The 55,829-nt window shown below is 66.8% G+C and carries 56 protein-coding genes (1 of these 56 running past the window's edge); 38 read left to right on the top strand and 18 right to left on the bottom strand.

Features of this window, described 5'->3' with window-relative positions; all coding sequences use genetic code 11:
* The 7 genes from QZ647_RS09750 to QZ647_RS09720 form a co-directional block, all read right to left on the bottom strand.
* Positions 1-730, bottom strand: the 5' portion of a protein-coding gene (locus tag QZ647_RS09750) for a VWA domain-containing protein (protein ID WP_291271986.1). 227 nt of this gene lie to the left of the window's left edge; 730 of the gene's 957 nt are visible here — the first part of the coding sequence; it begins with the start codon at positions 728-730; its stop codon lies beyond the left edge, outside the window.
* On the bottom strand, positions 727-1,518 hold the full coding sequence (locus QZ647_RS09745; protein ID WP_291271985.1) for a hypothetical protein: 792 nt from the start codon (positions 1,516-1,518) through the stop codon (positions 727-729). Before QZ647_RS09745 ends, QZ647_RS09750 begins: the two co-directional genes overlap by 4 nt.
* Before the next feature lie 32 nt (positions 1,519-1,550).
* Entirely contained in the window at positions 1,551-2,315 is a 765-nt protein-coding gene (locus QZ647_RS09740) for a DUF58 domain-containing protein (protein ID WP_291271984.1), read from the bottom strand.
* Positions 2,316-2,362: 47 nt separating this feature from the next.
* Positions 2,363-3,793: a DUF4139 domain-containing protein gene (locus tag QZ647_RS09735; protein WP_291271983.1), complete on the bottom strand. Its 1,431-nt coding sequence runs from the start codon at positions 3,791-3,793 to the stop codon at positions 2,363-2,365.
* A gap of 100 nt (positions 3,794-3,893) precedes the next feature.
* Complete coding sequence (locus tag QZ647_RS09730; RefSeq protein ID WP_291271982.1) at positions 3,894-4,319, bottom strand: hypothetical protein; 426 nt, start codon at positions 4,317-4,319, stop codon at positions 3,894-3,896.
* Between the two features lie 84 nt (positions 4,320-4,403).
* A complete protein-coding gene (locus QZ647_RS09725; protein WP_291271981.1) occupies positions 4,404-5,069 on the bottom strand; it encodes a YggS family pyridoxal phosphate-dependent enzyme in 666 nt (221 codons plus the stop codon).
* Positions 5,066-5,764: a hypothetical protein gene (locus QZ647_RS09720; protein ID WP_291271980.1), complete on the bottom strand. Its 699-nt coding sequence runs from the start codon at positions 5,762-5,764 to the stop codon at positions 5,066-5,068. The genes QZ647_RS09725 and QZ647_RS09720 overlap by 4 nt, the downstream gene beginning before the upstream one ends.
* Before the next feature lie 215 nt (positions 5,765-5,979).
* Between QZ647_RS09720 and QZ647_RS09715 the strand changes: the two genes are divergently transcribed.
* From QZ647_RS09715 to QZ647_RS09680, 8 genes are all read left to right on the top strand, one after another.
* Positions 5,980-6,267 (top strand): co-chaperone GroES, encoded by a 288-nt coding sequence (locus QZ647_RS09715; RefSeq protein ID WP_286355509.1) that lies wholly within the window; start codon positions 5,980-5,982, stop codon positions 6,265-6,267.
* Positions 6,268-6,294: 27 nt separating this feature from the next.
* Positions 6,295-7,920 carry a chaperonin GroEL gene (groL, locus tag QZ647_RS09710; RefSeq protein WP_291271979.1) on the top strand — a complete coding sequence of 542 codons (1,626 nt, stop codon included), beginning with the start codon at positions 6,295-6,297 and terminating at the stop codon, positions 7,918-7,920.
* A gap of 135 nt (positions 7,921-8,055) precedes the next feature.
* Entirely contained in the window at positions 8,056-8,256 is a 201-nt protein-coding gene (locus QZ647_RS09705; RefSeq protein WP_291271978.1) for a hypothetical protein, read from the top strand.
* Positions 8,257-8,430: 174 nt separating this feature from the next.
* Positions 8,431-9,195, top strand: a complete 765-nt coding sequence (locus tag QZ647_RS09700; protein WP_291271977.1) for a 4Fe-4S dicluster domain-containing protein — start codon at positions 8,431-8,433, stop codon at positions 9,193-9,195.
* On the top strand, positions 9,192-10,358 hold the full coding sequence (gene nrfD, locus QZ647_RS09695) for an NrfD/PsrC family molybdoenzyme membrane anchor subunit (RefSeq protein ID WP_291271976.1): 1,167 nt from the start codon (positions 9,192-9,194) through the stop codon (positions 10,356-10,358). Before QZ647_RS09700 ends, nrfD begins: the two co-directional genes overlap by 4 nt.
* A 3-nt stretch (positions 10,359-10,361) precedes the next feature.
* The gene (locus QZ647_RS09690) at positions 10,362-11,900 is read left to right on the top strand and encodes an ATP-binding protein (RefSeq protein ID WP_291271975.1); all 1,539 of its coding nucleotides are present in this window, start codon (positions 10,362-10,364) and stop codon (positions 11,898-11,900) included.
* A gap of 9 nt (positions 11,901-11,909) precedes the next feature.
* Entirely contained in the window at positions 11,910-13,037 is a 1,128-nt protein-coding gene (locus tag QZ647_RS09685) for a response regulator (RefSeq protein ID WP_291271974.1), read from the top strand.
* 231 nt (positions 13,038-13,268) lie between these two features.
* Positions 13,269-14,288: a DUF5694 domain-containing protein gene (locus QZ647_RS09680; RefSeq protein WP_291271973.1), complete on the top strand. Its 1,020-nt coding sequence runs from the start codon at positions 13,269-13,271 to the stop codon at positions 14,286-14,288.
* A gap of 24 nt (positions 14,289-14,312) precedes the next feature.
* Here the strand turns inward: QZ647_RS09680 and lipA are convergent, their stop codons facing one another.
* On the bottom strand, positions 14,313-15,209 hold the full coding sequence (gene lipA / locus QZ647_RS09675) for a lipoyl synthase (protein WP_291271972.1): 897 nt from the start codon (positions 15,207-15,209) through the stop codon (positions 14,313-14,315).
* Between the two features lie 260 nt (positions 15,210-15,469).
* Between lipA and QZ647_RS09670 the strand changes: the two genes are divergently transcribed.
* From QZ647_RS09670 to QZ647_RS09655, 4 genes are all read left to right on the top strand, one after another.
* Positions 15,470-16,696, top strand: a complete 1,227-nt coding sequence (locus QZ647_RS09670) for a hypothetical protein (protein WP_291271971.1) — start codon at positions 15,470-15,472, stop codon at positions 16,694-16,696.
* Positions 16,697-16,781: 85 nt separating this feature from the next.
* On the top strand, positions 16,782-17,597 hold the full coding sequence (locus QZ647_RS09665; protein ID WP_291271970.1) for a segregation/condensation protein A: 816 nt from the start codon (positions 16,782-16,784) through the stop codon (positions 17,595-17,597).
* The gene (locus QZ647_RS09660) at positions 17,594-18,067 is read left to right on the top strand and encodes a hypothetical protein (protein WP_291271969.1); all 474 of its coding nucleotides are present in this window, start codon (positions 17,594-17,596) and stop codon (positions 18,065-18,067) included. The genes QZ647_RS09665 and QZ647_RS09660 overlap by 4 nt, the downstream gene beginning before the upstream one ends.
* A 51-nt stretch (positions 18,068-18,118) precedes the next feature.
* Complete coding sequence (locus QZ647_RS09655; protein ID WP_291271968.1) at positions 18,119-18,757, top strand: hypothetical protein; 639 nt, start codon at positions 18,119-18,121, stop codon at positions 18,755-18,757.
* Positions 18,758-18,769: 12 nt separating this feature from the next.
* On the opposite strand, the gene uvrC is transcribed toward QZ647_RS09655, so the two are convergent.
* On the bottom strand, positions 18,770-20,584 hold the full coding sequence (gene uvrC, locus QZ647_RS09650; protein ID WP_291271967.1) for an excinuclease ABC subunit UvrC: 1,815 nt from the start codon (positions 20,582-20,584) through the stop codon (positions 18,770-18,772).
* 54 nt (positions 20,585-20,638) lie between these two features.
* Between uvrC and QZ647_RS09645 the strand changes: the two genes are divergently transcribed.
* Both QZ647_RS09645 and QZ647_RS09640 read left to right on the top strand, forming a co-directional pair.
* Positions 20,639-21,262, top strand: a complete 624-nt coding sequence (locus QZ647_RS09645; RefSeq protein ID WP_291271966.1) for an MBL fold metallo-hydrolase — start codon at positions 20,639-20,641, stop codon at positions 21,260-21,262.
* Between the two features lie 50 nt (positions 21,263-21,312).
* Complete coding sequence (locus QZ647_RS09640; protein ID WP_286355524.1) at positions 21,313-22,083, top strand: slipin family protein; 771 nt, start codon at positions 21,313-21,315, stop codon at positions 22,081-22,083.
* Here QZ647_RS09640 and QZ647_RS09635 read toward each other — a convergent pair.
* Complete coding sequence (locus tag QZ647_RS09635; protein ID WP_291271965.1) at positions 22,070-24,019, bottom strand: transglutaminase domain-containing protein; 1,950 nt, start codon at positions 24,017-24,019, stop codon at positions 22,070-22,072. The genes QZ647_RS09640 and QZ647_RS09635 overlap by 14 nt on opposite strands.
* Complete coding sequence (locus QZ647_RS09630) at positions 24,016-25,137, bottom strand: anhydro-N-acetylmuramic acid kinase (RefSeq protein ID WP_291271964.1); 1,122 nt, start codon at positions 25,135-25,137, stop codon at positions 24,016-24,018. Before QZ647_RS09630 ends, QZ647_RS09635 begins: the two co-directional genes overlap by 4 nt.
* Positions 25,138-25,204: 67 nt before the next feature.
* Here QZ647_RS09630 and QZ647_RS09625 point away from each other — a divergent pair, with 67 nt between their 5' ends.
* Positions 25,205-25,786 carry a hypothetical protein gene (locus QZ647_RS09625; protein WP_291271963.1) on the top strand — a complete coding sequence of 194 codons (582 nt, stop codon included), beginning with the start codon at positions 25,205-25,207 and terminating at the stop codon, positions 25,784-25,786.
* 62 nt (positions 25,787-25,848) lie between these two features.
* Here the strand turns inward: QZ647_RS09625 and gatC are convergent, their stop codons facing one another.
* Complete coding sequence (gene gatC / locus QZ647_RS09620; RefSeq protein ID WP_291271962.1) at positions 25,849-26,133, bottom strand: Asp-tRNA(Asn)/Glu-tRNA(Gln) amidotransferase subunit GatC; 285 nt, start codon at positions 26,131-26,133, stop codon at positions 25,849-25,851.
* Between the two features lies 1 nt (position 26,134).
* Positions 26,135-27,178: a tRNA (adenosine(37)-N6)-threonylcarbamoyltransferase complex transferase subunit TsaD gene (tsaD, locus tag QZ647_RS09615; protein WP_291271961.1), complete on the bottom strand. Its 1,044-nt coding sequence runs from the start codon at positions 27,176-27,178 to the stop codon at positions 26,135-26,137.
* 14 nt (positions 27,179-27,192) lie between these two features.
* Here tsaD and QZ647_RS09610 point away from each other — a divergent pair, with 14 nt between their 5' ends.
* The 9 genes from QZ647_RS09610 (at position 27,193) to QZ647_RS09570 (ending at position 40,879) form a co-directional block, all read left to right on the top strand.
* Positions 27,193-28,431, top strand: coding sequence for a hypothetical protein (locus tag QZ647_RS09610; RefSeq protein WP_291271960.1), 1,239 nt, complete (start codon positions 27,193-27,195; stop codon positions 28,429-28,431).
* Positions 28,428-30,698 (top strand): primosomal protein N', encoded by a 2,271-nt coding sequence (priA, locus tag QZ647_RS09605; protein ID WP_291271959.1) that lies wholly within the window; start codon positions 28,428-28,430, stop codon positions 30,696-30,698. Before QZ647_RS09610 ends, priA begins: the two co-directional genes overlap by 4 nt.
* 147 nt (positions 30,699-30,845) lie before the next feature.
* Positions 30,846-31,487 (top strand): prepilin-type N-terminal cleavage/methylation domain-containing protein, encoded by a 642-nt coding sequence (locus QZ647_RS09600; protein ID WP_291271958.1) that lies wholly within the window; start codon positions 30,846-30,848, stop codon positions 31,485-31,487.
* Positions 31,484-32,038, top strand: coding sequence for a type IV pilus modification protein PilV (pilV, locus tag QZ647_RS09595; protein WP_291271957.1), 555 nt, complete (start codon positions 31,484-31,486; stop codon positions 32,036-32,038). The genes QZ647_RS09600 and pilV overlap by 4 nt, the downstream gene beginning before the upstream one ends.
* A gap of 46 nt (positions 32,039-32,084) precedes the next feature.
* Positions 32,085-33,269: a hypothetical protein gene (locus tag QZ647_RS09590; RefSeq protein WP_291271956.1), complete on the top strand. Its 1,185-nt coding sequence runs from the start codon at positions 32,085-32,087 to the stop codon at positions 33,267-33,269.
* A 29-nt stretch (positions 33,270-33,298) separates the two neighbouring features.
* Positions 33,299-33,961: a hypothetical protein gene (locus tag QZ647_RS09585; RefSeq protein ID WP_291271955.1), complete on the top strand. Its 663-nt coding sequence runs from the start codon at positions 33,299-33,301 to the stop codon at positions 33,959-33,961.
* 55 nt (positions 33,962-34,016) lie between these two features.
* Positions 34,017-38,291 carry a hypothetical protein gene (locus QZ647_RS09580; protein ID WP_291271954.1) on the top strand — a complete coding sequence of 1,425 codons (4,275 nt, stop codon included), beginning with the start codon at positions 34,017-34,019 and terminating at the stop codon, positions 38,289-38,291.
* Positions 38,292-38,339: 48 nt separating this feature from the next.
* Positions 38,340-39,164 carry a 16S rRNA (adenine(1518)-N(6)/adenine(1519)-N(6))-dimethyltransferase RsmA gene (gene rsmA / locus QZ647_RS09575; protein WP_291271953.1) on the top strand — a complete coding sequence of 275 codons (825 nt, stop codon included), beginning with the start codon at positions 38,340-38,342 and terminating at the stop codon, positions 39,162-39,164.
* Positions 39,161-40,879 carry a ribonuclease J gene (locus QZ647_RS09570; RefSeq protein WP_291271952.1) on the top strand — a complete coding sequence of 573 codons (1,719 nt, stop codon included), beginning with the start codon at positions 39,161-39,163 and terminating at the stop codon, positions 40,877-40,879. Before rsmA ends, QZ647_RS09570 begins: the two co-directional genes overlap by 4 nt.
* A gap of 12 nt (positions 40,880-40,891) precedes the next feature.
* Here QZ647_RS09570 and QZ647_RS09565 read toward each other — a convergent pair whose 3' ends face one another.
* The 3 genes from QZ647_RS09565 to QZ647_RS09555 are packed head-to-tail and all read right to left on the bottom strand — an operon-like array spanning position 40,892 to position 42,563.
* Complete coding sequence (locus QZ647_RS09565) at positions 40,892-41,407, bottom strand: hypothetical protein (RefSeq protein WP_291271951.1); 516 nt, start codon at positions 41,405-41,407, stop codon at positions 40,892-40,894.
* Between the two features lie 2 nt (positions 41,408-41,409).
* On the bottom strand, positions 41,410-41,919 hold the full coding sequence (locus QZ647_RS09560; RefSeq protein ID WP_291271950.1) for a hypothetical protein: 510 nt from the start codon (positions 41,917-41,919) through the stop codon (positions 41,410-41,412).
* On the bottom strand, positions 41,916-42,563 hold the full coding sequence (locus QZ647_RS09555) for an RNA polymerase sigma factor (protein WP_291271949.1): 648 nt from the start codon (positions 42,561-42,563) through the stop codon (positions 41,916-41,918). The genes QZ647_RS09560 and QZ647_RS09555 overlap by 4 nt, the downstream gene beginning before the upstream one ends.
* 127 nt (positions 42,564-42,690) lie before the next feature.
* Between QZ647_RS09555 and hpt the strand changes: the two genes are divergently transcribed.
* From hpt to flgL, 14 genes are all read left to right on the top strand, one after another.
* On the top strand, positions 42,691-43,212 hold the full coding sequence (gene hpt / locus QZ647_RS09550; RefSeq protein ID WP_291271948.1) for a hypoxanthine phosphoribosyltransferase: 522 nt from the start codon (positions 42,691-42,693) through the stop codon (positions 43,210-43,212).
* 7 nt (positions 43,213-43,219) lie between these two features.
* Positions 43,220-43,777 (top strand): LPS assembly lipoprotein LptE, encoded by a 558-nt coding sequence (gene lptE, locus QZ647_RS09545; RefSeq protein ID WP_291271947.1) that lies wholly within the window; start codon positions 43,220-43,222, stop codon positions 43,775-43,777.
* Positions 43,777-44,793, top strand: a complete 1,017-nt coding sequence (gene holA, locus QZ647_RS09540) for a DNA polymerase III subunit delta (RefSeq protein WP_291271946.1) — start codon at positions 43,777-43,779, stop codon at positions 44,791-44,793. Before lptE ends, holA begins: the two co-directional genes overlap by 1 nt.
* A gap of 80 nt (positions 44,794-44,873) precedes the next feature.
* Positions 44,874-45,854 carry a fumarate hydratase gene (locus QZ647_RS09535; RefSeq protein ID WP_291271945.1) on the top strand — a complete coding sequence of 327 codons (981 nt, stop codon included), beginning with the start codon at positions 44,874-44,876 and terminating at the stop codon, positions 45,852-45,854.
* Between the two features lie 16 nt (positions 45,855-45,870).
* Positions 45,871-46,449 carry a FumA C-terminus/TtdB family hydratase beta subunit gene (locus QZ647_RS09530; protein ID WP_026852856.1) on the top strand — a complete coding sequence of 193 codons (579 nt, stop codon included), beginning with the start codon at positions 45,871-45,873 and terminating at the stop codon, positions 46,447-46,449.
* 44 nt (positions 46,450-46,493) lie between these two features.
* A complete protein-coding gene (gene prmC / locus QZ647_RS09525) occupies positions 46,494-47,324 on the top strand; it encodes a peptide chain release factor N(5)-glutamine methyltransferase (protein WP_291271944.1) in 831 nt (276 codons plus the stop codon).
* A gap of 45 nt (positions 47,325-47,369) precedes the next feature.
* Positions 47,370-48,041 (top strand): flagellar basal body L-ring protein FlgH, encoded by a 672-nt coding sequence (locus QZ647_RS09520; protein WP_286355548.1) that lies wholly within the window; start codon positions 47,370-47,372, stop codon positions 48,039-48,041.
* A 9-nt stretch (positions 48,042-48,050) separates the two neighbouring features.
* Positions 48,051-49,160, top strand: coding sequence for a flagellar basal body P-ring protein FlgI (locus tag QZ647_RS09515; protein ID WP_291271943.1), 1,110 nt, complete (start codon positions 48,051-48,053; stop codon positions 49,158-49,160).
* Positions 49,157-49,537 (top strand): rod-binding protein, encoded by a 381-nt coding sequence (locus QZ647_RS09510; RefSeq protein WP_291271942.1) that lies wholly within the window; start codon positions 49,157-49,159, stop codon positions 49,535-49,537. Before QZ647_RS09515 ends, QZ647_RS09510 begins: the two co-directional genes overlap by 4 nt.
* Positions 49,538-49,539: 2 nt before the next feature.
* A complete protein-coding gene (gene flgM / locus QZ647_RS09505; protein WP_291271941.1) occupies positions 49,540-49,842 on the top strand; it encodes a flagellar biosynthesis anti-sigma factor FlgM in 303 nt (100 codons plus the stop codon).
* Positions 49,843-49,866: 24 nt separating this feature from the next.
* Positions 49,867-50,163, top strand: coding sequence for a hypothetical protein (locus tag QZ647_RS09500; RefSeq protein WP_291271940.1), 297 nt, complete (start codon positions 49,867-49,869; stop codon positions 50,161-50,163).
* A gap of 32 nt (positions 50,164-50,195) precedes the next feature.
* Positions 50,196-50,492: a hypothetical protein gene (locus QZ647_RS09495; protein ID WP_291271939.1), complete on the top strand. Its 297-nt coding sequence runs from the start codon at positions 50,196-50,198 to the stop codon at positions 50,490-50,492.
* 9 nt (positions 50,493-50,501) lie between these two features.
* On the top strand, positions 50,502-51,995 hold the full coding sequence (flgK, locus tag QZ647_RS09490; RefSeq protein ID WP_291271938.1) for a flagellar hook-associated protein FlgK: 1,494 nt from the start codon (positions 50,502-50,504) through the stop codon (positions 51,993-51,995).
* Between the two features lie 30 nt (positions 51,996-52,025).
* Entirely contained in the window at positions 52,026-52,967 is a 942-nt protein-coding gene (gene flgL / locus QZ647_RS09485; RefSeq protein ID WP_291271937.1) for a flagellar hook-associated protein FlgL, read from the top strand.
* Here flgL and QZ647_RS09480 read toward each other — a convergent pair.
* Both QZ647_RS09480 and trmFO read right to left on the bottom strand, forming a co-directional pair.
* On the bottom strand, positions 52,955-54,262 hold the full coding sequence (locus tag QZ647_RS09480) for a hypothetical protein (protein WP_291271936.1): 1,308 nt from the start codon (positions 54,260-54,262) through the stop codon (positions 52,955-52,957). The genes flgL and QZ647_RS09480 overlap by 13 nt on opposite strands.
* Positions 54,259-55,605 carry a methylenetetrahydrofolate--tRNA-(uracil(54)-C(5))-methyltransferase (FADH(2)-oxidizing) TrmFO gene (gene trmFO / locus QZ647_RS09475; RefSeq protein WP_291271935.1) on the bottom strand — a complete coding sequence of 449 codons (1,347 nt, stop codon included), beginning with the start codon at positions 55,603-55,605 and terminating at the stop codon, positions 54,259-54,261. Before trmFO ends, QZ647_RS09480 begins: the two co-directional genes overlap by 4 nt.
* Positions 55,606-55,829 lie beyond the last annotated feature (224 nt).

The following is a 55,829-nucleotide window of genomic DNA, read 5'->3' as shown; positions in this document are numbered from 1 at the left end:
GGTGGGCGATCTCCTTGAGCGTGGCGTGGTCCACTTCCACGCGGAGACGCGCGAAGCCGCCGCCCTCCAGGGGCACCAGGCTCTCGCCGTCGGTGCCCAGGGCCACCGTATGGATGCGGATGCCGTTGTGGTGGGCTTCCTCCGCCGCCTCCTGGGGCGTGACCCGGCCGCGGTTCTGGACGCCGTCGGTGATGAGCAGGATGACCCGGCTCCGGGCGGGGCTGTCCTCCAGGCGGCGCACGGCGGTCATGAGGGGCGAGCCGATGGCCGTGCCGTCGTCCCGGCTGTCGAGGTCGAGCCGGGCCAGCATCCGCAGCAGGCGCGTGTGATCCGAGGTGAGGGGGCTGAGGGTCACCGGGTGGGCGCTGAAGAGCACCAGCGCGAAGCGGTCCTCGGGACGCCGCAGGACGAACTGGGCGAGGGTGCGGCGGGCCGCGTGCCAGCGATCCTCGTCCGGCCGGTCGAGAATCTGCATGCTGCTGCTGCCATCGAGCACCACCGCGAAATCCACCACGGGAGCGAGGCCTCGCAGGGGGCGTCGCCATTCAGGACCGGCTGCGGCCAAGCCCAGGGTCAGAGCCACCAGCGGAGGCAGCCAGTGGGAACTGAGCCGCGCCAGGCGACCCGAGGGACGCGAAGCGGGGATTCCCCAGCGGTAGACCACGCGCCAGGCCCAGATCACCAGGGGCACGGCCACCAGCAGCAGCAGGGGATGGCGCAGGCCGATCATGCGCCTTCCTTTCCGCCGCCGCGGGTGTCCAGGGCGGCCAGCAGGGGGTCGGAGGCGGGGAAGGGCGGCTCCGTGCGGCCGAAGCGGGCCGCATCGAGGCTCTTCGCCCACTGGTCCCAGGGGTCGAGGTTGCGGGCCTGGAACTCCGCGGGCCCCCAGGCCCGGGCAGCCTCCCCGAAGCGGGCGGCCAGCAGGTCCCGACCGATGCCATGCGCGGCGTCCAGGGTCGCCCGGTCCTTGTTCACGGGCGGCCACTGGCGCCGGAAGCCAAGGGCCGCATGGCGGAGGCGGCGCTGGCCGGAGCCTTGACGCCAATGGCGGATGCCCCAGGCCAGAAGGGCCAGGGGCGGCAGCAGCAGCAGGGAGGCCCAGGCCCAGGGGAAGGGGATGGCCGGCAGGCGATCGTCATTGCCGCCGCCGAACCCCACCCAGGGCCCGCCGTAGGGGATGGTGCGGGGCACCTCCAGGCGCAGTTCCGGGCTCCGCTGCCCGTTGCCCAGATCCAGCGCGGGAATCACCGCCGGGCCCGGCTCCAGGGCTTGCACCTGGAAGCGCCAGCCCCGGCCATCCGGGAGGGGTTCCATGGCGCGCAGACGCAGCGGGCCCAGGCGGTCCTCCACCGTGGGGCGCGGCAGGGCGGGCCGGGTGGGGTCCTCCTCCCGCAGCTCCAGCGCCTGCAGTTCGCCCAGGTTCAGCTGGGCCGGCGCTTTCCACGCGGGCGCGGCGGAGGCTGCCAGGTTCGCCAGCATCAGGATCGTGCCGGGAATTCGCAGGCGAATTCCCGGCATGGACGGGCCATTGGAGGAACCTCCGGCCTCCATCACGCTCCCCCCGCCCGGAGCCACGCATTCAGCTTCACCACGGGATCCTCCAACAGATCCCAGCGCTGCCGTTCGATGGTGGGGGAGAAGCCCGGATCGGGCCAGGTCATGCCCTGGCGATCTTCGGGCGCCTCGGGTTGGAACCACACCAGGCGATGCCGCGTGGCGAGGGGCTTGAGCAGCGGAGCCAGGCCCTGCAACCCCGCTCCGTTGCTGAAGAGCCAGAGGCGGTGGCCCTTCCCGTGCTGGCCCCAGTGGCCGAGCGCCTCACGCCAGGCGGCCTCGGTCGGGAGGGAGGGCCCCCGTTCCGCCAGGGTCTCGAGGATGCGGAGGCCGTGGATGCGCCCCCGTTTGGGTGCGATGCGCAGGGCGGGCGTGCGGCCATCCCCGGGAACGATCAGGCCCAGGCGATCCCCCGTGGTCTGCAGGGTGGCGAAGGCCGCGCCGCAGAGCTCCAGGGCCCAGCGCAGGGGCGAGACGGGATCGCCCAGGAACATGGACGGCGAGGGATCCACCACCAGCCACAGCACCAGGTCGCGGCTGCTTTCGAACCGCTTGAGGATGGGCTCGCCGGCCCGGGCTGTCAGGGGCCAGTTGATGAAGCGGGGATCGTCGCCGGGCACATAGGGCCGGTTCTCCACGAAGGTGAGGCCGGCGCCCTTGAACCGGGAGGGATGCAAGCCCTCCGTGCCCCCGGCCAAACGCCCGCGCAACCGCAGCGGCAGGCGTCGCAGGCGGGCGAGAAAGCGGGCGGGAAGGGGCATGGAAGGTCAGTATGGCGGATTTCAGGCCCGGAGTTCGAAGACCCCTCCTACCACTTCACCCGCACCCGATAGGTCAAGGTGGCGCTGCCTTCGGCGGGCACGGTCACCTTGAACCGGGCCGTTCCGGCAGCTTCTTTGACGGCGGGGTGGCTGCTTTGCAGAATTTCCCAGTCGCCCGGCAGGGGCTCCAGCACGCTCACGGTGACGGATTCCTTCTTGGCGTTCTTCAGCACGATCTCGAAGGCGCTTTCGTGGACGCTGCCGAACTTCCCCTGGCGGCCCAGGCTCTTGTAGTCGGTCTGCTTGCGCTTGGCGGTCACATCGAAGGCGTCTCCCAGCTTCAGGCGCACCAGCTCGTTCTTGGGCGTGTGGTCCACATTGTCTTCGCCCACGAACTGGGCGCGGCCTTCGCTGTCGCGCTTGTAGACGCGGAGGATGCCCTTGGGCAGGGGCATGCCCAGGCGGCTGGATTCCTTGTTGTCGAACTCGACGAAGACGCCCACCTTCTGCTTCTCGCCCAGGTCGCCGTAGCTGCCGGAGTAGTAGTAGGTCTGGCCCCGGAGCAGGTACTCCTTGCGCACCGGCACGCCGCTGGCGCTCAGCAGGGCCACCTGTTTGGTCTGGTTCACGGCCAGGGTGGTGGGGCGGTCCAGGGTGTAGAGGTGGTATTCGAAGAGGCTTTCCTCGGCCATCTTGGGTGCCGGCGCAATGGCCCTCTCCATCATGGCACCCACGGCATAGGCCCGGTCGGGCCGCTCCTTGGCCCGGTTCACATCCCCCGCCACCAACTGGAGGGTCGCGTTGGGATAGGCGGCCCCGCTCTGGTTGGTGAGGGTCACCCAGCCGCTGAGATCCAAGGTCTTCTCGTCGGAAGCGAGGTTGGCCACATAGTCGGCACGCCAGGAGAGGCCGCCCGTGAGGTAGCTCAGCTCCAGCTGCTGGGCCCGGTCTGCGCCGCTGTTGAGGGTGATGACGAGGGTGGGCCGGGCGCGCAGGTTGCCGGGCACCTTCGGATAGATGAGGCGGCCGGGCACGCTGGTCTCGATGCGGTCGGCGAACTGCAGCACGGTGCCGTTGTTGGTGGCCAGCACCGTGGCCTCCTCTCGCACCTCCTTCGACCCCGCGCCGGAGTCGTTGGGCACGGTGCGCACCACCGTTACTTTCTCGCCGACATATTTTTCCAGCAGCTTCTGAGGGGTGAGCAGGTCGAAGTCGAAGTTCTGCTCCGCCACCCAGAAATCCTTCGGGGCCGTGAGGTTGCGCAACAGGGCCGTCTCGGGTCGGATCTGGGCCGAGACCTCCTGGAAGGCCAGCCGGGCCTCGCCCCTGGGCAGCCGTACCTCCCGCAGGTCCTTCACCAGGGCCAAGTTGTCGTTGTAGATCGTCACCGCCAGGCCCTTCTGGTCCTTGAGCGTGGTGACGGATTCCTGGGCGGCCAGAAGCGACGGCAGGACAGCGAGCAGCAGGGCAGGGCGCATGGGATCTCCGGGAGGGACGGGCAGGGTGCCCGATATCAGGTCATGCCGTGAGGAAGAACATCCTTTCAAAGAAACAGCTAAGGATCACCTCCCAGACCCCCTAGACCAGCTTCCCTTCGCCTGCCAGCTCCTGGATTCGCGCCAGGGCCGAGTCCAGCTGGCCCTGCAGCAGCTTTTCGGCACCCATCATGGCCATCATCATGGGGATGTCGGCCTCGTCCACCAAGCGCAGGGTGCTGCCTTCCCCAGCCGCCGCGATCTCGAAGCGCAGCTCGTGGTCGAACATCTTCTTCGCGCCGGGCACCAGGCTCACGAGCTGGCCAGGTGTGCGGGTCTTGGCCACGAGCTCCTGCGGCATCTTCATGCCCATGACCTCGATGACATAGCTGTGCCGGTCGGCCTCGCCCTGGAAGTTCATGGCCGCCGGCTCGAGGAAGGTGCGGTGCTTGGACAGGTCGGAGAGGAAGCCGTAGAGCGCGTCGGCGCTGACCGGAAGGGTGGCAGTGGCGGTCTTGATCGTGGTCATCTGGGCTCCGGAGGATGAGAGAGTCATCCAATCACGAAGCGTCGAAGATCGCGAGGCCTACCTCCGGGAAGGTGGCCCGGCACCTCAGTACCGGCGCTCACCGAAGAACGCGGTGCCGATGCGGATCTGATCGGAGCCGGCCGTCACGGCGGCTTCGAGGTCGGCGCTCATGCCCATGCTGAGGCGCAAGGGCAGGCCGAGCTCCTGCTGAAGGCGCTCGCGCAGGGCCGCCAGCTGGGTGAAGGCGGCCCCGTCGTCTGGAGGCGGGATGGCCATGAGGCCGCGGAGGGGGAGATGCGGATCGCCGCTCAGGGCCGCGAGCAGCTGGGGCAGATCGGCCTCTGCACAACCGCCCAGCTTGGTGGCCTCGTCCCAGAGGTCCACCTGGATCCAGACGGGCCGCACGACGCCGAGCTCTCCGGCCAGATGGCGCAGGCGTTCGGCGAGTTCGGGGCGGTCGAGGCTCTGGATTTCCGCGAAATGCTGGAGGGCCGGCTTGGCCTTGTTCCGTTGGAGGGGCCCCAGGAGCACGAAGGCGAGGTCCGGCGCCGCGGCGGCCTTGTCGGCGCCTTCTTGCACATAGTTCTCGCCGAAGCGGCCGAAGCCGAGGGCCGCGGCCTCCTGGATCAGGGCCAGGGGCTGCTTCTTGGAGACCGGCAGCAGCTCGACGCCGCCCGGGTCGCGGTCCGCCGCCTCGCAGGCGCGGCGGATGCGGGCCCGCAGCCCCTCGATGCGCTCGGCCAGGCTCACGGCAGGAAAAGGATCCGCTGACAGGACTCGCAGACCACGGCTCCCTTGGCTTCCTTCAGCTGGAAGAGGAAGGGGCCACGGAGCTTGACATGGCATCCGGAGCAGGCGCCGTTCTCGACGGGGACGACCACGCGGCCCTGGCGGGCGTGGGCCAGGCGATGGAAACGGGCCACCTCGGGCGGCGCCAGCTTGGCTTCGAGGGCGGCCTGCTGGGCCTTGAGCTTCTTTCGTCCTTCCACCTGGTTGGCGTGCTCATCGAGGAATACGCCGTGCAGTTCGTCGAACTGGACCTGGAGGGTGGCCCGCTCGGCTTCGAGCGCCGCGAGGGCCTGCTCAAGCGCTTTGGCTTCGGTCTCGAGGGCCTTCAGGGGCCGGGCGATCTGAGAGCGCATGCGCTCTTTCTCGTCCAGCTCGCGGATGGCGGCGGTGTACTGGATCTTCTGGCTGGTGGTCTTGACCGCGGCGCGGGCGCGCTCTTCGTCCTTCTCGGCCTGGATCAGCTCTTTGGATTTCAGCTGGATGTAGGTCCGGGCGGTCTCGAGGGCCTTGGTCTTGTCGGCGGTCTGCTTTTCGATGGCCTTGAGGCGGGCGTCCAGCGATGCAAGATCCGGAGGCAGGGCCGATAGGTCTCGTTCGATGGTTCGGAGGTAGTCCAGGGTGGCTTGCAGGTCGCGCAGGGTCGCCAAGTGTTCCATGTAGTCGAGGCTACACCTCAAACCGGAAACCGAAGCCGATTTCAAGATGTAATCCAAACAAGAAGAAAATCTAATATAAATAAACTAAGATTTTGTCGTGCCCCGCATCTTTCAGCCTTGACCGGGGTTTCGGGGAGTGCCAGACTTGGCACTCGCTGTTGGTGAGTGCTAACAGCCCCCTTCGTTCCTTTTCACTTTCTTTCCAAGGAGGTCCCATGGCCATCAAGCCTCTGTCCGACCGCGTGGTGCTCAAGCGCGTCGACGCAGCCGAAACCGTCAAGGGCGGCATCATCATCCCCGACACCGCCAAGGAGAAGCCCATGGAGGCTGAAGTGGTGGCCGTCGGCGAGGGCAAGATCAACGAGAACGGCACCCGCAACCCGATGTCCGTGGCGGCTGGCCAGAAAGTGCTGATCGGCAAGTACAGCGGCACGGAAGTGAAGATCGACGGCGTCGATCATGTGATCGTGCGCGAAGACGAGATTCTCGCGATCGTCGGCTAAGACACCCAAGAGACCAAGGAGATACACATGGCCAAGTCCATCATCTATGCCGAAGATGCCCGCCAGGCGATCCTGCGCGGCGTGAACAAGCTCGCCGACGCGGTGCAGGTCACCCTCGGCCCCAAGGGCCGCAATGTCCTCATCGAGAAGAAGTTCGGCTCCCCGCTCATGACCAAGGACGGCGTCACCGTCGCCAAGGAGATCGAGCTCAAGGACAAGCACGAGAACATGGGCGCCCAGCTGGTGCGTGAGGTCGCCTCCAAGACTTCCGACATCGCCGGCGACGGCACCACCACCGCCACCGTGCTGGCCCGCGCCATCTACCGCGAGGGCATCAAGGCCGTCGTGAGCGGCGCCAACACCATGGAGATCAAGAAGGGCATCGACCTCGCCGTCGATACCGTCGTGGCCGCCATCGACGAGATCAAGAAGCCCGTCGAGGGCAACGCCATCGCCCAGGTCGGCACCATCTCCGCCAACGGCGACGCCGAGATCGGCAAGATCATCGCGGAAGCCATGGCCAAGGTCGGCAAGGACGGCGTCATCACGGTGGAAGAGGCCAAGGGCCGCGACACCGAGCTGACCGTGGTCGAGGGCATGCAGTTCGACCGTGGCTACCTCAGCCCCTACTTCGTGACCAACCCCGACCAGATGAAGGTCGAGCTGGAGAACCCCTACATTCTCGCCTACGAGAAGAAGGTCTCCAACATGCGCGACCTCCTGCCCCTGCTGGAGCAGGTCGTCAACAGCCGCCGCCCCCTGCTGATCATCGCCGAGGATGTGGACGGCGAAGCGCTGGCCACCCTCGTGGTGAACAAGATCCGCGGCACCCTGAATGTGGCCGCCGTGAAGGCTCCCGGCTTCGGCGACCGCCGCAAGGCCATGCTGGAAGACATCGCCATCCTGACGGGCGGCAAGGCCATCAGCGAGGACCTGGGCCTCAAGCTCGAGAACCTCACGCTGGCTGACCTCGGCAGCGCCAAGAAGATCGTCATCGACAAGGAGAACACCACCATCGTCGAGGGCGCCGGTGCCAGCGAGGCCATCCAGGGCCGCGTGAAGCAGATCCGCGCCCAGGTCGAGGTCTCCACCAGCGACTACGACAAGGAGAAGCTGCAGGAGCGTCTGGCCAAGCTCGTGGGCGGCGTCGCCGTGATCAAGGTGGGCGCGGCTTCCGAGACCGAGATGAAGGAGAAGAAGGCCCGCGTGGAAGATGCCATGCACGCCACCAAGGCCGCCGTGGAAGACGGCATCGTGGCTGGCGGCGGCGTCGCGCTGCTCCGCAGCCTGACCAAGCTCGCCGCGCTGAAGCTCACCGGCGACCAGGCCACCGGCGTGGACATCGTCCGCAAGTCCCTGGAGGAGCCCCTCCGCCAGATCGCCAACAACGCCGGCGTCGAAGGCTCCGTGGTCGTCAACGCCGTCCGCGAGGGCAAGGACAACTACGGCTACAACGCCGCCACCAACGAGTACGGCGACATGGTCAAGTTCGGCGTCGTCGATCCCGCCAAGGTGACCAAGTCCGCCCTGCGCAACGCCGCCTCCGTGGCCTCCATGATGCTGACCACCGAAGCCATCATCACCGAGATCCCCGAGCCCAAGTCCGCGGCTCCCGCGGGCCCCGGCATGGGCGGCATGGAAGACATGTATTAATCAGCCGCTTTGCAGTTCGTGAAAACGCCCCGCATATGCGGGGCGTTTTCAATCCCGAACTCCGCAGGGGCGGGATGTGATCGAAGCCCGCCCCGGGACTGAGGTACCCTGGCATTTCCTACTTAGGAGTCACCCATGAAGAAGTTCCTCGTTTCGCTCGCGGTCGCGGCCTTCGCCGTCACCGCCTTCACTCAGGACAAGCCCAAGGAGGCGGTCGCCCCCAAGGCCTGCAAGGAGTGCTGCAAGGCCGATAAGACGACCTGTAAGGGGGATAAGGCGTGCGATAAAAACGCCGACTGCAAGAAGGCCGACTGCCCTAAGGCCAAGAAGGCTTAACTATCTTTGATTTCTCATAAAAGCCCCGCAGCCGCGGGGCTTTTATCTTTTACACGACAAGATAGTCATTTTTAATTACTACCAAGGGGTTGACTATGCTCCTGGGAGGGTGGATGCTTCCTGTCGAAACCCTCCGGAATCCCTCCGGAGGAGGTTGATAAGACAGGAGAACCCATGGGCATGGGCCTTCTCTTCGACGCTACGCGCTGCATCGGATGCGGCGCCTGCAGCTCCGCGTGCAAGGAGCAGAACAAGCTACCGGGCAAGGTAGAGGAGGTGTTGACGGCCTATACCTGGACCACGGTCCAGGAACGGGAAGGCCTCAATGTCCGCCGCATGTGCATGCACTGCGAGGTGCCGACCTGCGCCTCCGTCTGCCCCGTCGCCGCCCTGAAGAAAACGCCCGAGGGACCGGTGGTCTACGATGCCGAGCGCTGCATGGGCTGCCGTTACTGCATGATGGCCTGCCCCTTCGAGATCCCGAAGTACCAGTGGGACCGGCCGGTGCCCGTGGTGGGGAAGTGCATCCTGTGCGCCGGGCGCCTGAAGGAGGGCAAGCCCACGGCCTGCGCCGAGGCCTGCCCGGCCGAGGCCACCATCTTCGGCAAGAAGGAGGATCTGATCTGGGAGGCCCGGACGCGCATCCGGCAGAAGCCGGGCGCCTATGTGGACCACATCTACGGACTCACCGAGGCCGGCGGCACCTCGGTGATGATGATTTCCAGCGCTCCCTTCGACAAGCTGGGCCTCAAGTCGAACCTGCCCGCCGATCCCCCGGCCATGCGCACTTGGCAGGTGCTCTCCAACATTCCCGATTTCGTGGGCGTATGGGGCGTCTTCCTCTACGGCGTCCACTGGATCACGGCCCGCCGCGTGGATGTGGCCAAGGCGGAATCCAACGGCAACGGACACAACCACGGTCGGGAGGACCGGTCATGAACACCCTCGCCACGCTCGCTCCCCGTCGGTTCCGCCCCGGTTTCTGGACGGCCGTCTTCGTCGTGCTCTTCCTGGCCTTCTGCGCCGTCACCGTGATCCGCTTCACCAAGGGGCTCGGCGCCGTCACGCACCTGAGCGACCAGTTCCCCTGGGGCCTCTGGATCGGCTTCGACCTGCTCTGCGGTGTGGGCCTGGCCGCCGGCGCCTTCACGCTGACCGCCGTGGTCCACCTCTTCAACCTCAAGCGCTTCGAGCCCATCGTACGGCCGACCATCCTGACGGGCTTCCTGGGCTATGCCTTCGTGATCGTGGCCCTGCTGCTGGACCTGGGCCAGCCCTGGCGCATCTGGCACGCCATCGTCTACTGGAACCCCCACTCCGTCATGTTCGAAGTGGCCTGGTGCGTGATGCTCTACACCACCGTGCTGGCCGTGGAATTCTCCCCCGTGGTCTTCGAGCGCTTCGGCCTCCATACCCCGGCGCGGATCATCCACCGGCTCATCACTCCGCTCGTCATCATCGGCGTCATCCTCTCGACCCTCCACCAGTCCTCGCTGGGAACGCTCTACCTCATCGTGCCGAGCAAGCTCCATCCGCTCTGGTATTCCCCCATGCTGCCCCTCCACTTCTACATCTCCGCCATCGGCGCGGGCATCGGCATGGTGATCCTGGAGTCCTACCTCAGCGGCCGGGCCTTCCACCGTCATCTGGAGATGGACCTGCTGGAGCCCCTGGCCCGCGGCATGGTCGTGGCCCTCGGCATCTACGGCCTCATGCGGCTTCAGGCCATCAACCGCAACCACGCCTTCGGCAGCATCCGGGACTTCGGCTACGAGGGCCAGATGTTCCTGCTCGAATTCACCTTGGGCGTGATCCTGCCGGTGATCCTGATGTCCTTCCGTCGTCTGCGCACCAATCCGAACTGGCTGGTGGGCGGGGCTTTCCTGGCGGTGCTGGGCTTCGTCATGAACCGCCTGAATGTCAGCATCACGGGCATGGAAGCGGCTTCGGGCACGCGCTACCTGCCCTCGGGCATGGAGATCATCGTCTCGCTGGGCCTGGTGGCCACGGGCATGGCGGTGTTCGCCTTCGCGGTGCGCAACTTCTCCATCTTCCCCGATGGTCCCGTGGCCGATGGCCACCGGCCGGAAGAGGGGGCCTGAGCCATGCGAACCCGCATCGGCACCCGTCTGATCCTCGGCGCCGGTCTGTCGACGGCGCTGGTGATCGGCGGCATGGCGGTGGTCATCCTGCGGTCGCATACGGCTCAGCTCCTGGCCGAACGAACCCGCAGCGCCGACCAGCTGAGCGAAACGATCAAGAGCGCCACCCACTTCGACATGCTTGAGAACCGCCGGGAGAATCTGCACCGGCAGATCCGCTCCGTGGGCGAGCTCCAGGAGGAGGGCATCCGCAAGGTCCGCGTCTTCAACAAGGAGGGGCGGATCATGTTCTCCTCGGCCAACGAGGAGATCGGCACCAGCCTCGATATCCGGGGCGAGGCCTGCTACGCCTGCCACGCGGAAGGACGGCCGTTGGAGCGCCTGGAAATCCAGGCCCGCGCCCGGACCTTCCGCGCTCCGGACGGAACGCGCGTTCTGGGCCTCATCAACCCCATCCCCAACGAACCGACCTGCTCGACGGCGGACTGCCACGCCCACAGCGCCAAGCAGAGCCTGCTGGGCGTGCTGGATGTGAATGTGTCGCTGGCGGAGGTGGACCGGGAGATCGCCCACAGCCGGGCGGTGATCGCCGCTTCGGCCATCCTCGCCATGCTCGCGGGCAGCTTCATTCTCTGGTGGATGAACCGCCGGCTGGTGGTGGAGCCCGTGGCGGCGCTGGTGGCAGGCACGCGGCGGGTGGGCGAAGGAGATCTTTCGACCACCATCCCCGTGAGCGGTCGCCATGAACTGGGCGAGCTGGCCGGGGCCTTCAACGCCATGACCCAACGGCTGGCCGAGACTCAGGGGCAGCTGGCCCAGGCCGACAAGCTCGCCTCCGTGGGTCGGCTGGCTGCGGGCGTCGCCCATGAGATCAACAACCCGCTGACCGGCGTCCTCAGTTATGCCTCCCTGCTGCGAAAGCGGATGGAGGGTGACGCCTCCGCCTGCGAAGACCTCGATGTGATCGTCCGGGAGACAGTGCGCTGCCGGGGGATCATCCGGGGACTCCTGGATTTCGCCCGCCCCACGGCTCCGGCGCGGAAGCCCATGGACCTCAATGAAGTCGTGCGGCGGGCGGTGTCCGTGGTGATGACGCAGCTGTCGCTGAACCAGGTGGACCTGTCGTTGGACCTGGCGGCGGAACTGCCCCTCGCCCATGCCGATGCCAACCAGATCCAGCAGGTGGCCGTGAACCTGCTGCTCAATGCGGGAGATGCCATCGGCACCGAGGGCGGGACCATCCGGGCCAGCACGCGCTCGGGACCTGACGGCTCCATCGAGCTCGTCATCAAGGACAGCGGACGCGGCATTGCCGCCGAAGACCTGCCCCGCATCTTCGAGCCCTTCTACACCACCAAGGGCAACCATGGCACGGGGCTTGGGCTCGCAGTCAGCTGGGGCATCGTCGAGGCCCACGGCGGCGCCCTCGAGGTACAGAGCGAACCTGGCCAGGGCACCCAATTCACCCTTCGCATTCCTACGGCAGCCGGCCCCCAAGACACCCCGGACGGCGGCCAGCCCCCCATTCCCACCACCACCTAGGAGGTCCCCATGACCGCCCTTTTGATCATCATCATGTTCGTTGCCTTCGTGGGCATCGACTTCCTGGTGCGTACGAGCCTCCGCCGCATGCACGAGAAACGGGAACGCCAGGCCCGCGAGGCGGTCTTGAACACCTCGATCCGCCTGGACTTCACCCATGAGGCCAAGAGCCTCAAGCGCGTGGAGGTGCCCAATCCCAAGGCCCGGATCATCGCCGTGGACGATGAGGCGGTGGTGCTCGACTCCTTCCGCCGCATCCTGGTCCTGGAGGGCTACAGTGTCGACACCGTGGAGCACGGCCCGGAGGCTCTGGGCCTGATCCAGCGGAACGACTACGACTTCCTCTTCACCGACCTCAAGATGCCGGACATGGATGGCGTGGATGTGGTGAAGGCGGCGAAGCACCTGCGCCCCGATGTGGATGTGGTCGTCATCACCGGCTACGGCAGCATCGAGACCGCGGTCCAGACGCTCCAGCAGGGTGCCTGCGAGTATGTGCAGAAGCCCTTCACCGCCGACGAGCTGGCGGAGTTCGCCAAGAAGCTGCTCATCAAGCGCACGGCGCGCATCGAAGCTCAGCGCCGTCCCAATGTGCGCGTGGTCGCTCCTGAAATGGCCGAGGTCGTGTCTGCCAGCGAATTCTGCGTGCCCGGCGGTGCCTTCCTGTCGGCGGGCCATGCGTGGGTCCGGATCGAGCCCGAAGGCCAGATCCGCGTGGGCATCGATGATTTCGTGCGCAAGGCCCTGGGTGCCGTGAAGACGGTGGTGCTTCCCGAGCGGGGCAAGGTCGTGAAGCAGGGTGATCCTCTCTTCACCCTGAAGGGGGCCACGGGCGAGGTCCATGTGGCCGCGCCCCTCAGCGGCCGCATCGAGCACGACAACGCGGGCCTGCTCACGGATCCCGGCGAGCTCATGCACAGCCCCTATGACCGGGGCTGGGTCTGCCTGATGACGCCCTCCGACCTGGCTGGGGAACTTCCCGCCCTGAAGATCGGCCAACCCGTCATCGACTGGTACCAGGACGAGATCACCCGTCTGCGGACCTCCGACAAGCCGCAGGCTGCAGGCACGGATGCGTTGGACTGGGCGGCCTTCGAGCAGCAGTTCCTGGGGGCGGAGGCCCGAGTTCACGCCTAGCTGAACTGAAAAACAGACAAGGGCTCCGGGGCCTCGGCTTCCGGAGCCCTTGTCCTTTTCAGTCATCGGGCCGGCGGCTAAACGCGGGTGACCGGGGGGCGTAGGCCTCGTCTGATGAAACCTCCTGCGGAGATGGCGATGGGCGTGGCGTTTCGCTCGATGGCCCTGACGGCGCTGGGGGGCATCCCGATCCTCCTTCCGGCCGGCCCAATCCAGGAGCCTCTACCACTCGTGCGTCTCCAGCACCTCGTTCCCGAATCGGAGCGCACCCAGGTGCTGGTGCTGGGAACCTTCCACTTCCGGGAGGTCCAGGCCCGGTTCCAGCCCGCCATGGTGGAGGCGCTCCTCCAGCGCCTGGAGGCGTTCAGGCCTGATGTGGTGGCCGTGGAGGCGCTTCCCGGGCCCCACATCCACGAACTGGAGCTGCGATCCAAGGCCACCTCCATCCACGAGGTGCTGCTCGACCAGTTTGCGGAGGCGTCGCTGGCGCTGGGCCACGAGGCCCAGGCGCTTCTCCGCCTGGACATGGTGCAGGCCTCCCGGGTCCTCGCGGCGCAGAAGGGCGTGTCTTCGGAACCGGCTGCCCTCGTGACCTTGACCCTCCAGCATCTGGCGGCCTACGAATGGCCCAGTGCGCTGCTGGCCTGGTCCCGGATCCCCGAGGGAAGCCCCGCACGGAACCGGATCCCCGCGGCCCTGGCCGCCAAGCTGGACGCCCACCTCACTCGCGTCAACGAGATCCAGGCGGTGGCGATCCCCCTGGCCCGGAAACTCGGCCACGCGCGGATCGCCTGCGTGGACGAATTCGAGGCCCCGGAACCGCTGGAGCAGGTCATGGCGGCCCTCGCCGTCTCCCGCAAGGAGGCGCCCCTGTTGGCCGGGACCGCGAAGGCGTCAGTCCACCGGGAGAGCCAGGAGCGCCGGGATGCGGCCGTGGCGGCGGGGGACCTGCTGCCCTACCTCCGCCACCTGAACTCGCCGGCCTATGCGGCGGCGGATGTGGACGCCCAATGGGCCGTGTACCTGCGAACGCGCCTGAAGGACGGGTCAGACCGGGGGCGTCTCGCCCTGTGGGAGAACCGGAATCTGAAGATCGCCGGGCGGATCCGGGCCCTTTCGGCCCTCTACCCGGGGAAGCGGATCCTGGTGATCTACGGTGCGGCCCACAAGCCTTTCCTGGATGCCTTCCTGGGCCTCTGCAGCGACCTGCAGATCGTCCAACCCGAGGCGGTGCTGAAGGAGGTCCCCTGACCCTGCTGGGAGGTCCCCCGGCCGTCAGCTCTTGGCGATTTCGGCCAGGCCCTCCCCAGCGTGATAGCTGGACCGCACCAGGGGTGCGGACTCCACACGCTGGAAGCCCATCTCCAGCCCCTTCTGCCGGTACAGGTCGAACTCGGACGGTTCCACGAAGCGGTGCAGGGGCAGGTGCAGCTCGGAGGGGGGCAGGTACTGGCCGATGGTGGCGATGTCCACGCGGGAGGCGCGCCAGTCGGCCATGAGGGCGAGCACCTGGTCTGGCGTCTCCCCCAAGCCCACCATGATGCCGCTCTTCACCCGCATGGCCGGGGCATGGGCGTCCCGCCAGTCCGCGGTCCGGCGGAGCACCTCGAGGCTCTGGAGGTAGTCCGCGTCGGGCCGTACCCGGCGGTAGAGATGGGGCACCGTCTCCACATTGTGGTTGAGCACCTCGGGCCGGGCCTCCAGCACGGTGAGGAGGTCGGCCTCGCGGCCCCGGAAGTCGGGGATGAGCACCTCCACGCCGCAGTGGGGTGAGAGAGCGCGGATCCAGCGGATGGTTTCGGCGAAGTGGGCGGCGCCTCCGTCGGGCAGATCATCCCGGTTCACCGAAGTGACCACGGCGAATTTCAGGCCCAGGCGCGCCACGGCCTCGGCCACGCGCTGGGGTTCGCCTGGGTCCAGCTCTCCGGGGCGGCCCTTGCCCACATTGCAGAACCCGCAGTGCCGGGTGCAGATATCCCCCATGAGCATGAAGGTGGCCGTGCGGTGGATGCCCCAGCATTCGTGCAGGTTTGGGCAGCGGGCCTCTTCGCAGACGGTCACCAGCCGTTGCTCCCGCATCAGGCCCTCGACCTCCGCCACCACCTCCGGGGCCGGGACGCGGATCTTGAGCCAGTCGGGACGGGGGCCGGGGAGGACGGGAGGGCGGGCCATGGCCTTCCATTGTGGCGGCTCCGCGACACGCCGACTACCGTTGCGGTGGTTCCAAGGCTCAGTGATTGAATATTAAATATTTATAAAAATGATAGTTATGAAATAAATTGATAGATTTCCCCTGGTGCGATTAGGTGATGGAATTAATTCGATGAACGCGAGTTGACAGCCTTTTTTTTGCTACTACCTTCTATCTACCCAAGGATAGATAGTCCGATCGATCTAGGTGATTCGCCAGCCTCAGGAGGTGCCCCTTGCGGATGTGTTCACTTTTTGTCTTCCTGGCCCTGGCGGCATCGCTGACGATGCCGGTCCAAGCCCAGCCCATGCCAGGGGCGGTGTTCACCACGAATTCCGCCTGTGGCGGGGTGGATCTGAATCTCTTCGACCTCCGGCAGGAGGTGTACTTGAACGGCGGCCCCCACCATCCGGGGTCTGCCGGGCTGCCGGACGGCTACTACTATGTGCAGGTCACGGCTCCCGACGGGACGCCGCTGGGCAGCTCCCTGACCACGGCGCCCGCCCAGGTCACGGGCGGATCCTTCGTCCAGTGCTATCGCCTCTGGGACATCCTCTGGAAGTACAGCGACCCCACCCAGCGGGGCTACGACCTCACCTCGAACAACGGGGGTGAGTACAAGGTGTGGGTCAGCTCCTCGCCCGAGTTCGGCGCGTCCGTCTCCAAGACCGACAACTTCAAGGTCCGGGAGGTCGCGCCGCCGCCGCCGCCGGAACCGCCCCGCCTGTTCATCCACAAGTTCTATGATGCCAATGCGAACGGCCTCTTCGATCCCGGGGAGATTGAGCTCTCCGGCTGGAAGGTTTCCTACAGCGCGGACCAGCTGACCTGGGTGGTCCGGTTCACGCTGGTGGACGAGGCCGTGACCCCGGGCACCTACACCGTCAGCGAATTCATGCCCATCCAGCCCGGTTGGGTCCCCACCACGGGGCTGGAGCAGACGGCCACCCTTGCCTATGGCGATACGGTCCATGTCCGCTTCGGCAACCTGCTGCTGGGGCCGGGAGGCGGTCTGACGCTGGGCTTCTGGTCCAACAAGAATGGCCAGAGCCTGGTGGGTGCCGACGATCTTGACCTATTGCGGGGCCTCAACCTGAAAACCGCCAACGGGAGCGATTTCGATCCCACGGTCTACAGTGCGTTGCGGACCTGGCTGCTGAACGGCACCGCCACCAACATGAGCTACATGCTCTCGGTCCAGCTGACCGCCATGGAGCTCAATGTCTTCAACGGCAAGGTCGGGGCGGGTGCCCTGATCTACGCCCCGGGCGCTGCCAGCGCCAACCCGCTCGGCTTTGCCACGGTCGGCGCCGTGATGGCCGAGGCCAACGCCCAGCTGGCCCTGCACCCGGTGGCGCTGTCTGACAGCCCGGTGAGGGGATATCTGGAAGCCCTCAAGAACGCTCTCGACAACGCCAACAACAACAAGAATTTCGTACAGCCAGGCCCCGGTCCCTTCAGCTTCTGACCCGGCGGTCGCACCGGAAACAGGCGCCTCGATGAGGCGCCTGTTTCCATGCAGGGCTGGGGCCCGGAAGCGGTAAAATCCATTCATGTCCGACGCCCCTCAGGAACTCCCCGAATCCGTGGTGGAAGCCCCGCCCGCCCCGGAGGCCCCTCGAACCTTCGAGCCCCCCAAGGGCTTTGAAACGAAGTTCCGGGGTCTGGCGCTCCATCTGTCGGCGTTCGATGGCCCCCTGGACCTCCTGCTGCATCTCATCCACGAGCAGAAGCTGGACATCTTGAACCTGCCGATGGCCGATGTCACGCGGCAGTACATGGACTACCTGAAGCTCATGGAGGAACTGAACCTGGAGATCGCGGCGGAGTTCGTGGCCATGGCCGCGCAGCTGCTGCAGATCAAATCGCGGCTCATGCTGCCCCGTTCGCCGCAGGAGACCGGAGAGGAGGATCCCCGCGAGACCCTGGTGCAGCGGCTGCTGGACTACCAGCAGGTGAAGGCGGCTGCCATGGTGCTTTCGGATCGCGAGTCCGACTGGCAGAAGATCGCCTTCGCACCCGGCCTGGATCTCGACGACCACAAGCGCGTGGAGGACGAGCCCATTCGCGCCACGCTCTTCGATCTCCTGGGCGCCTACCGCGAGGCCCTGAAGCGCCTGCTGCCGCCGCCGCCCGTGGAAGTCCGCACCCAGCCGAAGACGCTGGAGCAGCGGGTGATGGAAGTGCTCGGCAGCCTCCAGGACGGCCTGTGGAAACCCTTCGAAGGGTTGCTGGGCCAGGTCCGCACCCGCGAGGAGCTGGTGCTCACCTTCCTGGCGCTGCTGGAGCTGGTGCGGACCGGTCGCATCGCCCTGGTGCAGGGCGAAACCTTCGGGGAGATCCGCGTCAAGGCCGCCGAGGCCGCGTGACGGACGCGCCGGACTCCCTGTCTTCCAGCTACCGTCTGGCCCGCCTGGCGGGGTTTGGGATGTGCCTGGGAACTCCGGTCCTGATCGCCGCCCTGGTCCTGTCGGGCCTGGTCCCGGCCGGGGAGAACCGCCCCGAGGGATCGTTGCTCCAAATCGGCCACGCCTTCACGGGCCTGGTCTTCCTGTCGGCGGCCTGGGTGCTCTGGCGTCGGGGCGTGGTGCTGGGGGCGTTCCACCGGGTTCCCGAGTCCCAGCGACCCCGGGTGTTGCTGCGGGAATCGCTGCTGTATTCGGCCTTGTTCGAACTGAGCAGCTTCTACGGACTGGTCTACTGGCTGCTGGTGGGGCGGTACGCCCTCCGCCATGTGCTGGGCTTCATCCTTCTGGCGCCGCTCCTGTTTCTGGCCTTCGTCCCCCGGCTGGATCGCTGGGTGAGGGCTTCCAAGGCAGACCCCGGGGAGGCGGCATGATTCTTCCGGGAGTATCCTGGATGAGGATGTCCGTGATCCGGAGGGGCCCCCATGCATGAGCCTGAGCGGCCGGAACCGAACGGCCCCGAACCCTCTCCGGGCGACACGGTGCGCCTGCCCGCCGGCGCGCCCTCCCTGGATCCCCGTGCCACGCAGAAGCTCCCCCTCAAAGCCTTGGCGGAGGTGGCGGAGGCGATGAAGATGACCCCCCCGAGCCCGGATGAGGGCCCGGATCAGACGCAGAAGCTCATCCTCCCCATGGCCGGTGATCCGCCGATTCGCACTCAGAAGCTGGCCCTTCCCGCCGGAGCGGCCGGGCAGACCGAGTTGCCGCCGCCTCCAGCCCGGAAGCCCGAGTCCAGGGGATGGAAGGGCCCCCTCGCCCTGGGGGCGCTGGCATTGCTGGGCGCCGCCACCTATTTCCTGTTCTCCCGGGGAACGACGGCACCCATGCCGGCAGCTTCCGCGGCGCCGGCGGCGGAAGCGGATCCGCCCGGTGCCCAGGCCTATCTGGAGCAGGCCAAGGCCGGAGATGCGAATGCCATGCGGATGCTCGGGGTCATGTATTACTACGGGTTGAATGTCCCGCAGGACCGCGAGAAAGGCCTCAGCTGGTACCGCAAGGCCGCGGAAAAGGGCAGTGAGGCGGCCCGGGCCGAACTGGCCAAGCTGGACGCCCCCGGGAAATAGGCTGGAAACAGGTCAGTCGGCCCGGTTCCGCCAGGCCAGGACCTTGCCGGCGGCTGAGCGGCCGACGGCTTCCGCCAGCGCGGATTCCTCGGCTTCGCGCACCTGGGTGGCACTGCCGAAGGTCTGGAGCAGTTTCTTCGCCGTGGCGGGGCCGATGCCGGGGATCTGCGTCAGTTCGGTCTGGAGGGTGCGCTTCGCCCTCAGGGCCCGGTGGTAGGTGATGGCGAAGCGATGGGCCTCGTCGCGGATGCGCTGGAGCAATTGCAGCACCGGCGAGGATTTCGGAATCTTCAGCGGGGTGCTGGAGCCGGGGCGGAACACCAGCTCCTCCTTTTTGGCCAGGCTCCCCAACTCCAGCTGGTCGATGCCCAGGTCCTTCAGGGCGGCCTCGGCCGCGTGGAGCTGGCCGAGGCCGCCGTCGATGAGCACCAGGTCTGGGAAATCCTGTCCCTCGTCCCGCATGCGCCGGTAGCGGCGCGTCACGGCTTCGTGCATGTTGGCGAAGTCGTCGTTCTGCTCGTTGGTCATCTTGAAACGGCGGTAGCGGGCCTTGTCGGGTACGCCATCGCTGAACACGACGCAGCTGGCCACCACCTCGCGGCCCTGGCCGTGGCTGATGTCGAAGCACTCCAGCCGCCGGGGCAGGTGGGCGAGGCCCAGGAAGGCCTGCAGGCCCTCCAGGACGGCCTCGTTGAGCCGCGCTGGCTCGAACTTGCGCTCCAGGGCCAGGCGGGCGTTCTCCTGGGCCATGGCCAGCAGATCCACCTTCTCCCCCTTCTGGGGGATCTGGATGCGGACCTTCGTGCCGCGCAGGTCCGACAGCCAGCTGCGCAGCAGGTCGCCGTCCTCCGGCTCGACCTCCGCGAGGATCTTCGCGGGGGCGGGGTCGGCGCTGTAGACCCGCTGGAGCACCTGGGCCAGCACGGCGCCGTCGAAGCTCTCGACCTCATCCAGCAGGTACTCCTGCCGCCCCACCATGCGGCCCTCGCGGAGCAGGAGGCGGTGGACGCAGGCCCGCCCATCCAGCACCGCGCTGCCGTACACATCCGTGTCGTCAAGGTCGGTGCTGGCGGCCTTCTGCCGGGTGAACCAGGCGTCCACCTGCTGGAGGGCGTCCCGGTGCTGGGCGGCCTGCTCGAAGGCGGCGGCCTCGGCGGCCCTCCACATGGCGGCCTCCAGCCGCGCCTTCAGCTCATCGCGCTTGCCCTCCAGGAAGAGCCGCGCCTCCTTCGCCTGCTCGCGGTAGGCCTCCTGGTCCACGGCCGCGATGCAGGGGGCCGTGCAGCGGTGCAGCTGGTACTTCATGCAGGCCCGGCCCCGCTTGCCGTCGATGTCGATGTCGCAGTCGCGGATCTGGAAGAAGCGGTAGACCAGTTCGGCCGTGCGGTAGGCGGTGCTGGCGGGGAAGAAGGGGCCGAAGTAGAGGCTCCCGTCCTTGCGGATCTTCCGCGTGACGAAGACCTTCGGGAAGGCCTCCTTCCAGGTGAGCTTCACATAGGGGTAGCTCTTGTCGTCCCGCAACAGGATGTTGAAGGGCGGCAGGTGCTCCTTGATGAGGTTGTTCTCGAGGACCAGGGCCTCGAGTTCCGTCTCGCAGACGATGAGCTCCACATCCCAGATGCGCGCCACGAGGCGTCGGGTCTTGGCGTCGAGCCGTTTCTGCTGGAAGTAGGACTTCACCCGGTTCCGCAGCACCTTGGCCTTGCCCACATAGAGCAGGTTGCCGCCCTCGTCCCGGTAGAGGTAGCAGCCCGGACGCAGGGGCAGGTCCGACAGCTTGCGCTTCAGGGTAGGGGATTTCTCGAGGTTGGTTCGGACGGCGGCCACGGTCCAGTTTAGCGATCCGCCGCCGGAGGAGTGGGGATCGGGGACAATGGGGGCATGCTGAACCTCGAGACCTTCCCCGTGGGCCCCCTGGGCTGCAATTGTTCGCTGCTGTGGGATCCGGCCAGGGGCCAGGGCGTGGTGGTCGATCCGGGCGGAGACGGCGCGAAGATCCGCATGCGGGTGGAGGCTCTCGGCTTCCAGGTCACGGCCCTGCTGCACACCCATGCGCATTTCGATCATGTGGGCGCCACCCGGGAGCTGCAGGACCTCTGGCAGTGCCCGGCCCACCTGCACGGCGATGACACCTTCCTGATCGAGGCGCTGCCCCAGCAGACGGGGATGTTCGGCATGCCGAGGATCCCCCAGCCCGAGATGACGGCCCTGAACGCGGGGGACCGGCACCTGGATCTTGCCACCCTGCATACGCCGGGCCACACGCCGGGTTCCTGCTGCTTCCACGGCGCCTTCGCCAAGGGACAGGTGCTCCTGGCCGGGGACACGCTCTTCCGGGGCGGCGTGGGCCGCACTGACCTCTGGGGCGGCAGCTGGGAGGCGCTGGAGCAGAGCATCCGTCGGGACCTGTATGTCCTCGACGGCGCCACGCTGGTCATCCCAGGCCACGGCCCGGCCACCACCATCGGCGCGGAGGCGGCCGGCAATCCCTTCGTGAAGGCCTAGACAGATCCAGACAGGCGTAGACTGGGGGCATCTTCCCCCGGAGGTCCTCAATGGACGCCCTGCTTACGACCTTCGGCTGCTTCGGCCCGGCCGCCATCTTCGTGCTGATCTACCTGCTCTCCTGCCTCAAGGTGGTGAACGAGTACGAGCGGCTGGTGATCTTCACCCTGGGCAAGGTGCAGGAGAAGCCCAAGGGACCGGGCCTCTGCTTCGTGTGGCGCCCCTTCCAGACCGCCGTCACCGTGAGCCTGCGCACGGTGGTGATGGATGTGCCCAGCCAGGACATCATCACCCGCGACAATGTGAGCCTGAAGGTGAGTGCCGTCGTCTACTTCAAGGTGCTGGATCCCAAGGCCGCCATCATCGGCGTGGAGAACTACTATTACGCCACCAGCCAGATGGCCCAGACCACGCTGCGCAGCATCCTCGGCGAGGTCACCCTGGACGAGCTGCTGGCTGACCGCGAGAAGCTCAGCCAGCGCTTGCGCGAGATCATCGACCGCTCCACCGAACCCTGGGGCATCGAGGTCACCAGCGTGGAACTCAAGAGCGTGGACCTGCCCGAGCAGATCCAGCGCGCCATGGGCAAGCAGGCCGAAGCCGAACGCGAGAAGCGGGCGAAGATCATCGCCGCCGAGGGCGAGCTGATGGCCAGCCAGCAGCTGCTGGAGGCCGCCAACAAGATCAGCGAGAACCCCACGGCCATTCAGATGCGCTACCTGCAGACCCTCGCCGAGATCGCCACCGAGAAGAACAGCACCATCGTCTTCCCCCTGCCCATCGAGTTCATGCGCGCTTTCGAGAAACTCAGCGGGAAGTAGGGCCCCTCCAGCCCCGCCAAGCCGCGGCCTCCGCCTTCGCCAGGGTGGAGGCCGTGCTGTTTCGGCCGGCGTAGGCCTCGGCTTCCACGGCGTCGGCCAGCTCCGCGAGCAGAATCCTCCGTTCGGGGCGCAAGACCGCCAGGCGGCCCAGCCAAAGCCTGGCAGTCTCGCCGGCCATCGGCGGGGCCGCGTGGCGAGTCCGGGCCAGCAGGGGACGCAGGGCCCGGATGCGACCGGGCCCGGCCGGCTGGGGCCGCCACAGGCCCCGCGTGCGCCAGGCCGCCCAGGCCAGGGCGAGCAGGCCCACCCCCCAGGACGGCACCGCCGGAGGCGCCTTCCAGCGCCATTCCCAACCCTCGACGCGGCTCTGGATCCAGGAGAAGCCCGCCTGCTGGTCCTGGTCGGAAAAACGGACGATGTACCGGTCCCAGTGATAGGCCAGCGCATCGAACCAGCGGGAGAGCGTCGAGAGGGCCCGGCCGCTGGAGGCGCCTGCCGCCGTCGCCGGAGTGGGATCCGCGAGGTGCCATCGGCCCCGGTCCCAGTACTCCACCCAGCTGTGGGCCTGGTCCTGGCTCACGCGGAAGTAGCCCCCTTCGGGAATCCAGGGGCCCAGCCGGTAGCCGTTCACCACGCGGGCAGGCACGCCGCGGGCCCGCAGCATCTGGGCCATGGCCGAGGCGAAGTATTCGCAGTGGCCCGCCTGGGTGCGCTCCAGGAAATCCTCCAGAGGGCGGGCGGCTTTGCCGGAGGGATTGTCGAGGGTGTAGCGGAAGCCGCGCAGGGCCCGCTCGAGCACCCGGGCCAGCTCTGGCGCGGGAAGGATCCCCGGGGCCAGGCGCAGGCTCCAGCGGCGGACCACCTCCTGCTCGGGGCCGAGTTCGACGAGCTGCTCGAGTCGTCGAGGGGACAGCTGAGGTTCCAACGGCTCAGCCGTTGCGGGGTTCCAGGCCACTTCCATCGGCATGGGACGGACCCGGGGGAACCGCCAGCGGAGGCTGCCACCTTCGGCGCGCCGCAACGGCAGCCCTGCGGGCGACAGCCCGGACAGGCCGTAGGGCAGGGCCAGGATGCCGTGGGTGCTGGGGCTGAACAGGAATTCCGCCTGCAGGGCGCCGGGGCCACGGCGGGGGACAAAGAAGGCATCACTCGGGGTGAGCTTGGAGGGGATCCAGTGGTCCCCCTCGAGGGACTCCAGCGCCACCCCGTGCAGAAGCTCCAATCCCTGCAGCCGCGATGGATCCGTGCCGGGGGGCGGGGCGATGCGCAGGACGACCTCGGGATTGGGGGCGATGGGGCCGCTGCCGGCGAGGTCGAGCCGGTCGCTGAGCCCGGCCTGGGCCAGGGCGGCCGTGGAGCCCAGGAAGGCGGGCCGGAATCCGGTATTCAGGCGGGGGAGCGAAATGAAGAAGCCTGCCCCCAGCAGCAGGGCACCCACCAGCCAGAGGGGGACCAGGCCGTAGGGTGGGCGTGAGAAGGCGCCCCGTCGGAGGCTGGAGGAGATTTCCCAGCTCTGCTGGAGCAGGGCGAGCGCCGCGGCGCCGAACCAGGCCAGGGCCCAGGCCAGAAAGGGCAGGCTGGTGGTGCTGACCGCGGCCGTCAGGAGGAGCAGGAACCCCATGAGCACCAGCTGGCGTCGGTGGGAAATCTCCCGGGGCAGGGCGAGCCGCAGGCCGGCCAGCAGGAAGAGGGTGTGGATGGCGACGGGGAAGACGCCGCGACCCCGCGCGAGATCAGCCAGGAAGAAGACCAGGGCACCCACTTCCAGCCAGCGCTGATGCCGCCCGAGGTTCCAGCGGAGCAGCTCCACGAGCGCCGCCGCGATCAGGGGCAGCGCCATGCCCACCAGCTCGCCCGGATCGTAGAGGCCTGTGGAAGCGGCGGCCCCCAGGGCCACCCACAGGGGCAGATGGTCGATCCAGCGCGCCCCTCTCACGGCCAGACCCAGCTCCCAAGGGCCGCGGGATGGCTGGCACCGGTCACTTCCGGGAGGTTGCCGGGCACGCCCAGCGCGCTGGCGGCGCCCAGCAGGGCCCAGCTCACAGCCTCCCGCGCCCCCGAGGGGAAGGTCAGGTCGTCTTCAAGCGGCAGCGGCAGCCGGGCCGCCAGCTCGGCTCGCAGACGCCGGTGCCGGGCTCCGCCGCCGCTCACCAGGCCCTGCAAGGCGGCAACTTGCGGCCCCAGCCGGGCGAGTTCCTGCGCGATGGTTTGAGCCGTGAAGGCCGCCAGGGTGGCCAGGCGGTCAGCCAGGGGCAGGGCCTCCAGGGTGGTGGATTCCGCCTCCAGCCACGCCTCTCCGAAGATCTCCCGGCCGGTGGATTTGGGCAGGGGCTGCTGGAAGTACGGATGCTGCAGCCAGCGCGCCAGCAGGTCCGCGTGAACCCCACCGGAGGCCCCGGCGCCCTCGGGATCAAATGGCCGGCCCAGCCAGCGATGGGCCGCGAGGTCCAGCAGCGACATGCCCGGGCCCGTGTCCCAGGCCTGGAGGCGCCGGCCGTCCCAAGCGGCGACATTGGCGATGCCGCCCAGGTTCAGGGCCAGCCAGGGCCCGGCCCCCCGCAGCCAGCGCTCGGGCAGGGGGACCAGGGGGGCTCCCTGCCCGCCCAGGGCCAGATCGCGGCGGCGGAGGTCCCACACCACGGGGCACCCCAGGGCCTCGGCCAGCACATAGGGATCCGCCAGCTGGAGGCTCGCGCCCTCGGCGGGGTGGTGCTGGACGGTCTGGCCATGGAGGCTCGCCAGGTCCGGCGAGAGGCCGAGGTCTGCGCAGAGGTCCGCGGCGGCGCGGGCATGGTGGTCGCCCAAGCGGCGCTGGAGGATGCAGAGCCCGGCAGGGTCCAGGTGGTTCGAGGCGGCCTCGAGCACCTGGTCCTTCAGCGATTCCGGATATGGCGCGGCGTGGTGGCCCAGCAGGCGGAGGAAGGGACGCCCCTCCGGGAAGGCCGTCGGCTCCACCTCCACCAGCACGGTGTCCACGCCGTCGGCGCTGGTGCCGGACATGAGGCCCAGCACACGCCAGGGGCGGTCCTCCGGGAGCGGGATGCGGGAACGCATGAGGGTGATCATGCCAGCAAGTCGGGGTGCCGGATTCCGGATACCCTGGATGCCCTCGGGGGTTTCCATGTCCTTCTGGCTCATTCTCATCATCGGCGTCGTGGTCTTCTTCATCCTGCGGGGCAAGAAGGACCGTGCCGAGCAGCTCGGCGCCTCGCGCCGCGCCCTGCCCACGGCGCCGCTGGAGCCCCATGTCTTCCCTTGCCCCTACCCCAAGTGCCCCACCTGCGGCGCCACGGGCGACAAGATGAAGCAGGACTGGGACGGCCTGCGCGCCGTGAAGTGGACCTGCGGGTACTGCGGGGCCCAGGCGGGCGTGCAGACCCTCAAGGACGAGGAGCTCCCCCCCTCGGCCCGGCGACGCCTGGGTCTGGACGCGCCCATGCAGGGCTCCGTGCCCATGCAGCAGGGCGGCTACGGCCAGCCGGGCGGCGGCATGGGCGGCCTGCTCACGGGCATGATGATCGGCAGCATGATGGGCGGCGGCCACCAGCACCACGATCACCAGGATGGGGGGGATGGCTGGGGTGGCGGATCCTCCGACAGTTCCTCCAGCGACTGGGGTGAGTCGGGTTCCAGCGATGGCGGCGATTCCGGTGGCGACTGGGGCGGGGGAGATTCCGGCGGGGACTCCGGCGGAGACTGGTAGGCGGGCTTCGACCTCGGACTGCACTTGATGGCATCTTGAGCCGAGACTGGAAGTTGGCCCGGCTACAGCACCTTCGGAACCACGAACTGCCCATGGTCCTGTTCAGGGGCGTTGGCCAGGGCCTGGGCCTGGGTGAAAACCTCGTGCGCCTCATCCTTCCGGCGGGGCAGGGGACGGTCCAGGCCGGCGAGCATGGGTTCCACCTGGTCAAGGGGGAGTTCGTCCAGGCTGGCCGCATGGGTGAGCATCTGGGCCATGGCCGCGCGCATGGGCTCGACCTCTTCCTCCTGCAGGCTCAAGTGGGCCAAGGCGGCGCAGCGCAGGACATCCTCACGGGTGACTTCCATTTCAGGCTCCCAGCTTCAGGTCGGCGTCGGCGTTCTGGATCCAGGGGTCGCGGTCGGGCGCCAGCAGCGCGCCGGCCGCGGCGATCATGGCCCCGTTGTCAGTGCAGAGGCGCGGCTCGGGGATGGCGAGCCTCAGGCCTGCGCGGGCGGCCAGGCGGGCGGCTTCGCTCCGCAGCCTCGAATTGCAGGCCACGCCGCCGCTGATCACCAGGCTCCGGGCGCCGTGTTCCTGAGCCAGGGCCGGGATGGGTTTCAACAGCCAGGCCGAGATGGCCTCCTGGAGGCTGCGGCAGAGGCCCTGCACCTCGGGATCGGCGGCCCCGGCTTCGGCGAGGCGGGGGTTGCGCTCCACCCGCAGCTTCACGCCGGTCTTCAGTCCCGAGAAGCTCCAGGAGGCCTTGCCATCGCGGAATTTCGGCGGCGTGAAGGACTCGGCTGCGCGGGGGGCGGTCTGGGCGCAGGCATCCACCACCGGGCCGCCCGGATAGCCCAGGTTCAGCATGCGGGCAGTCTTGTCGAAGGCCTCACCGGCGGCATCGTCCCGGGTTTTCTGGAGCAGCTGGAGCGAAGTCCAATCCTTCGCCAGGTAGAGGTGCGTGTGGCCGCCGGAGACCAGCAGCACCAGGGCAGGGAAGGGCAGGTCCGGGGCCGCAAAGCGGGCGGCATTCAGGTGCCCCAGCAGGTGGTGGACGCCCACCCAGGGGAGGCCGTGACGCCAGGCCGCGGCCTTGCTGGCGCTGAAGGTGGCCAGGAGGCTGCCTACGAGCCCCGGTCCCCGGGTGACGGCGATGCGATTCAGATCCGTCAGGCCGACCCCCGCCTGCGCCAGGGCCGCGGCCATCACGGCGCGCACCTGCAACAGGTGTTCCCGCGCCGCCAGCTCCGGCACCACGCCGCCGAAGGGGCCGTGGATGGCGTCCTGGCTCTCGCGCACCAGGGACCGGAGCACGGGGCCTGCGGCCGTTTCTTCCACCACGGCGGCGGAGCAGTCGTCGCACGAGGATTCCAGGCCCAGGATCAGCATCGGGATAGTGTAACTTGGCAAGCTGGAGTCCCCCCATGCGCGGTCCGATGCTGCTGTTGCTGCTCACGCCTGCCGTGCTGATGGCCCAGCGCCCGCAGGCGTCCCCCGCTGAGGCCTTCAACCGCGAGTTGAAGCGGAACCGTTTCGGCACCTGGCTGGTGCTGGAGGACGAGGGCGCCGCCTGGAGCGGGACCATGCGGTCGGCCCTGGACGAGGAACCGATGGTGCTCCTGAACCTTCCCTTGAAAGTGGTCGCCGGGGGCAAGAAGGCCGATGCTCTGGCGGCCACCCTCCGCGAACGCTTCGGATGGTCCAAAGGCGCCCATTGGGCCCTGATGGATGCCAAGGGCCGGATCCAGGTGGAAGGGGCCGAGGCTCCGACGGGCGCGACCCTCGGCCGGGCGGTGGAACAGGCGGGGACTTCTTCTCGCACGCAGGAACTGGAGACTTTCCTCCGGCAGAGCCCGGATCGATTGGATGCGCGCGCGGCCCTGATCCAGGTTCACCTCGCGGTGGCCAGCCGCAGGACCTGGAAGGCTCTGGGCTCCGCTGAAGCGAAGCCAGCGGAGCCCTCCGGCCCCGTGCCCGTGAAGCCGCTCGGACCTGAGGCGGACCTGGCCATCTGGGGCGCGGCGGCGCATCAGCTGGACACCCTCCTTCGGGAGACGGGAGGGGCCCCTCTGGGAGGTGTCCAGGGATTTATGCTCAGCAACGGAATCCGGCAATCCGCCGCGGAGCGTTCCCCATCCATGGTGGCCGTCCTGAATCGGCACCGGGCCGATCTGGAAGAAAACCTGCGCCGGCAGCCCGAGGATTCTGAAGCCTGGCAGCTTTGGACGGTGGCCTCCCAGAAGTGCGGTGGGTGGCCTCTCCAGTCTCTGCTGGCGACCATGGCACCCCTGCCGGGTGCCACGGCAGGGCAGTGGCCCCCCTGGAGCGTCCTCGAGGAGTATCTGAAGGATGCCAAATCCCGCGGTGAGTGGGCGACGATCCGGGAGGTTCTGGAGCCCCGCTGGGTCGAACTCCGGGAGGCCCTGTTGGATGACCGGCGGAGCATCGGAGGGGACGCCTTCCCCTGGAACTGGATCCTCGGTCCCCTGGTGGAGGCGCAGGTTGCCCAGGGGGACACTGGGGCCGCTGATCAGGTGCTGAACGAGGCGGCCGAGGTGATCAGCTGGCCCGGCCTGCCGGCCAAGGCCCGCGACTTGGCCCTGCGCCTGAACCGGCCGGACCTTGCCACCCGCTGGGGTGCCCTGACGCCGAAGAGCCGATGACCCTGGCCCCCACCCGCGTTCAGTTGAACCGGCCCCTGCCGCCGCTCACCTACCTGGCACCGGAGGGCCTGCCGGCGGGGGTGCGGGTTCGGGTGCGGGTGCGGAACAGCCTGGCGGTGGGGCTGGCCATGGGGCCCGACCCGACCCCGCCTGCGGCCAAACTGCGGCCCATCGAGGCCGTGCTGGATCCATTCCCCCTGCTGCCGCCGAAGCTGCGGGAGCTCCAGGCCTTTGCCGCCCGCTACTACGGCTGCCTCGAGGCCCACCTGCTGCCGTTGAGCCTGCCCCAGGCCATGCTGCCGCATTGGGAGGCCGATGAGGATGGACAGCGACTGTCGTTTCACCGCGAGCGCGGGGACTGGCAGGCATTGGCCGACCTGGGCGAGGCCTGGCACCGCGATCCGGCCATCCTGCCCACGCTGCTGCACCGGGCGGGCCTGCGCGGGGCGGGGTTCACGGAGGTCCGCCTGACGGGTGCTCCCCATCCGCCCCGGGTGACGCCGGCCCAAGCCAAAGTACTGCTCGCCTTGGAGGAGGCCGGTGGCGCCCTGATGGAACCAGACCTTCTGGAAGCCGCCGGTGTGGGCGCCACTGTCCTGGGCACCCTGGAAAAGCGGGGGCTCCTCACTCGCATGAAGCGGATGGACCTCTTGGGCCAGCGGCGCGAGGCGGGGGTGGATCGCACCGTGGTTCTGAATGAGGAGCAGCAGTCAGCCCTGGAGGCCGTGGCACTCGGGACTTTCGGCGTCCACCTGCTCCACGGCGTGACGGGTTCCGGCAAGACCGAGGTGTATCTCGCCCTGGCGGAGCGGGTGTTGGCGGAGGGCCATCGCGTGCTGTGGCTGGTGCCCGAGATCGGCCTCACAGCCCGGCTGCTGGATCGCCTCGAGGCCCGCTTTCCCGGCCGCATCGCCGTGGGCCACGCCGGGCTCAATGCGGGCGAGAAACACGGGGATGTGGTGCGCCTGCTCTTCAACGGGGCCGACCTCTTCGTGGGCGTGCGGAACGCCGTGCTGGCGCCTTTGCGGGACATCGGCCTCATCATCGTCGACGAGGAACACGAAGGCTCGTACAAGTCCGAAGAGCATCCCCGAATCCACGCCCGGGACCTGGCCATCAAGCGGGCCCAGCTCGAAGGCTGCCCCATCGTGCTGGGCAGCGCCACGCCGAGCCTCGAAAGCTGGCAGGCGGCCCAGAGCGGCCGGTACGGGCTGCTGCGGCTGCGGCAGCGCCCCGCGGGCATCACGCTGCCGACGGTGGAGATCGTCGATTTGCGCGATGCCTACCGGCAGCTGCGGCGGAAGGTGATCCTCGCGCCGCCCCTGATGCAGGCCCTCACCGAGACCGTGGCGAAGGGCGAGCAGGCCCTGCTGCTGCTGAACCGCCGGGGCTACGAGAATTTCTGGATGTGCCGGGCCTGCGGCAAGACGCTGGGGTGCCCGCACTGTGCCATTTCGCTGACCTATCACCGAGGCGACTACCGCCTGCGCTGCCACCTCTGCGGCCATGAGACGGTGCCGCCCGAAGCCTGTCCCGACTGCGGCGCCGATCACCTGCGGGGCGTGGGCGAGGGCACGGAGCAGGTGGAGGAGCACCTGAACCAGCTCTTCCCCGGCGCCCGCATCCTGCGGCTGGACCGCGACACCACCCGGCGCCGGGGCTCCTTTGAAGCGGGCCTGCTGGCCGCCGAGGCCGGAGAAGTGGACATCCTCGTGGGCACCCAGATGCTGGCCAAGGGTCACACCTTCCCGCGGCTCACCCTCGTGGGCGTCCTCAACGCGGACCAGGGACTCAAGGTCGCGGATTTCAGGGCCTCCGAGCGCACCTTCCAGCTGCTCACCCAGGTGGCGGGCCGGGCGGGCCGGGCCGAGCTGCCCGGCCGCGTGATCCTCCAGACCTACTCACCCGAGCACCCGGCCATCACCTTCGCCCTGGCCCAGGATTTCGAGGGTTTCGCCGCGTCGGAACTGACCTTCCGCGAAGGTCTGGGCTATCCGCCCTTTACGGCCCTCACCCTCTACCGGGCCGAGGCCGACACACTCCGCGAAGCCCGCGAGGCTCTGGATGCCTTCCGGCAGCGCTTGTCCGTGCCCGGCCTGCGGGTGCTGGGCCCCCTGGAGGCGCCCGTACCTCGCGTGCGCGACCGCTGGCGCATGCACCTGCTCCTCAAAGGCACCCGAGGCGCCCTGGGTGAAGTCCTGAACCGGCACCCCCTGGATCCCGCCGGTCCCCTCAGCCTGGACCGGGATCCCGTGCAATTTGGATGATGTATAAAAAGTAGTCAATTCTGAAGTGAGAGAGCTTCAGCAATGCGGGATGTATAAATTTAAACTATTGAAATAATATATATTAATCTTCTTTCAAGATCGATATTTCATGGGTCCTAATCTTTAGCCCACCGGCGAGGTCACACCATGGCGTCCCCACATTCCCCCAAAGGCTCCTCCGGCTACTCCATGGTCGAGGTACTGGTCGTACTTGCGATCATCGGTGTTCTGAGCCTCGCGTATGTGTCCTACCGTTCGGACAAGAACGGTCCAGCCGTTCGGGGAACCATCAATGGAATCTTCAGCGTGCTCGTGGATGCCAGGACGCTGGCCCGGGGAACCGGCAGCACGGTAACCCTGACTCCCTCGGGCACGCCACCCCGAGCCGTCCTTGACTACCAGTCGACATCCGGAAGTGGTGCTCCGGGCCAGTATGCGCATGCCGCAGACACGAGTGTTTCGAGGTATTGCATCGTGGATCTGGATGGTTCGAGCTCGGCAGGTAGCGCTGCCATCGCCAGCCTGAAAGCGGATCTGCAGAGTACGAAGGTCAACAACACCAGCATCTTCGGCAGTACGGCCTGGACCCAGAGCCTGTTCGATTCCTCGAAGACTTTCTTCTTCAACAGCAACGGGACGGCCAGCACGGATGCCTTCATCGCCATTGTGGGTTCTGCGGAGGGGGTGCCTCTGTCGGACGGTCCCGTGGGCATCATTCTGATCAATGCCTCCGGAAACATCTACCGCTACTACCGGACCAATTCCAGCTCTGCATGGGTGAGGTTATGAACGCCACTCCGAGCATCACTCTCGAACGCCGCCATCTCAGCGGCTTCAGCATGGTCGAATTCCTGGTGGCCGCATTCATTCTTGCAATCGGCCTGCTGGGGTTGATCACCCTCCAAGTCGGCGCCGTGGCCCAGACCGCGGCGGGGCGGGGGCGGACCACGGCAGCCAACATCGCGAACCAGATCCTGCAGCGGGCCCAGATGGAGGGTCAGCACTATTACCTCGCCAAGTACAACAGCGTGGCTCCCACCCTGCCTGCGGTGTTCACGGCTACGCCTGGTACCGCCTTGGCCAACGCCACTTTTGGCGGATTCAATGTCGATGGTGTCCAGGTGACGGATGCCGCCGGCGCCAACCTGGCCAACCTCGCCACCCTGGTGCCCGATGCCAACAAGCGCACCCCTATCTTCACGGCTTCTTGGGCTCGCCGGGCCTATCTGGGAACCGCACCCGCCAGCACGACCCAGACCCAGGAATTCGTGGTGAACATCGCCTGGGTGGAAGGGCCACAGACCAAGTACCTCAGCATGAGCCGGAGCATCCGGTACTGATCGTCCTCCTCATCCTGATCAAAGGGCTCACTCCATGGATCAACCTATGACTGACGATCTCGGAAGGCATCAGAGGGCCGGAGGGTTCTCGCTCGTCGAGTTGCTGGTGGCATTGGCGTTCACCGCACTTCTCATGGCTGGCATGGCGAATGTCTTCAAGTCATCCATCCAAACTTTCACGGCCGTCAACGAGACCATGGGCGCCCAGCGAACCAACCGCTGGGCCATGGATCAACTTTCCGACGACATCTCCCAGGCCGGGTTGGTGTTTCCTGATCGCGCTCTGCCCAGCTTCATCATCAGCGGGTCGGAAAGCCTGTTTTCCATCACTCCGGGCGCGGTGGTGGCCAATGTGGTGCGTGTCAGCGACACCAACCCCGCGGCCACTCAGGCGGAGGTCGTGAATGCAGACATCCTCCAATTCTTCACGGACGCGCCGCTGCCTGTGAGCGGTTTTTGGGCGGCGGATACACCTGGTGACAACCCCAACCCCGGTGGTACCCCGTCGGTGGCCCCGACCAGCGCGGCCGTGGACTTCAAGCTTGGCGCCCCCACGGACCTCAAGGCCGGCGATGTGATGGTCATTCTGGATAGTGGCGAGTATGGGAACTGGGAACATCCCCTGATCAGCGGGGGCGCCAATCCCGTGGTGTTCGAGACGGATACCACGAAGCTGGCCAACTATGCCGCGACGCCCATCAATCCTGGTATCACGCTGGCCCACAAGAAGGATGTTCCCGTCTATTTCATCCGCCCCGCCCAGCTCGTCCGCTACACCATCCAGTCGGTGGCCCTGGACCCTGCCAACACGGCGGTGCGCCTGCCCTGCCTGGTCCGCCAGCAGGCGAACTACCCCACGGCCGGCACGGTTGATTGGACCACGGTACCCACGCAGATCATCGCCGAGAATGTCGAGGGCTTCCGGGTTGACCTCAGCTTTGACGGCGGCACCACCTGGGCGAGGACCACCGGATCCCCCACCACCTGGGCGGCCATCCAGGCCAATGCCGATGCCCAGCTGGCGACCATGGGGCTTCCGGGATGGAACAAGGTGACGGATCCCTCGAAGCCGGACTGGTTCCGCGGGATCACCTGCCTGATCCGCGTCGACATCACCACCCGGGCCCCAATCCGCCGCGAGGAATACAGCCCCACGCTCGGGACCCGTGCCTACCGTACTCGAACCCAGACCCTGATGATCTCCTCCAGGAATTTCGGCGTGGGTAAGTGATGCGCCCCCTGCCTGTCGATGGTGAATCCATGAATGCCGATCTCCCCTCCCCTTCCCGCCCCGCCGAACAAGGTGGAATCACCATCCTCACCACGCTGGGCCTCCTGGTCCTGCTCACGGTGCTGGTCTTCAGCCTGGGCAAGAGTTCCCTTCGAGAACTGACTGTCACGGGCACCGTATGGCAGGCCGCCAAGGCCAGCGAGGCCGCGGAAGCCGGCCTGGACTGGTTCATCCTGTGGACCAATCCGGTCAACGCCGGCAGTGCCACGAGTGCCGGCCGGGAGACTCTGGTGACTGCCTTCAATGCACTGAATGCAGGAACGACCTGGAGTGATCCCACGATCAATCCTTACCTCCTGAACAGTGCCAAGCCCTGGGACCGGGCGGCGAGCTTGACCTCCACGCCCTCCACGACCGGGTCGGACATGGTCTTCGCGAATACGGGAACGGGTTATCTCCAGAGCGGCTCAGAGGTGAAACAGTCCTTCGATCTGATGTTCCGGTTCCTCGGAACACCCCTGGTGAACACGGTCTCCAGCGGCACCGGCAGCCCGGCAGGCCCTGGTTCTGGGACCGGGCGCCAGTCGGTTCTCTTCCAACTCCAATCCACGGGCAAGGCCAGCATTCCGACCGGGGGAACCTACATGAACTATCGGGCCACCCGCGAAATGTACCTGACGCTGATCCCTTGAGTTCTCCCATATGGCCGATTCTTCCCCCTTCTGATGAGGTCTTGAGATGAGTCGCATGAAGCTCCTGCCCCTTCTTTCCATCCCCTTCGTGGTTTCCACATTCCTGGCCGCGCAGGTGGACCCCCGCCTGCAGGCGTGCAAGACCGATGTGCTGGATGTCTACAGCGGCGGGAAGCAGGGCGCCAAGCCCGAGATCATCACGCTCATCGACAATTCGGGGTCCATGGAGGCGTTGGGCTGGGATTCGCGTTTCTACGCCAATGTCTCCACGAACATCCATGTGGGCGCATCCACGGCGTTCGGGAACTCCAGTGGGGACAACTCCGTCGACTACTTCCAGGTGGTGTCCTCGAGCCTCTATAACGACGCGACCCATGGGAACATCCGGTACACCGTGTCCTTCGGGGGGGTCACCGAAGGTCTGTTGATCAAGCCTGATGGCACACCGGTGGTGTCCAGCGATGTCAGCAATGCCTCGGATGTCCAAAAATGGGTGGCCCGATCCAGCCATGTCCGGTTCGCCGTCACCTCCAAGTCATCCGGGAGCGCGCCGACCTACACCTATGGGGGCATTGGTTACGCACTCCCATCTAGCAACTGCGGGATCAAACCAAAGCCCTTCAGTAATTCAGGCAACTACAGTTCCTCCTCCACGGGCAACATCGCTACTTCCGACCAGACCCGGGTGGTGGACATTCCTCTCCCCTGGGCCGTTTTTGATCGCGTGCCTGACTACGAAAAGCGCTCCCTCTCGCCATCACCTGCTTCTCTAAGCACTGCGAAGACGGATAAGCACCCCCAGCACATGTACCTGTACGATCCCGTGCCGCTCGACGATACCCTCCCGGTGGTGCCAACTGCCACCGCCCAGTATTACGAAGTGGACACCAACTGGTGGGCCAGCACCGGCAACGGTGGACGGAACGGCGCGCTCGTCAACGGCAGCGGGCAATTCGATTACATCCGTGTGCACCCCGAGTATCTGGCCTGGTGTTTCTTCGGCCAGGACATCCGGAATCAGAATGAGACTGGGGCCTTCCAGGGCGGCATGGTTGACAAGTACCTCGGAACCAATGACGGTGGGTACACTGTTCCGGATGCCCGGGATGGTGCGGCGGGCTTCCGGAGCTTCACCCGCGATGGCGTGACCATGACGGGGAATGGGCTGCCCAACATGACGCGCCTTCAGGCCGTCAAATATGCCGTCATCCGGACCTACATCAATGAGCAGATGAAAGTCTGGTGGGGCATCCGGTTCCTGAAATTGGGATCCCAGGGATTCCAGGAGAACGGCCGATCCTCCGCCTCGAAGGTGTTCAGCTCCAGCAACACGGCCGGCAACCCTGGCGATCGGCAGGTTCTTCGCCTCTACCGTCCTACCAGTGCTAACAATCCTGATCCCAACATGGATTACATCCAGAGGATGGGGGCTCCCAACAACACGCCCCTGACCTTCGCCCTGCTCAACACCTATGCCCAGATGGCCAGCACGGATAACGGGACCAGTGGCAGCGTCTTCAGCCCCGCCAATGATGCCTACAAGGGGGAGAACCCCATTCCCAGCTGCCGCCGGAGCTTTGTGGTCGTGTTGTCAGACGGCAATCCCAATGATGATAATTCCAACGCCAACGGCAGCAATGGCGGGGCTCTGGGAACGGGGGACCCCTTCTCCGGCGGTTCCTTCCCCACCATCGCGTTCAATACCATCGGCCCCACCAAGGCCAATTTCAACATCTGGTCGTTGGCCGCCGTGGCCGCCCACATCACGCCCTCGGCGGCGGATGCCACCAACAAGAGCGGCTGGCCTACGGATAACGACAATGCGGGTGTGCTCCCCCCCTTCCTGGTGACGTCGAGGCCCAGCGGCGTGACGCGCCGCATCAGCACCATGACGATCGGCATCAGCATGGCGGGCAAGCGGGGCGCCGATGCCCAGGGGGAGACGGGTGCCAAGTCCGGCATGTACCGGACGGCACTCTATGGGTGGGAACAGCGGGGTTCCTACGATTCGACGAACCTCCCAATGCCCTTCGACCCCACGGATTCGACGCGAAAGGATACACAGAAGAATCCCTTCTTCTTTGACGCACAAAGCCCAGAAAGCATCGCGGATGCCCTGGCTGAAACCTTCGCCCAGGCGCGCGCCGTGACGAACACCATGAGCGCCCCGGTCGCCCCCCTCGTTGGTCTGGGCGTCGGCAAACAGATGTACCTGGGCACTTTCACCACGGCCAGCAATCAGGCGGCCTGGGTGGGAGATCTGCTCATGACGGGCATGTCGACTTCCGGTGGAACGGTCAGGCTGCTCGACAAGGGCGGATCGCCCCTGACCAGCGGCATCAACATCAATTCGGCCATCTGGTCGGCCTCCGTCATGTTGAAGGCCAAGGGGTGGCAGAACCGCACGATCTATACCCTGAAACCGGATCCGCTCAACACAGGCAAATTCCTGAAGGATCTCCTGGTCTGGAACCAGAGCACCTCGCTCGCGGACCTGCCGAATGCGACCCTCGGGGTCAGCACAGATGCGAATCGCCGCAGCCTCATGCGGTTCATGATGGGAGCCAGCAAGGAAGCCCAGGACGACGCTGCCGCAGTCACGAGCATTGCCACTTCCCGGGATGATCTGATGGGCGACATCATCAACAGCACCCCGGCGATTCTCCAATTCCCCCTCTCCAAAGTGCCGAGCGGAACCCTATCCTCTTGGTTGTCCAGCAACTCCAGCCTGCAGGACAAGCGCTTCCGCCTCATCATCGTGGGGGATAACCAGGGCATCCTGCATGGCTTCGGCGAAGTCAGCGGCGTGGATTCTGGTGGCCTCGTGCAGGCCGCCGTGGATGAACTCTGGGGCATCATTCCCCCCGACATCCTCGGAGGACTGCAGACCTGGAGAACGGGCACCATCCATCGCTATCTCGTGGATGGCTCCCCCATGGTCTACCTGAACGAGCAGGGCACCCCCAATGGCCAGGTGGATGGGACCGACATCGTGCGGGTGGTGTTCGGTCTCCGGAAGGGAGGGCGCAGCTACTACGCCCTGTCCTTTGATAGCAATGATCCCACTTTGCCACTGGTGCCCTGGATGGTCCGTCCGGACGATTCCTCCGATCTCGCCATCAAGTCCATGGGGTTCAGCACCAGCACGCCGGCGCCCGCCCGTGTGTTCGACGGGGGCGTGCTCAAGGATGTCTTCTTCCTGGGTGGGGGACTCTCCACCCTCGATGTCGATGCGGCCTTTGGAAGTTCCGCCAAGCTGGGGCGTTCGGTGATCGCCGTCAGCGTCCTGGATGGGACCCTGGTCAAGTCATGGGACTTCATCAACAACGCCACGCTCAAGGCGGCCTACCCCTCGATGGGGTGCATTCCTGCGGGCGCAGTTCCCATTGAAGTGCTTCAGGGAAGCTTCAAGACGCAACGGGTCTACTTCTCGGACTTCTCCGGCGGCGTCTATGCCTTGGGTGCGAAGGCCTCCTCCGGGATGCGCGTCGAAACCTCCGACATGAGCGGTTGGAATGTCCGGACCATTTTCCACACCAAGTACGCTGGAACCCCCATCAGTTCCTCGCCGGCCATTTTCCCGCTTCCGTATGGCTACCCGGTGGTAAGGGATAGCGCCCCGACGGCCATGGTGCCGGCCACCGGAGTGGTTTTCGGGATGGGGGATCGCAACGACCCGATGGACCTGGACAGCATCAATCCGGGAGGTGGTGGTACGGCCTACCGAGATCGACTGGTCATGGTTCTCGATCGGCAGGACAGCGCGGATGTGCCGAGATCGGGCGGGGGATCCGTGGACGCCCTCGGGTATTCCGAGGACGATGTTGCCGACCTCACCTCCGTGGCCAGCACCAGCGATGCCAGGATTTCCACGGGCAGCACCACTTATTACCTGAAATCCAAGAGCGGCTACATGCTGAACTATGCGGTGGGAACGGCCAAGCCGAGCATGAGCAATGCCTGGTATTACGAGAAGTCGGTGACGGCTCCCCTCGTGCTCAATTCAGGATTGTTCTTCTCCAAATTCGCACCTTTGACCACCGCCGGAGTCTGTTCGGGTGCGGGAGGGACCACTTACACCTACAGCCTTTGCGATGTCATGAACCCGGTTTTCGGTGGAGGTACGACGACGACGACTGGATGCAACGGCTACTATGTCAGCTACAACGACATCCCTAGCGAATTGGCCACGGCGGGCATGCGGGCCGTGATCCAGGTCGGAGAGGTCCAGAACGCTGGCACAGGCGTCGGAACGGTCGCTCCCACGGTCATTCCGCCTCCCCCGAACCCGCTTCTTCCCAGGCCACGGGCTTGGCGCATCATCCGGTAGCATCGAAAGGGGCCCGTGAGGGCCCCTTTTCGTGGAGGAGGGGCCGAGGTGGTACGCTGGGGTGTGTCGGATCCTTCAACTATTGCCCGCCTTCGCCCCAAAAAGGCCTTCGGCCAGAACTTCCTGGTGAACGAGGGGGCCATTCGCACCATCGTCGATGCGGCGCTGACGAGCCCGGCCCCTCGGCTACTGGAAATCGGCCCCGGGCCTGGGGTCCTGACCGAGCGGCTGCTGGCCGACGGTCGGCCGCTGTGGGCGGTGGATCTGGACCCCGAGGCCATCGCCCTGCTGCGCGACCGCTTTGCAGTGATGCCCCACTTCCACCTGCTGGAGGGCGACGCGGTGCGGATGCCCCTGCCCGAAGGCGAGACCTGGTCGGTGGTGGGCAACCTGCCCTACAACGCGGCGACGCCCATCCTCGCCAGGCTGCTCACCGAAGGCATTCCCTGGGACCGCATGGCGCTGATGTTCCAGCTGGAGGTGGCCCAGAAGCTCATGGGCGTGCCCGCTACCAAGGCCTACGGGCCCCTGTCGGTGCTGGCCCAGCTCTGCGCACGCCTGACCCGGCTGGTGAAGCTGGGGCCGGGTTCCTTCCGGCCCGCGCCCAAGGTGGAATCCGCCGTGGTGCTCTTCGAGCCCCGCGGAGACGCGCCCAGCCTCGGGGAACGGAAGGCCCTGCTCACCGTGCTGCACCGGTCCTTCGCCCACCGCCGCAAGACCCTGGCGAACAACTGGCAGGGCACCCTTCCGGCGGAAGCCCTGACCCGCGCCGGCTTGGACTCGACGCTGCGAGCTGAAGTGCTGGCGCCGCCGGCCTGGCTCGCCGCCACCCGCCACTTGTTGGCCCATCATCCCGAGGTGTTCCCATCGTGATCCCCGCCGCACCCGAATTTGAATCCTGGACCGAGGCCCCTGCCGTCGGAGAACTGCGGCTGATCCCCATTGGCGGGCTCGGCGAGTTCGGCATGAACGCGCTGGTGGTGCACAGTGCCCGCAGCCTCTTCCTGGTGGACTGCGGCCAGCTGTTCCCTTCGGACGACCAGCCGGGCATCGATTCCATCGTGCCGGACTTCGCCTATCTCGAGCCCTTCGCGGAGCAGCTCCAAGCCGTGCTGTTGACCCACGGCCACGAGGATCACATCGGCGCGCTGCCCTACTTCCTCCGGCGCTGGCCGGTGCCCGTGTACGGGACGGCCTTCACCCTGGGGCTGGTAGAGGGCAAGCTCCGCGAGCACGGCCTGGATGTGGGCCTGCTCCACCCGGTGCGCGACTATGGCCGCGTGAAGGTCGGGGACGGTGAGATCGAGGCGGAGTGGATCCCCGTCACCCACAGCCTCCCCGACGCCTGCGCCCTGGTCCTGCACACGCCCCAGGGGGTGCTGGTGCATTCGGGCGATTTCAAGATCGATCCCGAGCCGCTGGACGGCCGACTCACGGGCATGGAGCGCCTCACGGCCCTGGGAGATGCCGGCGTGCGGCTGCTCATGGCGGATTCCACCAACATCGGCCGGCCGGGCCGCTCGCCCTCGGAATCGGTGTGCCGCGAAGGCCTGGAGGCCGCCTTCGAGCAGACGAAGGGACGCCTCTTCGTCACCACCTTCAGCTCAAACATCCACCGGCTTCAAACGCTGGTGGACCTCGCCTACGAGTTCCGGCGGCGGGTGGTGCTGCTGGGGCGCAGCCTGGATCGCAACCTCGCCCTGGCCCGGTCCCTCAAGCGGTTGTCCCTGCCGGACGACATCCTGATCGATGCCAAGGATGCCCAGCTCTATGACCCTGATGAGCTGCTCGTGCTCTGCACCGGCAGCCAGGGTGAGCCCATGAGCGGGCTGGCGCGGCTGCTCCGGCGGGAGGTGAAGGGGCTGCCCATCCAACCCGGCGACCGGCTGGTGGTGAGCGCCCGGGCCATCCCCGGCAATGAAGTGGCCATTTCGCGCATGTTGGACACGGCGGAGCGGCTCGGTGCAGAGACCTCCCTGGAAGGTCTTGGCCCTGTCCATGCTTCGGGCCACGGCAGCCGCGAGGAACTGGCCGATCTGATCCGGGCCGTGCGGCCGGATCAGATGGTGCCCGTGCATGGAACCTACCGGAACCTGCGCGCCCACGGGAAGCTGGCCGCGGACCTGGGCTGGCCGGCCGAGCGCATCTCCCTGCTGGATGGTGGCCTCTGCCTGCGTCTCTTTGACGATGGAGAGATGGACATGCCGGGGGCGGTGCCGGTGGGCAAGTGCTTCGTGGATCAGGGTGTGGAGCACATGGTGGATGCCCGTGTGGTGAAGGATCGCCTCATCCTCCAGGAAGATGGGGTGGTCTTCGTGACGCTGCTGGTGGATCCACAGACGGGAGACTTGGCGGCGGATCCCACGATTCTGAGCCGGGGCTTCGTGATGCTATCGGACGACGAGGCCTACGCGGAGCTGTTGGCGGGCGTGGCCCGCAAAGCCTACGACGAAGCTCCGCCCGCGGTGCGGAAGGATGGCGAGGCCCTGCGCGACACGCTCCGTCTGGCCCTGCGGCGCATCATCCGCAAGACCACCCAGACCCGGCCGCTGGTGATCCCGGTGATCATCGAGGCGCCAGTCCTCTGATGAAATCCGGCGCTACCGAAGGCCCCGGCGTCCTCCCCCACCCGGACGCAGGGCGCCGGGCCGGTCGGGGAAGCCCTGCCGCAGGGCCTCCACCATTCGCCGCTGCATCTCCTCCACATGGAGCACCAGCCGCACCTGCTGAGCAGGGCTGAGCTTGGCCCGGATGTCGTCTTCGAAGCGGAACTTCAGGTCCGCCTGCTGGCGGCGCAGGTCCATGAACTGCTCCAGGAGGGGGCGGACCTTGGCGTTTTTCTCCTCCTCGGAGCCGGGGCTGATCAGGATGTCGTTGAAGCGGCGGCGGAGCGCCTGGATCTGCCGAGCCCGGTCGAACTGCTCCCGGTCGTAGCGCATCCAGCGATCCACCACGGTCCGCGCCTGTTCCTCGGGCAGGCCCACCTTCTGCTGGAGCTGTTCCATGCGGAAGCGGGCCAGGGGCTGCTCCTCTTCGGCCTGGGACGCGGCGGAGGCCTGCGACCAGACCGGGAGCGGGGCCAGCAGCAGCAAGGAGATCAGGAGGGGGCGGAACATGGTCACCTCGGGGAGGTCGGAGCGGGCGGGTCGAGGCGCTTGAGGAGCGCTTTCATTTCATCGGGGCTGAGGGCCTGAACCTGGGCGGCCTCTTCCTCGCGGTCGTGGAAGGGCGTGTCGGGAACCGGGATCTCAAGGGTTTCCGCCGGGCGGGGCAGGGTGGCCTCGACATAGGGCGTGCGGTTCGCGCGCCCGGCCAGGAAGGCGCCGGCACCCACGGCCATCAGCACGCCGGCGGCGGTGGCCCAGGCCAGGGGGCCCATGCGGCGATGCAGGGCGGTCCGGGCGGGAAGCTTGCGGAGGATCCGGTCGGGCAGTTGGCTGAAGTAGCCTGCAGGCACCAGGACCTCCGGGCTCTCCTCCTGGGCGAGGTAGAAGACCCGGGTCTCGGCGCAGGCACGGCAAACCTTCAAGTGCGCTTCCGCTTCGGCACCGGGTTCCAGAGGATCGGCCTGGACTGCGGCAAGCGCGGTGGCACAGGCTTCTGGGGGCGGGAGGAACTCGAGATTCATGCGCGGCCTCCTTTGACATGACGGGTGAGGTTCTGGATGGCGTGGAAGATGTGGGCCTTCACGCTGCCCACGGAGGTGCCCATCTGCTGCGCGATCTGCTCGTACTTCCAGTCGTGTTGCAGCTTCAGGGTCAGGGCCTCCTTCTGGCGCCGGGGCAGCTTGGGGAGGGCCTCGTGCAGCAGGCGTCTCGCCTCCTGGTCCAGGAGGGCCGCCACCTGGGTCTCCTCCACTCGGAGGGCGGGATGCTCCAGGGTGCCGTCAGGGCCTTCAAGGCTTTCGTGATCCCGGGCGACCCGTTCGCGGAAGTTGAGAGCCTGCCGGGTGGCGATGGTGATGAGCCAGGTGCGGAAGGAAGACTCGAAGCGGAAGCCCGGCAGCGACCGGAAGACCCGGATGAAGGTCTCCTGCACCACATCATCCGCATCCTGGTGGTTCTTCAGGATGGAAAAGGCCTTGCCGTAGACATCCCGCGAAAACAAGCGCACCAGGGCTGCGAAGGCTGTCTGGTCGCCACCCTGGGCAGCCTCGACCCAACTGAGAACCTCCGGGGCATGGTACGGCGAGCCCGGATCGGGGAGCCGATCGGCGGTCGGGACGACCGAAGGGGGCAGCAGGGGCTCGTTCAAAGTGGCTTCCACCATCATCTTAGACCTCGACGGCAGGGGACTGATGGAGATCCGCCGTCACCCGATGGACCCGGGAAGCCCTTCTGGGGTTGAATGGAAATGGTCTAAGTCTTCGATCTTCAATCTTCAGTTCCAAGGAGTCTCCATGCGCGACCGCATCACCCCGCTGCTCACGGAAGCCCAGATCCGGACCCGGGTCCAGGAAATGGGCGCCCAGCTGACCCGGGATTACGCCGGCCAGGATCTGGTCGTGGTGGGCCTCCTCAACGGCGTGTTCCCCTTCTTCGCCGACCTGGTGCGGTCCATGGATTTCGATTTCGATGTGAGCTTCATGCAGGTGGCCAGCTACGGCGGCGGCACCGAAAGCACGGGCGAGGTCCACATCCTCAAGGACCTGGACCGCTCCATCCAGGGGCGTCACGCCCTGGTGGTGGAGGACATCGTGGACACGGGCCTGACCCTCTTCAAGGTCCGGAACCTGCTCAAGGACCGGGAGCCCCAGAGCCTGAAGATCTGCACCCTCCTGGACAAGCCCAGCCGCCGCAAGATCGAAGTGCCCGTGGACTATGTCGGCTTCACCATCGAGGATCACTTCGTCGTGGGTTACGGCCTCGACTTCGACGGAAAACTCCGCAACCTTCCGTATGTGGGCGTCTACCACCCGTAGGATCTCCGTGCGCTCATCACTCCGCCTCGCCGTTCTCCCGCTCTTTCTTGCGGCCCTCTCGGGCTGCGGGTATCACCGTCTGGACCGCCAGCAGCGATCCGTGGCCTGGGCGAAGCAGGGGGAAACCATCCGGTTGGCCCGGTTCCGCAACCTGACGCCGAGATTGGGGTTGGAGGACCGCTTCACCAAGGCCCTGGAGAACCGCATCGTGGCGGCCAGCCCCTGGCGCCTGGTGGCGCAGGGAGAACCTTCTCGCTGGGTGCTGCAAGGCACGCTCGAGGAGTACAAGTCGCGTCCCATCGGCCTCACCTTGGGCAACGACCGGGCCAAGGCCAGCGCCGGCTCGGCCTCTCGCGTGGAAGTGGCCGTGGTGGCCAGCGTGGAGCTGCTGGATGGCCAGACGGGCGCGGTGGTGCTGTCCCGCCGGGGGTTGACCTTCTCCAACCAGTACCGGGTGGATCAGAACTTCGCGAGCTTCGACAGCCGCGAGCTTCAAGTGCTTGAGAGCCTCGCCGACGATTTCGCGGAGAGCTTTCTCACTCAGCTGCTGGAAGGCACGGACTGATGGCCACGGCTTGGCTGGACCAGTCCTTCGCCCTGGTCCACGGCGAGGATGGCGATGGTCGCCGGAAGGCTGTGGAGGCGTGGAAGCAGAAGCATGTGGACCCTGAATGGGCGGATTTTTCGCTGACGGTTTGCGGCGAAGGCTGCCCCTGGCCCGAGGTCGTTGCGGCGCTCCAGGAGGCCACGCCCCTGGGGGCGGAGGCCCGCACGGTGCTGGTGCCCGCAGCGGACAACCTGTTCCTGCGCGCCAAGGAACTGCCGGCCGCGGTCAAGGGCTTGCTGGAGAAGCCGCCCCAGGGAGTCAAACTGCTGCTGGTGGCCTGGAATACCCTGTCCGCGGCACCGGGCAAGGCCTTGGGCGCCAAGCCCTGGACCGACTGGGCCAAGTCCGGGCGCATCCTGAAGGTGGGCGTCATCGAGCCTGCGGAGATTCCGGGTTTCATCGAGGCCGAGGCCCGGAAGCTGGGGCTGTCGCTCCAAGGGGCCGCGGGCAGCCTGCTGGCCCAGCGCCAGGGCGGGAACCCCGGGCTCATCAAGCGGGCGCTGGAGGTGCTGGATCTGCTGGCCGACGATCGGCGCGTCACCGAGGCGATGGTCGATCAGGTCACCTTCCGCCTGGCTGAGCAGAAGGCCTTCGCCTGGTCCGGGGCCTGGCAGAAGGGGGATGCCGCGGGGGCGCTGAAGGCCCTGCGGATGGCCATGGAGGATGGCGACGAGCCTCTGATGCTGCTGGGTCAGGCCCGGCGCGAGGTCGACCGGCTGCTGAAGTTGGCGGAGGCCGACGCGGCCGGATTGAAGGGAGGCGAGGTGCTGGGCGCCCTCGGCTTGTCTCCCAAGCAGGCCTTCCTGCTGGAGGGCTATCGGAATGCCCTGGCCAAGCTCAAGCCCCGGGGGCTGAAGGCGCTGCTGGGTCGATTGAACCAGTGCGAACGGGATCTCAAAGGCATGGCCCTTTCCCGGAGCGAGGCACCCCTGTTGGATCTCACCCTGACCCTGTGCCGGGCCTGGAGCCGCTGAATTCCCGGGGGAACCGGACATTGATCACTTGAGCATGAGCTTCGGCGGGCGGATCATGGGGGCTGAATCCCGGAGGGCCCATGTCCGAATGCGTCATCCCCACGCTCACCTCAGCTGAAGTGGTGGAATCCAAGTCAGTCCTGCCCGCCGGGTGGAAGGCCGACCTCTCGGACCTGAAAACCCTGGATCTCACGCTGCCCATGCTGGAACTGCTCCGGCGGTCCACCAGCCGATTGCCGCAGGATGTGATCGACGCCCTGGTGAAGGGCCGGGACGCCGAGGAGGAAGGCAGCCGCGCGTTCAATACGCTCAACGACATGGTGCGGAATATCATCCTGGCCGATGGCCATGTCACCCCCCTCTGCCAGGACACGGGCACCATCATCGTCTGGGTGCGCCACCCCTTCGGCCTGAGTCAGCGTGCCGCCAAGCAGCAGGTCCGGGCGGCCGTGGCCGAGGCCACCAAGCGGTCCTGGCTGCGCCCCAACTGCGTGGAGGCCCTCAGCGGCAAGAACACCGGCAACAACATGGACCCTTTCCATGAAGGCCACCCGGCCGTCCACTTCGAGGAGTGGGACAAGCCGGAAGTCGAGATCGCCGTCATGCAGAAGGGCGGCGGCTGCGAGAATGTCGGCGCCCAGTATCGCCTGCCGGATGCCGCCCTGGGTGCCGGGCGCGACATCAAGGGCGTGCGCAAGTGCATCATTGACGCCGTGGTGAAGGCCCAGGGGCAGGGCTGCAGCCCGGGCATCCTCGGCGTGGCCATCGGCGGGGATCGGGTCTCCAGTTACGAGAAGAGCAAGGAGTTGATCCTCCGCAAGCTCGGCACCGCCAACCCCGATCCGAAGATGGACGCCTTCGAGAAGGAGGTCACCAATGACCTCAACACCCTGGGCATCGGCCCCATGGGCTACGGCGGCAACACGACCGTGCTGGGCGTAATGGCGGAGGAGATGTACCGCCACCCTGCCAGCTTCTATGTGAGCATCAGCTACATGTGCTGGAGCAGCCGCCGGGGTGCGATGACGCTCCGGACCAACGGCGAAGTGTCCTTCGACTGATCCCAGGAGCATGTCCATGATCCGTCTCACCACTCCCATCACTGAAGACCAGATCCGCCAGCTCAAGGTGGGCGACGAGGTGCTGCTCAACGGGCGCGTCGTCCTCAGCCGCGACATGGGCCACAAGTACATGAAAGAGCAGAAGCCCGAGTGGCTGAAGCCCATCCTCGAGAACATGGTCATCTACCACTGCGGCCCCGTCGTGAAGAAGCACGAGGACGGCCACTACAGCTTCGTGGCGGCGGGTCCGACCACCTCCATCCGGGAGGAGCCCTACCAGGCCGATGTCATCGAGACCTACAAGGTGCGCGGCGTCATTGGCAAGGGCGGCATGGGCAAGAAGACCAGCGAGGGCCTCCAGAAGACCGGCGCCGTCTACCTTCACGCCACCGGTGGGGCGGGCAGCCTGCTGGCCGAGCGCTGCAAGCGCGTGGTGGATGTGAAGATGCTCGAGGAGTTCGGCAGCCCTGAGGCGTTCTGGATCATCGAGGTGGAGGACTTCCCCCTGGTGGTCACCATGGACAGCCACGGCGGCAGCCTCCACGAGATCGTGGCCCAGCAGAGCCAGGAGCGCGCCAAGGCCTTGATGGCCTGAAATCCAGAGGTTCTGGAGGCTCTCTCCCGCGATAGGCTGGAGGGATGGTCCAGACCTACCGACAGCTCCGCCTCGACTTGAGCGCGGCCCTCGCCGAATTCCTCGACCTGTCCGAAGCCCACGCGGAGAGCATCCGCTGGTTCGAGGAGGGGCTCGGCCTCTCGCGCAGCTGGTTGGCCATCCACGGAATGGAACCGGCCCCGGCCCAGGTGCGCCGACAGGTCAGTGACTGGGTCCGCCGCCGCCGGGCCGGGGAGCCCTGGGCCTACCTTCTGGGGTGGAGTCTCTTCCGGGATCGCCGGTTCAAGGTCACCCGCGATACCTTGATTCCCCGCCCGGAAACGGAGCTGCTGGTGGAGGCGGCCCTGGATGTAGGCCAGCGCCTGCAGATCGAGCGTTGCGTGGATGTGGGGACGGGAAGTGGCATCATCGCCGTGAGCCTGGCCCTGGAAACGGCCTGGCAGGTGGCCGCCACGGATCTGAGCCCCGGCGCCCTGGCGGTGGCCCGCGCGAATGCCGAGGCCCTGAAGGCCCCGGTGGCCTTTTTCGAAGGCAGCCTGCTGGACCCGGTGCCAGAGCCCCTCGGCCTGGTGGTGGCCAATCTGCCCTATGTGGATCCGGCCGACCAGCCGAGTCTTCAGCGGGAGCTGGGGTTCGAACCGGCCTCAGCCCTGTTCGCCCCGGATCGGGGCCTGGCCCTTTCCGCCGAGCTGCTGATCCAGGCCCGAAAGCGGCAAGCCCCGGCCTGCCTCCTGGAGATCGGCGCTGGGCAGGGGGGCGAGTTATGCCGCCGGGCTTTGGGGGCTGGCTGGAGTAAAGCCATGGTCCATCAGGATTTTGCAGGCTACGACCGGGTACTGGTGACGCTGGCCTGAGCCTTTTGGCATCCTCCTCGCCCTGTCTAGGCGTGGAGGCCTGTGATGCGGAAAATGCTGCCTATTGCCCTGGTGCTGGTCGGGATCGGTTGCTCCATTCCCCGTCGCCACGACCCCAACCTGGTGAAGAAGCCGGCCATTCCCCTGGTGGAGGAGGCCCCGGCCGCCCAGCCCCTGAGTGAGGGCAGCCTCTGGCGGGACCGGCCCTTCGTGGCCGACCTCCGGGCCTTCCGGGTGAACGACCTGGTGACCCTGCGCATCACGGAAAGCACCAATGCCATCAGCAAGGCCGATGTGACGACCAAGCGGGATGGTAGCAATAAGCTGAGCAGCCCCAACCTGTTCGGTGCGCTCTCGGGATTCGGCATCGGCAGCAGCACCTCCGACAAGACGACCGCCAACACCAACAAGTTCGCCGGCACCGGGACCACGGGGCGCAGCGCGACCTTCACCACGGTCGTCACCGCCCGGGTGGTCAAGGTCATCGGTAACGGGAACCTGATCGTCGAAGGCTACCGCGACATCCAGCTCAACAACGAGACGCAGCGTCTCTATGTGGCGGGCATGATCGATCCGAACCGGCTCGACAAGGACAACAGCATCGCCTCCGGCCAGGTGGCGGAACTGCGCATCGGCTACGGTGGCCAGGGCGTGGTGGACGAGACCCTCAAGCCGGGCTACATCAGCCGGCTGCTGGCCTACATCTGGCCCTTCTAGGAGGCTTCCATGCGCATCGCAGCCCTGTTCCTCGCGGCCCTCACGCTCTTCGGAGCGGATGCGGTCAAGCCTGAAAAGAAGATCGAATCCCGCCTCCGGGATGTGGCCCGGCTCCAGGGCGTCCGCGGCAACCAGCTGCTGGGCTACGGCGTGGTGGTGGGCCTGGACGGAACCGGTGACAAGGACCAGACGAAGTTCACCGTGCAATCGCTGACCAACCTCCTGTCCCGTCAAGGGTTGACAGTCAATCCGACGACGGTGAAGGTGAAGAACATCGCGGCAGTCATGGTGACGGCGGAGTTGCCCCCCTTCGCCCGGACGGGCTCCCGCATCGATGTGACCGTGTCCAGCACCGGCGACGCGAAGTCCCTGGCCGGCGGCATTCTGCTGATGACGGCCCTGCAGGGCCCGGACAGCCAGACCTACGCGGTGGCCCAGGGCCCCTTGCTGGTGGGCGGATTCAGCGCCGCGGCCGGGGGCGCCTCAGTCACGAAGAACCATCCGACGGTGGGCCGGGTGCCGGAAGGCGCCCTCATCGAGCGCGAGGTGGGCGGGAACTTCAATGCCCGGAACTCCCTGCGGTACAGCCTGATGGAAGAGGACTTCACGACGGCCATCCGGGTGGTGCACAGCATCAACGAAGAGCTTGGCGAGAAGGTGGCCCAGCCCCTGGATGCCCGCACGGTGGATGTGCAGATTCCGAAGGAGTACCAGGGTCGGGCCGTCGAGCTCGTGGCCCGGCTGGAGAACCTGAGTGTGCAGCTGCAGCCCCGGGCCCGGGTCGTGGTGAACGAGCGCACGGGGACCGTCATCCTGGGATCCGAAGTCCGCATCGGCGCCGTGAGCATCGTGCAGGGCGGTCTCAGCATCATGGTCAGTTCCACGCCGCTGGTGAGCCAGCCCGCGCCCTTCAGCCAGGGCAAGACCGTCACCGCGACCAAGAAGGATGTTGCCGCCGTGGAGGAAAAGCCCAAGACGCTCAATGTCGAACCCGGCGTGAGCGTGGGTAAGCTCGCGGAAATGCTCAACAGCATGGGCGTCAGCCCCCGGGACATGGTGGCCATCCTCCAGGCCATCAAGGAAGCCGGAGCCCTCCAGGCTGAACTGAGGGTGCTGTGATCGGCCTTGGCGCGCTGCCCACCGCCGATCCCCTGACCCAGGCCCAGGGGATGAAGGCCCTGCCCGGTCCGGCGGAAAAGACCGACAAGGCGGCACGGCAGTTCGAGGGCCTGCTCATGGGCCTCCTCTTCCAGACCATGCGCAAGACCGTGGAACCCTCGGGATTGCTGGGGGATTCCGGCCAGTCGCGCTCGACCTACGAGTACCTGATGGACCAGGCCGTGGTGGACCAGGCCGTCTCCACCGGCCATGGATGGGGCCTCGCGGATCGCCTGAAGGAAAGCTGGAACCAGCACGAAAAAACCGACAAAAAAATCACGACACCCGACGAGTTGAGGGATTCCGGCAAACTGCCGATAGGAGCCTTGTCGAGGTGAATATGCGCATCAGTGGCAAACCGGGTGGCGTCAGTGGCTCCCAGAGCGTGTCCGGGTCCAAGGGATCCGCCACGCCCTCGGCTGCGGCCGTCGCACCGGCGCCTGCTTCAGACGCCGTCCAGGTCTCCTCTTCGGCCCAGCTTATGGCCGTGGCCCAGGAGGTTCTGGCGGTGACCCCGGATATTCGGGCTGAAAAGGTGGAAGCCCTTAAAAATCAACTTGATGCGGATGCCTACCACCCCGATGGAGAGGCCGTGGCCGAGGGGCTCATTCGTGAGCATCTGGCGAAGGGACATCGTTCCTAGCCCCGAGGTCCCCGTCGTGAGGACATGATCAGCCCCCTGGGACAGCGCCAAATTCTGCAGACCGCCGCCATCGAGACGGTTCGGCTGGCCATGGACGGCGGGGCGCAGGTGCAGCGGGAGCAGGCCCGGCGGCAGGCCTTCGATGCGAAGCTGGCTGAGGCCATGGCGGAAGTGCCGGAGGTCGCCGAATCCGATGAGCTGCGGCTCTCGGAGCGCCAGGGGCAGCGGGGCAACCAGGGCGAGGGCACTGGTGCCTCTGACGAAGAAGCCGAAGAAAGCCCGGCAGAGGGTGCCGACCCGCACCTGGACCTGTTGGCCTGAGGCTTGCCGGAAGACCCATGAGGAGGCCTTCCATGCTGCATGCCGTGCCCGAACTCCTGGATGCGCTCGAGTCCAGACTCGTTGCAGGGGAGGATCCGGCCACCCTTCTGACCAAGATCCGCTGGTCCGAACTGGTGGGTTGGCCGGAGGATCAGGCTGGCGCCCTGGCTCTGAAGCGCCGTCTCACCTCCATCCAGACCCTCCTGGCGGGGCTGCAGTCGCCCCTTCGGGCGACGCTCATCGGCTTGTCGGGGAATCCCGGTTATGGCCGGAATGGCATTCCTGCCGACGCCTCTGGCCTGGCTCCCCGCCTGTACGAAAAGGCCTAGGAGACTCCCATGCCCGGACTCAATGCCAGTCTCTACCTCGGGCTTACGGGCCTCCAGGCCCAGCAGTCGGCCCTCAATGTGGTGGGCCACAACATCGCGAATGTGAACACGCCCGGCTATACCCGGCAGCGGGCCGACCTGACTTCGAACCAGTCGCTGATCGAAGGCCAGGTCTATTTCGGGACGGGCGTGACCCTGAATACGGTGCAGGGCATCCGCGACCGGTTCCTGGATCTCCAGATCTACCGCGAGACGGCCCGCCAGACGGGCGCCACGGAGCGCTACTCCGGCGTGGACGCCATTTCGGCGAGTCTGGGCGATTCGGGAAGCACCGGCATCGCCGCTCAGATCCAGGCCTTCTTCCAAGGTTTTCAGGAACTGTCGGCGCGGCCCGAAGACGGGGCCCTGCGTACCAATGTGGTTGGCAAGGCCCAGTCCATGATCACGGCGCTCCAGAGCCGCTACCGCCTCCTGGCGGATCAGAGGAGCAGCGCCGATCTGGCCGTGGGCAGCATCACGAACGAAGTGAATGTGCTGACGGATCAGATCGCCCGGCTGAACCAGCAGATCACCACCGAATCCGGCCAGGGCCTGGACAACGACGCCCGCGACCAGCGGAAGGCCCTGACAGACAAGCTCGCGGGGCTGGTGGGCATCAATGTGTTCGAGGGCTCCAAGGGGGAGTACCAGATCAGCCTGGATTCGGGTGCCGCCGTGCTCGTCAGCGGAAGCAACGCCTACAAGCTTCGAGTCCAGGCCGGAAGCGCCCAGGACGGCTATTCCAGCGTGCTGTCGGAGATGGGTGGGGCCCCCGTGGATGTCACCAAGGGCATCAAGGACGGGCAGCTCGGCGCCAAGCTGGACCTTCGTGACAACATCCTGGTGGGGTTCCAGCTGCAGCTGGATCAGATCGCCGCCGGCGTGGCGGGGCAGGTGAACGCACTCCACAAGACCGGGTACGCGGCCGATGGCGTCACCACAGCCAACGCGGGCCCGCCCCCCTACGACAACTACTTCTTCCTCGGGGACGCCACCAATGGGGGGCTCCCGGGAGGCATCACGGTGGCCAGCTCGTACAAGGGCATGGTGAACGCGCTCTCGGTCTCCTCGGCCATCGTGAAGGACCCCTACTTGATTGCCGCCGCTGGAGTGGCTGGAGCCAAGGGCAACAATGACAATGCCAAGGCCATGGCAAACCTCCAGTTCTCCGGAACGACGGTGGATACGGACCACAATGGCGTGGGTGACACGGGATACAGCACCGCGGCGGGTCGGCTCATCAGCGATGTCGGTACCCAGGCCCAGAACTGGAAGGCCCAGAGCGACACTCAGCAGAACCTGGTGTCGGCCCTCCAGACCCAGCGGGACCGCATTTCGGGCGTGGACCTGGATGAGGAAGCCGCGAACATGATGACCTTCCAGCGGGGCTATCAGGCATCTGCGCGTTTCCTCAGCGTGATCAACCAACTCACGGATCAGCTGGTGAACCAGTTCGGCCGATAAGTGCCGATAAGCATTGAGAGCAGGTGACCCATGTCCTTCCGAACGCCCAGCACCACCCAGCAGCGCCAGACGCTCCTCGATCTCGAGAGGACCAAGGAAAGGCTCGCGCTGAACACCACCCGCCTGGCTTCCGGGAAGCGCATCACCCGCCCCGGGGATGACCCCGCCGCGGCCGCGCTGGTGCTTGATTTTCAGAACTCCATCCAGGCCAATGCCCAGTTCATCAAGCAGGCGGACTCGGCGCTGTCCTTCCTGATGTCTTCCGAAGATGTGGTGACGGGCTCACTCAACTCGGTCACCCGCCTCCGGGAACTGGCCCAGCAGGCCGCGAACTCGACGAACGGCGCCGCCGGCCGGGCGGCCTTGGCCCAGGAGGTGGACTCGATCCGGAGCAACCTGCTGGCCCTGGCGAATACGAAGGATCAGGGCAAGTACCTCTTTGCCGGCACCCAGACACAGACGCTTCCGTTCGCGGTTCCAGTGCCGCCCAACACCCCTCCTTACGGGCCCGGCAACGGCGCGATCACCTATTCGGGCGACTCGGGGGACATCAATCTCGATGTGACGAGCAACACGGCCGTCACGACGAATCTGCCTGGAGACAAGGTCTTCTTCGGTAGCGGCGGCGTCGGCAGCAGCACGGATCTCTTCACGGTCGTGACGCAGCTCCACGATGCCCTGCTGGCCAACAGCACGACGGGCATCCAGACGGCCATGACCGACTTGAAGGGCATCTTCGACAACCTGAACCAGATCCAGGACGACCTGGGGGGGCGGCAGGCCGGCCTGCTGGACCTGAAGGACACCCTCTCGGGCTTCAACCTCACCCTCCAGGGGCTCCAGGACACCCAGGAAGGCACCGACTATGTCCAGTCGGCCACGGAACTCAGCTCTGATCAGACGATCCAGACTGCCACCCTGAGCGCCCTGGCGAAAATCAACAAGACCAACCTCTTCGATTACCTGGGCTGAAGGGCCGGCAACGGCAGCCACCACAGCCGCTCCGGAGCGCCGAAGGTCAGGGCACCCGCCTCCGGCCGCAAGCCTGCGTCGCCCGTCGGCGGCACGAAGCCAGCGGGGGGCGCCAGGTTCTTCCAGGCTTCGGCCCAGGTAAGGACGGCCATGGTTTCCTCGCCGGGCTTCCACCGGTAGACGCGATCCAGCCCCTGTTTCAGATGCGCCTCCCATGGGTCGCGGGATGGGACGGGGGCCTGGGCCCCGGGCAGGGAAGGCGATGGCTCCGCAAGGGGGCTGGGTTCTCCAGCGGGCGCCTGGGCCGCCTCTTGGACGGGGGCGGGGGCCGAAGGCAGGGTGGGCCGCGCCAGCCCGAACCAGAGCGCACCCGAGGCGTCGGCGCCCAGGAGCCGGAGCAGGTCCGCGTCCAGGGCCGCGGCCTCGGGAAGCAGAACCTTCAGGTTTCTGGATTCTCCCGGGAGGCCCTTGGGGTCGAGGGGTATCAGCAGACCGGGTTCCGGCTGCCACCAGGCGGTCTTGGCTGATCCCGCAAGGGCACCGAGGCCTCGGCTGAACCCCAGGGGTGAAGGCATCGGGGCCTTGGTGTGGGCCCAGCTTCCCTGGTGCCAGGCCGACAGGCCCGCCCCATGAGCCGCGAGGAAGGACCTGGGTCCTGTGGGGAGCAAACTGGAGATCTCTCCGACCTCCTGGGGGATCTCCACCTGAAGGATGGAAGTGCGGGCCGCGCTGGCCAGATCAAGGATGCTGACGCTGCCTTCACCATAGAGGAAGACGCTGCGCCGATCCGGGGAGAGAGCGAGATGGGCGCCCTTGGCCCGATGAGCCCACTTCATCTGATCGGAACGCAGATCCCAAGCGAGAATCAGGGCCGGCTCAGCCGCATTGGCGCTGCGGTACAGCAGCGTCATCGCCTCGCCAGGAGCCACGATCGCATCCACCAGATCGGCGAATTGGAAGAAGCTCGCCGATACGCCCGGCGGGCAGGGCAGGGAGAGGGTGGGACCCAGCTGCCCATTCTGGAAGAGCACGACCCGCTGCTGTCCCGTCTGGGTCAGGACTTGCGCCACCGCGGCACCTCCCGGGAGAGGGCCGACCCAGCGGACTGTCCTGAGGGGCACCGGCGGCGGTTGCAACGCCACGAGGGTACCGGCGCCTGAGGCCTCCGTCCGGAACAGGGTCTGGATCTCATCCTGGGGCGGGGCGCCAGGTGTGCGGCGGGTCAGCCAGAATGACCCGATGCCAAGGCACAGGCCAAGCGCTGCAATGCCGAGGAGAAGTTTGGGGCTGGTCATCGCGCGCCTCCAAGGGCTTGAAGGTGCTGGTCGAGCGCCAGCAGGGCCCGCTCACGATGGGCCTTTCCCTTGGCGGATTTCACCGCCCGGGTTCCCCCCGCGCGCTTGAGTCCCCGCAAGTCGAGCAGGCCCTCGGGAAGAGGCGGCAGCAGGCCGAGCATGGCATTGGTCGGGCCGAAGTCCTTGCTGGAGGCGTGGGCTAGGTAGTGGAGCAGGCTGCCCAGCACCGTCTCCTGCGGAAAGGGTTGGGTGAATTGGCCCTGAGCGGCGCGATCCACGGCAAAGGCGGCTGCTAGGCCGCCGGCGGCGGATTCCAGATAGCCTTCCACACCTGAGAGTTGGCCGGCGATCCACAGGTTCGCGATGGATTTGACAGCAAGTGTCGCATCGAGCATCCGTGGGGCCTGGATGTAGGTGTTCCGGTGGATGCTTCCAAAGCGGACGAATTCCGCCGCTTCGAGGCCCGGGATCAGGCGGAAGACCTCTTTCTGGGCGCCCCATTTGAGGCGGGTCTGAAAGCCGACCAGGTTGAAGTGTTCACCGGCGAGGGTGTCCTGGCGAAGCTGGATGACCGCATGCGGCCAGCGCCCGGTGCGGGGATCGTCTAATCCCACAGGCTTCATAGGGCCGTGGCGGAGGGTTTCGCGGCCACGGTCCGCCATGACCTCGATGGGCAGGCAGGCCTCGAAGTAAGGCGTGTCCACCTCGTGGAGAGGAACGCGCTCGGCGGCGAGCAGCGCATCCAGGAACCGTTCGTACTGCACCTTGTCCATGGGGCAGTTGATGAAGTCCGGGCCGCCCTTGTCGTAGCGCGCCGCCATCCAGGCGATGCCCATGTCGATGCTGTCCCGTTCCACGATGGGGGCGATCGCATCGTAGAAATGGAGATTGTCGTTCCCGGTGAGGCCGGCAAGCCAGGCGGCCAGGGGTTCCGAAGTGAGGGGACCCGTGGCCAGGATGGTCGGCACCGTGAGATCCGGACAGTCGACCTGGGCCTCCTCCCAGTGGATGCGGGGATGCGTTTTCAATTCGGTGGTGACCATCTGGGAGAAGGCCTCCCGGTCAACCGCGAGGCTGTTTCCTGCCGGGACGCGGGTGGCCTCGGCGCATCGCAGGATCAGCGAATCCATGCGCCGCAACTCGGCCTTCAGGATCCCGGTGGCCGAATCGGGATCGTCGCTCTTGAAGGAGTTGGAGCAGACCATTTCCGCGGCGCGGTCCGTGGTGTGGGCAGGCGTGGTCCACCGCGGCCTCATCTCGGAGATCAGGACCTCGTGGCCCCTCGACGCCAACTGCCAGGCGGCTTCCGAGCCAGCCAGGCCCGCCCCGATGATGTGGATCACGCGCTCTCCCCGTTTGGGAGGATTCTACCGTCAAGGACGCGCCGGGCTTCCAAGCCCCCCCGCCAGAGCCGCTTCCCGGGCTCGGCATGCCCTTGCCGGGCATGTCAGATGGCCCGATCTTGGGGGTTCCGGGAGGTCACCTGAAATTTTCTCTTGCGTCATTGGCGACCAGTGATAGTCTGAATGTCCTGCGCAGTTGAGGCTGCGAGGTGCCGAGGGGAGCC

The sequence above is a fragment of the Geothrix sp. genome (genome assembly GCF_020622065.1).
Taxonomy (GTDB): Bacteria; Acidobacteriota; Holophagae; order Holophagales; family Holophagaceae; genus Geothrix.
This window is presented reverse-complemented; position numbering and strand designations above follow the sequence as displayed.

What these genes read in the sequence shown, in the direction of transcription:
- QZ647_RS09705 (WP_291271978.1), top strand. Translation starts at nt 8,056, where the DNA reads ATGAAGAAGTTCCTCGTTTCGCTCGCGGTCGCGGCCTTCGCCGTCACC.
- QZ647_RS09600 (WP_291271958.1), top strand. Translation starts at nt 30,846, where the DNA reads ATGGCGTCCCCACATTCCCCCAAAGGCTCCTCCGGCTACTCCATGGTC.
- QZ647_RS09585 (WP_291271955.1), top strand. Translation starts at nt 33,299, where the DNA reads ATGAATGCCGATCTCCCCTCCCCTTCCCGCCCCGCCGAACAAGGTGGA.
- QZ647_RS09555 (WP_291271949.1), bottom strand. Translation starts at nt 42,563, where the DNA reads ATGATGGTGGAAGCCACTTTGAACGAGCCCCTGCTGCCCCCTTCGGTC.
- QZ647_RS09480 (WP_291271936.1), bottom strand. Translation starts at nt 54,262, where the DNA reads ATGACCAGCCCCAAACTTCTCCTCGGCATTGCAGCGCTTGGCCTGTGC.
- pilV (WP_291271957.1), top strand. Translation starts at nt 31,484, where the DNA reads ATGAACGCCACTCCGAGCATCACTCTCGAACGCCGCCATCTCAGCGGC.
- hpt (WP_291271948.1), top strand. Translation starts at nt 42,691, where the DNA reads ATGCGCGACCGCATCACCCCGCTGCTCACGGAAGCCCAGATCCGGACC.
- QZ647_RS09580 (WP_291271954.1), top strand. Translation starts at nt 34,017, where the DNA reads ATGAAGCTCCTGCCCCTTCTTTCCATCCCCTTCGTGGTTTCCACATTC.
- gatC (WP_291271962.1), bottom strand. Translation starts at nt 26,133, where the DNA reads ATGGAAGTCACCCGTGAGGATGTCCTGCGCTGCGCCGCCTTGGCCCAC.
- QZ647_RS09515 (WP_291271943.1), top strand. Translation starts at nt 48,051, where the DNA reads ATGCGCATCGCAGCCCTGTTCCTCGCGGCCCTCACGCTCTTCGGAGCG.
- QZ647_RS09685 (WP_291271974.1), top strand. Translation starts at nt 11,910, where the DNA reads ATGACCGCCCTTTTGATCATCATCATGTTCGTTGCCTTCGTGGGCATC.
- QZ647_RS09625 (WP_291271963.1), top strand. Translation starts at nt 25,205, where the DNA reads ATGTCCTTCTGGCTCATTCTCATCATCGGCGTCGTGGTCTTCTTCATC.
- QZ647_RS09640 (WP_286355524.1), top strand. Translation starts at nt 21,313, where the DNA reads ATGGACGCCCTGCTTACGACCTTCGGCTGCTTCGGCCCGGCCGCCATC.
- QZ647_RS09630 (WP_291271964.1), bottom strand. Translation starts at nt 25,137, where the DNA reads ATGCGTTCCCGCATCCCGCTCCCGGAGGACCGCCCCTGGCGTGTGCTG.
- QZ647_RS09715 (WP_286355509.1), top strand. Translation starts at nt 5,980, where the DNA reads ATGGCCATCAAGCCTCTGTCCGACCGCGTGGTGCTCAAGCGCGTCGAC.
- QZ647_RS09645 (WP_291271966.1), top strand. Translation starts at nt 20,639, where the DNA reads ATGCTGAACCTCGAGACCTTCCCCGTGGGCCCCCTGGGCTGCAATTGT.
- flgL (WP_291271937.1), top strand. Translation starts at nt 52,026, where the DNA reads ATGTCCTTCCGAACGCCCAGCACCACCCAGCAGCGCCAGACGCTCCTC.
- QZ647_RS09730 (WP_291271982.1), bottom strand. Translation starts at nt 4,319, where the DNA reads ATGACCACGATCAAGACCGCCACTGCCACCCTTCCGGTCAGCGCCGAC.
- QZ647_RS09655 (WP_291271968.1), top strand. Translation starts at nt 18,119, where the DNA reads ATGCATGAGCCTGAGCGGCCGGAACCGAACGGCCCCGAACCCTCTCCG.
- QZ647_RS09565 (WP_291271951.1), bottom strand. Translation starts at nt 41,407, where the DNA reads ATGTTCCGCCCCCTCCTGATCTCCTTGCTGCTGCTGGCCCCGCTCCCG.
- QZ647_RS09700 (WP_291271977.1), top strand. Translation starts at nt 8,431, where the DNA reads ATGGGCATGGGCCTTCTCTTCGACGCTACGCGCTGCATCGGATGCGGC.
- QZ647_RS09690 (WP_291271975.1), top strand. Translation starts at nt 10,362, where the DNA reads ATGCGAACCCGCATCGGCACCCGTCTGATCCTCGGCGCCGGTCTGTCG.
- priA (WP_291271959.1), top strand. Translation starts at nt 28,428, where the DNA reads ATGACCCTGGCCCCCACCCGCGTTCAGTTGAACCGGCCCCTGCCGCCG.
- nrfD (WP_291271976.1), top strand. Translation starts at nt 9,192, where the DNA reads ATGAACACCCTCGCCACGCTCGCTCCCCGTCGGTTCCGCCCCGGTTTC.
- QZ647_RS09520 (WP_286355548.1), top strand. Translation starts at nt 47,370, where the DNA reads ATGCGGAAAATGCTGCCTATTGCCCTGGTGCTGGTCGGGATCGGTTGC.
- QZ647_RS09720 (WP_291271980.1), bottom strand. Translation starts at nt 5,764, where the DNA reads ATGGAACACTTGGCGACCCTGCGCGACCTGCAAGCCACCCTGGACTAC.
- QZ647_RS09495 (WP_291271939.1), top strand. Translation starts at nt 50,196, where the DNA reads ATGCTGCATGCCGTGCCCGAACTCCTGGATGCGCTCGAGTCCAGACTC.
- QZ647_RS09560 (WP_291271950.1), bottom strand. Translation starts at nt 41,919, where the DNA reads ATGAATCTCGAGTTCCTCCCGCCCCCAGAAGCCTGTGCCACCGCGCTT.
- QZ647_RS09610 (WP_291271960.1), top strand. Translation starts at nt 27,193, where the DNA reads ATGCGCGGTCCGATGCTGCTGTTGCTGCTCACGCCTGCCGTGCTGATG.
- flgK (WP_291271938.1), top strand. Translation starts at nt 50,502, where the DNA reads ATGCCCGGACTCAATGCCAGTCTCTACCTCGGGCTTACGGGCCTCCAG.
- prmC (WP_291271944.1), top strand. Translation starts at nt 46,494, where the DNA reads ATGGTCCAGACCTACCGACAGCTCCGCCTCGACTTGAGCGCGGCCCTC.
- lipA (WP_291271972.1), bottom strand. Translation starts at nt 15,209, where the DNA reads ATGGCCCGCCCTCCCGTCCTCCCCGGCCCCCGTCCCGACTGGCTCAAG.
- QZ647_RS09745 (WP_291271985.1), bottom strand. Translation starts at nt 1,518, where the DNA reads ATGCCGGGAATTCGCCTGCGAATTCCCGGCACGATCCTGATGCTGGCG.
- QZ647_RS09740 (WP_291271984.1), bottom strand. Translation starts at nt 2,315, where the DNA reads ATGCCCCTTCCCGCCCGCTTTCTCGCCCGCCTGCGACGCCTGCCGCTG.
- QZ647_RS09735 (WP_291271983.1), bottom strand. Translation starts at nt 3,793, where the DNA reads ATGCGCCCTGCCCTGCTGCTCGCTGTCCTGCCGTCGCTTCTGGCCGCC.
- QZ647_RS09530 (WP_026852856.1), top strand. Translation starts at nt 45,871, where the DNA reads ATGATCCGTCTCACCACTCCCATCACTGAAGACCAGATCCGCCAGCTC.
- flgM (WP_291271941.1), top strand. Translation starts at nt 49,540, where the DNA reads ATGCGCATCAGTGGCAAACCGGGTGGCGTCAGTGGCTCCCAGAGCGTG.
- QZ647_RS09670 (WP_291271971.1), top strand. Translation starts at nt 15,470, where the DNA reads ATGTGTTCACTTTTTGTCTTCCTGGCCCTGGCGGCATCGCTGACGATG.
- QZ647_RS09590 (WP_291271956.1), top strand. Translation starts at nt 32,085, where the DNA reads ATGACTGACGATCTCGGAAGGCATCAGAGGGCCGGAGGGTTCTCGCTC.
- QZ647_RS09665 (WP_291271970.1), top strand. Translation starts at nt 16,782, where the DNA reads ATGTCCGACGCCCCTCAGGAACTCCCCGAATCCGTGGTGGAAGCCCCG.
- groL (WP_291271979.1), top strand. Translation starts at nt 6,295, where the DNA reads ATGGCCAAGTCCATCATCTATGCCGAAGATGCCCGCCAGGCGATCCTG.
- QZ647_RS09535 (WP_291271945.1), top strand. Translation starts at nt 44,874, where the DNA reads ATGTCCGAATGCGTCATCCCCACGCTCACCTCAGCTGAAGTGGTGGAA.
- holA (WP_291271946.1), top strand. Translation starts at nt 43,777, where the DNA reads ATGGCCACGGCTTGGCTGGACCAGTCCTTCGCCCTGGTCCACGGCGAG.
- QZ647_RS09500 (WP_291271940.1), top strand. Translation starts at nt 49,867, where the DNA reads ATGATCAGCCCCCTGGGACAGCGCCAAATTCTGCAGACCGCCGCCATC.